This window comes from Bacillus sp. MUM 116 (assembly GCF_001866655.1).
Lineage (GTDB): Bacteria > Bacillota > Bacilli > Bacillales > Cytobacillaceae > Neobacillus.
Genome location: NZ_MLYR01000032.1, coordinates 1 through 42,485 on the forward strand (window position 1 = coordinate 1; position 42,485 = coordinate 42,485).

Annotated in this window: 48 protein-coding genes and 1 riboswitch; of the genes, 42 read left to right on the forward strand and 6 right to left on the reverse strand. The window is 37.5% G+C overall.

The window, feature by feature from the left end:
* The first annotated feature begins 392 nt into the window (after positions 1-392).
* From deoB to BIV60_RS09165, 13 genes are all read left to right on the forward strand, one after another.
* Positions 393-1,577 (forward strand): phosphopentomutase, encoded by a 1,185-nt coding sequence (gene deoB / locus BIV60_RS09105; protein WP_071355420.1) that lies wholly within the window; start codon positions 393-395, stop codon positions 1,575-1,577.
* Positions 1,578-1,591: 14 nt separating this feature from the next.
* Positions 1,592-2,410 carry a purine-nucleoside phosphorylase gene (locus tag BIV60_RS09110; RefSeq protein ID WP_071355421.1) on the forward strand — a complete coding sequence of 273 codons (819 nt, stop codon included), beginning with the start codon at positions 1,592-1,594 and terminating at the stop codon, positions 2,408-2,410.
* 37 nt (positions 2,411-2,447) lie between these two features.
* Entirely contained in the window at positions 2,448-3,752 is a 1,305-nt protein-coding gene (locus tag BIV60_RS09115; protein WP_071355422.1) for a pyrimidine-nucleoside phosphorylase, read from the forward strand.
* 119 nt (positions 3,753-3,871) lie between these two features.
* Positions 3,872-5,044 carry a D-alanyl-D-alanine carboxypeptidase family protein gene (locus BIV60_RS09120; RefSeq protein WP_071355423.1) on the forward strand — a complete coding sequence of 391 codons (1,173 nt, stop codon included), beginning with the start codon at positions 3,872-3,874 and terminating at the stop codon, positions 5,042-5,044.
* A gap of 132 nt (positions 5,045-5,176) precedes the next feature.
* Positions 5,177-5,527 (forward strand): anti-sigma F factor antagonist, encoded by a 351-nt coding sequence (gene spoIIAA, locus BIV60_RS09125; RefSeq protein WP_071355424.1) that lies wholly within the window; start codon positions 5,177-5,179, stop codon positions 5,525-5,527.
* 2 nt (positions 5,528-5,529) lie between these two features.
* Positions 5,530-5,970, forward strand: coding sequence for an anti-sigma F factor (gene spoIIAB, locus BIV60_RS09130; protein WP_071355425.1), 441 nt, complete (start codon positions 5,530-5,532; stop codon positions 5,968-5,970).
* A 12-nt stretch (positions 5,971-5,982) separates the two neighbouring features.
* Positions 5,983-6,741: an RNA polymerase sporulation sigma factor SigF gene (gene sigF, locus BIV60_RS09135; protein ID WP_071355426.1), complete on the forward strand. Its 759-nt coding sequence runs from the start codon at positions 5,983-5,985 to the stop codon at positions 6,739-6,741.
* Between the two features lie 99 nt (positions 6,742-6,840).
* Positions 6,841-7,461 (forward strand): stage V sporulation protein AA, encoded by a 621-nt coding sequence (locus tag BIV60_RS09140; protein WP_071355465.1) that lies wholly within the window; start codon positions 6,841-6,843, stop codon positions 7,459-7,461.
* The gene (locus BIV60_RS09145) at positions 7,451-7,873 is read left to right on the forward strand and encodes a stage V sporulation protein AB (protein WP_071355427.1); all 423 of its coding nucleotides are present in this window, start codon (positions 7,451-7,453) and stop codon (positions 7,871-7,873) included. The genes BIV60_RS09140 and BIV60_RS09145 overlap by 11 nt, the downstream gene beginning before the upstream one ends.
* A gap of 33 nt (positions 7,874-7,906) precedes the next feature.
* On the forward strand, positions 7,907-8,479 hold the full coding sequence (gene spoVAEA, locus BIV60_RS09150; protein WP_071355428.1) for a stage V sporulation protein SpoVABEA: 573 nt from the start codon (positions 7,907-7,909) through the stop codon (positions 8,477-8,479).
* Positions 8,469-9,947 (forward strand): spore germination protein, encoded by a 1,479-nt coding sequence (locus tag BIV60_RS09155; RefSeq protein WP_071355429.1) that lies wholly within the window; start codon positions 8,469-8,471, stop codon positions 9,945-9,947. The genes spoVAEA and BIV60_RS09155 overlap by 11 nt, the downstream gene beginning before the upstream one ends.
* A gap of 149 nt (positions 9,948-10,096) precedes the next feature.
* Positions 10,097-11,401 carry a diaminopimelate decarboxylase gene (gene lysA / locus BIV60_RS09160; protein ID WP_083402177.1) on the forward strand — a complete coding sequence of 435 codons (1,305 nt, stop codon included), beginning with the start codon at positions 10,097-10,099 and terminating at the stop codon, positions 11,399-11,401.
* Positions 11,402-12,030: 629 nt separating this feature from the next.
* The gene (locus BIV60_RS09165; protein ID WP_071355431.1) at positions 12,031-12,381 is read left to right on the forward strand and encodes a GNAT family N-acetyltransferase; all 351 of its coding nucleotides are present in this window, start codon (positions 12,031-12,033) and stop codon (positions 12,379-12,381) included.
* 27 nt (positions 12,382-12,408) lie between these two features.
* On the opposite strand, the gene BIV60_RS09170 is transcribed toward BIV60_RS09165, so the two are convergent.
* Positions 12,409-12,927 carry a DUF309 domain-containing protein gene (locus BIV60_RS09170; RefSeq protein ID WP_071355432.1) on the reverse strand — a complete coding sequence of 173 codons (519 nt, stop codon included), beginning with the start codon at positions 12,925-12,927 and terminating at the stop codon, positions 12,409-12,411.
* 130 nt (positions 12,928-13,057) lie between these two features.
* Entirely contained in the window at positions 13,058-13,144 is an 87-nt protein-coding gene (locus BIV60_RS09175; RefSeq protein WP_071355433.1) for a YjcZ family sporulation protein, read from the reverse strand.
* A gap of 203 nt (positions 13,145-13,347) precedes the next feature.
* Between BIV60_RS09175 and BIV60_RS09180 the strand changes: the two genes are divergently transcribed.
* The 18 genes from BIV60_RS09180 (at position 13,348) to BIV60_RS09265 (ending at position 30,394) form a co-directional block, all read left to right on the forward strand.
* Positions 13,348-14,118 carry a segregation/condensation protein A gene (locus BIV60_RS09180; RefSeq protein WP_071355434.1) on the forward strand — a complete coding sequence of 257 codons (771 nt, stop codon included), beginning with the start codon at positions 13,348-13,350 and terminating at the stop codon, positions 14,116-14,118.
* Positions 14,105-14,692 carry an SMC-Scp complex subunit ScpB gene (gene scpB / locus BIV60_RS09185; RefSeq protein ID WP_071355435.1) on the forward strand — a complete coding sequence of 196 codons (588 nt, stop codon included), beginning with the start codon at positions 14,105-14,107 and terminating at the stop codon, positions 14,690-14,692. The genes BIV60_RS09180 and scpB overlap by 14 nt, the downstream gene beginning before the upstream one ends.
* 84 nt (positions 14,693-14,776) lie before the next feature.
* Positions 14,777-15,190, forward strand: coding sequence for a hypothetical protein (locus tag BIV60_RS09190; protein ID WP_071355436.1), 414 nt, complete (start codon positions 14,777-14,779; stop codon positions 15,188-15,190).
* 33 nt (positions 15,191-15,223) lie between these two features.
* Complete coding sequence (locus BIV60_RS09195) at positions 15,224-15,712, forward strand: YpuI family protein (protein ID WP_071355437.1); 489 nt, start codon at positions 15,224-15,226, stop codon at positions 15,710-15,712.
* Between the two features lie 278 nt (positions 15,713-15,990).
* Positions 15,991-16,881 (forward strand): superoxide dismutase, encoded by an 891-nt coding sequence (locus BIV60_RS09200; RefSeq protein ID WP_071355438.1) that lies wholly within the window; start codon positions 15,991-15,993, stop codon positions 16,879-16,881.
* A gap of 162 nt (positions 16,882-17,043) precedes the next feature.
* Entirely contained in the window at positions 17,044-18,186 is a 1,143-nt protein-coding gene (locus BIV60_RS09205; protein WP_141770436.1) for a D-alanyl-D-alanine carboxypeptidase family protein, read from the forward strand.
* On the forward strand, positions 18,179-18,766 hold the full coding sequence (locus BIV60_RS09210; RefSeq protein ID WP_071355439.1) for a nucleoside recognition domain-containing protein: 588 nt from the start codon (positions 18,179-18,181) through the stop codon (positions 18,764-18,766). Before BIV60_RS09205 ends, BIV60_RS09210 begins: the two co-directional genes overlap by 8 nt.
* 7 nt (positions 18,767-18,773) lie before the next feature.
* Entirely contained in the window at positions 18,774-19,310 is a 537-nt protein-coding gene (locus tag BIV60_RS09215; RefSeq protein ID WP_071355440.1) for a spore maturation protein, read from the forward strand.
* A gap of 189 nt (positions 19,311-19,499) precedes the next feature.
* Entirely contained in the window at positions 19,500-20,237 is a 738-nt protein-coding gene (gene rluB / locus BIV60_RS09220; RefSeq protein WP_071355441.1) for a 23S rRNA pseudouridine(2605) synthase RluB, read from the forward strand.
* 99 nt (positions 20,238-20,336) lie between these two features.
* Positions 20,337-20,861, forward strand: coding sequence for a thiol-disulfide oxidoreductase ResA (resA, locus tag BIV60_RS09225; RefSeq protein WP_071355442.1), 525 nt, complete (start codon positions 20,337-20,339; stop codon positions 20,859-20,861).
* Between the two features lie 20 nt (positions 20,862-20,881).
* The gene (gene resB, locus BIV60_RS09230) at positions 20,882-22,513 is read left to right on the forward strand and encodes a cytochrome c biogenesis protein ResB (protein WP_071355443.1); all 1,632 of its coding nucleotides are present in this window, start codon (positions 20,882-20,884) and stop codon (positions 22,511-22,513) included.
* Entirely contained in the window at positions 22,514-23,698 is a 1,185-nt protein-coding gene (gene ccsB / locus BIV60_RS09235) for a c-type cytochrome biogenesis protein CcsB (protein WP_071355444.1), read from the forward strand.
* A gap of 178 nt (positions 23,699-23,876) precedes the next feature.
* The gene (locus tag BIV60_RS09240; protein ID WP_071355445.1) at positions 23,877-24,593 is read left to right on the forward strand and encodes a response regulator transcription factor; all 717 of its coding nucleotides are present in this window, start codon (positions 23,877-23,879) and stop codon (positions 24,591-24,593) included.
* Positions 24,590-26,371: an ATP-binding protein gene (locus BIV60_RS09245; protein WP_071355446.1), complete on the forward strand. Its 1,782-nt coding sequence runs from the start codon at positions 24,590-24,592 to the stop codon at positions 26,369-26,371. The genes BIV60_RS09240 and BIV60_RS09245 overlap by 4 nt, the downstream gene beginning before the upstream one ends.
* Positions 26,372-26,828: 457 nt before the next feature.
* A complete protein-coding gene (sigX, locus tag BIV60_RS09250) occupies positions 26,829-27,380 on the forward strand; it encodes an RNA polymerase sigma factor SigX (protein ID WP_071355447.1) in 552 nt (183 codons plus the stop codon).
* A complete protein-coding gene (locus BIV60_RS09255) occupies positions 27,355-28,539 on the forward strand; it encodes a hypothetical protein (protein WP_071355448.1) in 1,185 nt (394 codons plus the stop codon). Before sigX ends, BIV60_RS09255 begins: the two co-directional genes overlap by 26 nt.
* A gap of 162 nt (positions 28,540-28,701) precedes the next feature.
* Positions 28,702-29,439: a peptidoglycan DD-metalloendopeptidase family protein gene (locus tag BIV60_RS09260; RefSeq protein ID WP_071355449.1), complete on the forward strand. Its 738-nt coding sequence runs from the start codon at positions 28,702-28,704 to the stop codon at positions 29,437-29,439.
* 81 nt (positions 29,440-29,520) lie between these two features.
* A riboswitch (FMN riboswitch) is annotated at positions 29,521-29,654 on the forward strand.
* A 158-nt stretch (positions 29,655-29,812) separates the two neighbouring features.
* A complete protein-coding gene (locus tag BIV60_RS09265) occupies positions 29,813-30,394 on the forward strand; it encodes an ECF transporter S component (protein WP_071355450.1) in 582 nt (193 codons plus the stop codon).
* A gap of 161 nt (positions 30,395-30,555) precedes the next feature.
* Here BIV60_RS09265 and BIV60_RS09270 read toward each other — a convergent pair whose 3' ends face one another.
* Positions 30,556-30,804 carry a 4Fe-4S domain-containing protein gene (locus BIV60_RS09270; RefSeq protein ID WP_071355451.1) on the reverse strand — a complete coding sequence of 83 codons (249 nt, stop codon included), beginning with the start codon at positions 30,802-30,804 and terminating at the stop codon, positions 30,556-30,558.
* A gap of 252 nt (positions 30,805-31,056) precedes the next feature.
* On the opposite strand from BIV60_RS09270, the gene BIV60_RS09275 reads away from it, so the two are divergent.
* From BIV60_RS09275 to BIV60_RS09295, 5 genes are all read left to right on the forward strand, one after another.
* Positions 31,057-32,103, forward strand: a complete 1,047-nt coding sequence (locus BIV60_RS09275) for a YpbB family protein (protein WP_177177258.1) — start codon at positions 31,057-31,059, stop codon at positions 32,101-32,103.
* Positions 32,094-33,602, forward strand: a complete 1,509-nt coding sequence (locus BIV60_RS09280; protein ID WP_071355452.1) for a RecQ family ATP-dependent DNA helicase — start codon at positions 32,094-32,096, stop codon at positions 33,600-33,602. The genes BIV60_RS09275 and BIV60_RS09280 overlap by 10 nt, the downstream gene beginning before the upstream one ends.
* A complete protein-coding gene (locus tag BIV60_RS09285) occupies positions 33,599-34,201 on the forward strand; it encodes a type II CAAX endopeptidase family protein (protein WP_071355453.1) in 603 nt (200 codons plus the stop codon). Before BIV60_RS09280 ends, BIV60_RS09285 begins: the two co-directional genes overlap by 4 nt.
* Positions 34,198-34,914 (forward strand): LysM peptidoglycan-binding domain-containing protein, encoded by a 717-nt coding sequence (locus BIV60_RS09290; protein WP_071355454.1) that lies wholly within the window; start codon positions 34,198-34,200, stop codon positions 34,912-34,914. Before BIV60_RS09285 ends, BIV60_RS09290 begins: the two co-directional genes overlap by 4 nt.
* A gap of 90 nt (positions 34,915-35,004) precedes the next feature.
* Positions 35,005-35,460 carry a YpbF family protein gene (locus BIV60_RS09295; protein ID WP_071355455.1) on the forward strand — a complete coding sequence of 152 codons (456 nt, stop codon included), beginning with the start codon at positions 35,005-35,007 and terminating at the stop codon, positions 35,458-35,460.
* Positions 35,461-35,492: 32 nt separating this feature from the next.
* Here BIV60_RS09295 and cotJC read toward each other — a convergent pair whose 3' ends face one another.
* The 3 genes from cotJC to BIV60_RS09310 form a co-directional block, all read right to left on the reverse strand.
* Entirely contained in the window at positions 35,493-36,062 is a 570-nt protein-coding gene (cotJC, locus tag BIV60_RS09300; RefSeq protein WP_071355456.1) for a spore coat protein CotJC, read from the reverse strand.
* A gap of 107 nt (positions 36,063-36,169) precedes the next feature.
* Positions 36,170-36,430 (reverse strand): spore coat protein CotJB, encoded by a 261-nt coding sequence (locus BIV60_RS09305; protein WP_071355457.1) that lies wholly within the window; start codon positions 36,428-36,430, stop codon positions 36,170-36,172.
* A complete protein-coding gene (locus tag BIV60_RS09310) occupies positions 36,427-36,657 on the reverse strand; it encodes a spore coat associated protein CotJA (protein WP_071355458.1) in 231 nt (76 codons plus the stop codon). The genes BIV60_RS09305 and BIV60_RS09310 overlap by 4 nt, the downstream gene beginning before the upstream one ends.
* 146 nt (positions 36,658-36,803) lie before the next feature.
* On the opposite strand from BIV60_RS09310, the gene BIV60_RS09315 reads away from it, so the two are divergent.
* From BIV60_RS09315 to prsW, 6 genes are all read left to right on the forward strand, one after another.
* A complete protein-coding gene (locus tag BIV60_RS09315) occupies positions 36,804-37,439 on the forward strand; it encodes a CBS domain-containing protein (RefSeq protein WP_071355459.1) in 636 nt (211 codons plus the stop codon).
* A gap of 146 nt (positions 37,440-37,585) precedes the next feature.
* A complete protein-coding gene (locus BIV60_RS09320) occupies positions 37,586-38,350 on the forward strand; it encodes a metallophosphoesterase (protein WP_071355460.1) in 765 nt (254 codons plus the stop codon).
* A gap of 86 nt (positions 38,351-38,436) precedes the next feature.
* Complete coding sequence (locus BIV60_RS09325; RefSeq protein ID WP_071355461.1) at positions 38,437-39,018, forward strand: genetic competence negative regulator; 582 nt, start codon at positions 38,437-38,439, stop codon at positions 39,016-39,018.
* A 222-nt stretch (positions 39,019-39,240) separates the two neighbouring features.
* Positions 39,241-40,518 carry a Glu/Leu/Phe/Val family dehydrogenase gene (locus BIV60_RS09330; RefSeq protein WP_071355462.1) on the forward strand — a complete coding sequence of 426 codons (1,278 nt, stop codon included), beginning with the start codon at positions 39,241-39,243 and terminating at the stop codon, positions 40,516-40,518.
* A gap of 91 nt (positions 40,519-40,609) precedes the next feature.
* A complete protein-coding gene (locus tag BIV60_RS09335; protein WP_071355463.1) occupies positions 40,610-41,578 on the forward strand; it encodes a YpdA family putative bacillithiol disulfide reductase in 969 nt (322 codons plus the stop codon).
* Between the two features lie 86 nt (positions 41,579-41,664).
* Entirely contained in the window at positions 41,665-42,354 is a 690-nt protein-coding gene (gene prsW / locus BIV60_RS09340) for a glutamic-type intramembrane protease PrsW (RefSeq protein ID WP_071355464.1), read from the forward strand.
* The last annotated feature ends 131 nt before the right edge of the window (positions 42,355-42,485 follow it).

Genomic DNA, 42,485 nt, shown 5'->3' on the forward strand with positions numbered 1-42,485 from the left:
AAATGAACTGCTTTTTTCCTAGGTTGCTTCGGTCCCGGAGATGAAGTCAAAGAACGACTTCACCGCCGTGCCCTCCAGCACTTGGCTACAGAAAGCTAACGCTTTCTGTACGCATTAAGTGCGACTAAGTCTCTGGCTTCGCAAAGCTTGCCAATCGACTAGTCTTACTATATCGGGGCTGACCAAGGCGCTTCCGCTTTTCTGTTAGAAAACTGTCTAAATTATAGGCAGTTTTTTCTTGTATTTTCCTAGTCTTTTAGTAAAATAGAGATGTCAGACTTCTGACGAATGAATGTGTTTTCATGGTTAATATGGTTAAAAAAGGGCAACATATGTTACGATTTATTCCGTTTTTCGTGTAACCGTTACCACTTCACAAGGAGGAAAACCTTATGACTGTAAGTAAATATAAACGAATATTTTTAATTGTAATGGATTCGGTAGGTATTGGTGAAGCACCAGATGCTGAAAGGTTCGGTGACAAGGGCGCCGATACATATGGGCATATTGCAGAAAAAATGAATGGCCTTCATATGCCAAACATGGCCAAATTAGGTTTAAGCAATATCCGTGAAATTAAAGGGATACCAAAAGCGGAAAAACCTCTTGCCTATTTTACAAAAATGAAGGAAGCATCTAACGGGAAAGATACAATGACAGGACATTGGGAGATTATGGGTTTAAATATTAAGACCCCTTTCCGTGTGTTCCCTGAAGGTTTTCCTGAAGAACTTATTTCAGAACTCGAAAAACGAACCGGCAGAAAGGTTATTGGAAATAAGCCGGCAAGCGGTACGGAGATATTAGTAGAACTCGGAGAAGAGCATATAAAAACGGGTGCATTAATTGTCTATACCTCTGCAGATTCTGTGCTACAAATAGCCGCCCACGAAGAAGTAGTACCACTTGAAGAATTATATAAAATTTGTAAAATTGCCCGCGAATTAACCCTTGATGAAAAGTATATGGTTGGCCGGGTCATTGCCCGTCCATTTTTAGGCGAACCTGGAAATTTTAAACGTACTGCAAATCGTCATGACTATGCATTAAAACCATTTGATCGAACCGTTATGAGTGAATTAAAAGACTCTGGTTATGATGTGATTGCGATTGGCAAAATATCAGATATCTATGACGGAGAGGGGGTAACACAAGCATTAAGAACTGTTTCCAATATGGACGGAATGGATAAGTTGATTCAAACCCTTGAAATGGACTTTACCGGAATTAGTTTTATAAATTTAGTTGATTTTGATGCACTTTATGGACATCGCCGCGATCCTGAAGGATACGGAAAAGCTTTAGAAGAGTATGATGCCCGATTGCCTGAAGTATTTGAAAAGCTTAAAGAAGATGATTTGTTAATCATTACAGCAGACCATGGAAATGACCCAACTGCCCCTGGAACAGATCATACAAGAGAATATGTTCCCTTACTTGCTTACTCAAAGGGAATGCAAGGAGGAAAGGAACTTCCATTAAGAGAGACGTTCGCAGATGTTGGGGCAACCGTTGCAGATAATTTTAATATAAAAATGCCAAATTACGGTAAAAGCTTTTTAAACGAATTGAAATAAAAAGGGGTATAGCGATGAATTTCGAAAAAATTCAAAATGCTGCGGAATTTTTAAAAGGAAAATATTCAAAAACACCGAAAATTGGTCTTATTCTAGGTTCCGGACTAGGAGTTTTAGCGGATGAAATTGTTGATTCAGTTAAAATTCCTTATTCTGAAATCCCGAATTTCCCAATTTCAACGGTAGAGGGTCATGCTGGACAATTGGTCTTTGGTTCCCTAAGCGGGGCAGAGGTTGTCGCCATGCAGGGTAGGTTCCATTACTATGAAGGATACAGTATGGATAAAGTCACATTTCCAGTGCGAGTGATGAAAGCATTAGGCGTTGAGATGCTGATTGTGACAAATGCTGCAGGAGGTGTGAATGAAAGCTTTACCCCAGGCGATTTAATGATTATTACGGATCATATTAATTTTATGGGAACAAATCCGTTAATTGGTCCGAATGATTCAAAGCTTGGAGTGCGATTCCCGGATATGTCTGAAGCATACACGAAAGAATTACGTGGGATTGCAAAAGAAATTGCCGGAAATCTAAACATCGCCATCAAAGAAGGAGTTTATGTTGGCTTTACAGGCCCTGTTTATGAGACACCTGCAGAAATAAGAATGGCCAGAGTGCTCGGCGGAGACGCAGTAGGGATGTCAACAGTTCCGGAAGTAATTGTGGCAAGACACGGTGGATTAAAAGTTTTGGGAATTTCTTGTATCACAAATATGGCAGCAGGCATTTTAGATCAGCCATTAAGCCATGATGAAGTAATTGAAACAACCGAAAAAGTTAAATCAAACTTCCTTTTGTATATTAAAGAAATTGTCAAAAGAATAGCATAATTTTTGTATTTTTAAACTTATAAAGAGGTGATAATGAATGAGAATGGTCGACTTGATCGAAAAAAAACGCGATGGGCATGAATTATCAACGGAAGAAATTAAATTTATCATTAATGGCTATACTAATGGCTCCATTCCTGATTATCAAATCAGTGCATGGACTATGGCCATCTATTTTCAAGGGATGACTGAAAAAGAACGGGCTGATTTAACAATGGCAATGGTGGAATCCGGTGATCAAATTGATTTATCAAAAATAGAAGGAATCAAAGTTGATAAACACTCCACCGGCGGGGTTGGTGACACGACGACACTTGTTCTTGGACCGCTTGTTGCCGCCCTTGGGGTACCTGTAGCAAAAATGTCTGGACGCGGACTTGGTCATACAGGTGGGACCATTGATAAATTGGAGGCAGTAAAAGGATTCCATGTAGAAATTGAAAATGATGAATTTATAAATCTCGTCAATAATAATAAAATTGCGGTTATTGGCCAAAGCGGAAATCTGACTCCAGCTGATAAGAAGCTCTATGCTCTAAGAGATGTTACCGCTACAGTTAACAGTATTCCACTTATCGCAAGTTCAATTATGAGTAAAAAAATAGCAGCGGGTGCTGATGCGATTGTTCTTGATGTAAAAACCGGCGCCGGTGCGTTTATGAAGACACTTGAGGATTCCAGAGAACTTGCCAAAGCAATGGTGCGGATAGGAAATAATGTCGGCAGAAGAACAATGGCGGTTATTTCTGATATGAGCCAGCCGCTGGGTTATGCCATAGGTAATGCGCTTGAAGTAAAAGAAGCCATTGATACGTTAAAAGGGGAAGGACCGGATGATTTAACAGAGCTATGTCTAACACTTGGAAGCCATATGGTGTATTTGGCTGAAAAGGCAGATTCTTTGGCAGAAGCTCGAACAATGCTGGAAAACGTGATAAAAAATGGGGAAGCACTTGAAAAATTAAAAGTCTTTTTAAGCTCACAGGACGGAGATGCATCCGTTGTAGAAGACCCTTCCAAATTGCCACAAGCAAAATTTATCTATGAATTGGAAGCGAGAGAAGACGGATATGTCTCCGAAATTATTGCCGATGAGGTAGGAACAGCGGCGATGCTGTTAGGTGCCGGGAGAGCAACCAAAGAATCGGTTATTGATTTAGCCGTCGGTCTTGTCCTACGGAAAAAAATTGGTGACCAAGTGAAAAAAGGTGAATCATTGGTAACAATTTATAGCAATTTTGAAAATATTAATGAAGTGAAAGATAAACTTTATGAAAATATCAAGATGTCTACCACACCAGTAGAAGCACCAATCTTGATTCATGAAGAGATTACCGAATAATGGAGTTTTAAAGTCCGAGTGAAAATCTCGGGCTTTTTTATTATAGTGGAGGAAATTTCTGTATAAAGTTGTTTGATTTGGAAAAAATGGTATCTATATAAAGAATGGAGGGTTATGCGATGAAACGAATCGTCTCTTTAATGATGATATCTTTTTTGGTTACAAGTTTATGGATTCCTTCCGCTTTTGCAGCTGAAGAAAAGAATAGCACCGAGCTTGTAAATAATGTCAGATCAGCAGTATTAATTGAACGCGACACGGGGAAAGTCCTTTTTGAGAAAAATAGCCAGGAAGAACTGCCGCCGGCAAGCATGACCAAAATTATGACAATGTTATTAATCATGGAAGCAATCGATCAAGGAAAATTAAACTGGAATGAAAAAATTCGCACAAGTGAATATGCTGCCTCCATGGGCGGATCACAAATTTTTCTTGAACCAGGCGAAGAAATGACTACAAAACAAATGCTAAGAGGAATTGCAATTGGTTCAGGAAATGATGCTTCAGTGGCCGTGGCCGAAAGAATCGCAGGCTCTGAAGAGGCATTTGTTGACATGATGAACAAAAAAGCAAAAGAGTTAGGGTTAAAGCATACTTTCTTTAAAAATACAACCGGGCTTCCTGTAAAAGGCCATTATAGTTCAGCTCAAGATATGGCCATTATGGCAAAAGAACTTTTAAAATATGAGGATATTACGAAATTCACGGGAATGTATGAGGCTTACCTTCGCGAAAATACGGATAAAAAGTTCTGGCTCGTTAACACGAACAAACTTGTCCGCTTTTATCCGGGTGTTGATGGCTTAAAAACCGGGTTTACCGCAGAGGCAAAATATTGTTTAACGGCGACAGCCCAAAAGGATGGTATGCGTGTCATTGCCGTTGTTTTTGGCGCACCAACATCGAAAGAAAGAAATGCCCAAGTCACAAAAATGCTTAATTACGCCTTTAGTCAATATCAAACACATCCTATGTATAAGCGGAATCAAGTGATAAGCAAAGCACATGTAAGTAAAGGGAAGGAAAAAACAGTAGAAGCAGTTACGAGTGAACCGCTATCCTTATTGACGAAAAAAGGAGAAAAAACAAAAGACGTAAAACAAAAAGTGCTTCTAAAGAAGAATCTCGATGCTCCTGTCCATAAAGGAGATAAAATCGGAACCATCAAGTTGATTAAGGATGGAAAAGTTGTTTTGGAAAGTCCATTAGTAGCCAAAACCGATGTAAAAGAGGCAGGATGGTGGAGTCTTTATAAACGGGCATTCGGTATGTTTACCAAATCCGGAAAATAAAAAGTGTTTGTCGAATATAGAAGGTTTATTACTAGTTTTAGCGAATGACCACTAGTTTTGTCCCAATAGAAGGAAATGTATGTCCCTCTATCGAATTTGACTCACTATACCAAATTAAGGAGGCCAGGGATAGTGAGTCTTAACATTGAATTGGAAATTAAACATGATGTTTTATGTATTCGATTAAGCGGTGAATTGGATCACCATACAGCAGACGAACTCCGTGAGCAGGCTGCAAATGCAATTGAAAAAAATGATATTCGTCATATTGTTTTAAATTTGGAACATCTAACCTTTATGGATAGCTCGGGACTAGGGGTTATTTTAGGAAGATACAAACAAATTAAGCAGGTGCACGGTGAGATGGTTGTTTGTGCAATCTCCCCTGCGATACAAAGGTTATTTGATATGTCGGGTTTATTTAAGATTATTAAAATGGAGCCGACTGAAAGCTTTGCATTGCAAAGATTGGGGGTTGCATAAAAATGAAAAATGAAATGAATCTTCAATTTAGTGCGTTAAGTCAAAACGAATCTTTTGCACGTGTGACCGTTGCTGCGTTTATCGCTCAGCTTGATCCGACAATGGATGAGCTGACTGAAATTAAAACGGTGGTATCAGAAGCGGTAACGAACGCGATTATTCATGGTTATGAAAATGATTCAAGTGGAATCGTCTATATTTACGTTAGTATTGAGGAAAACGTAATTGATGTGACGATTCGAGATGAAGGAATTGGAATTGTAGATGTGGAGGAAGCTCGTCAGCCATTATTTACAACAAAGCCGGACTTGGAAAGATCCGGTATGGGATTTACTATCATGGAAAATTTCATGGATGAGGTCGAGGTTCTCACGCAGCCAGGTAAAGGAACCGAAGTAAGATTACGAAAGCATTTACAATCTCGCAAAATGCTGTGCAATTAAGGAGACTTGCCAATGGATGTGGAGGTCAAGAACAATAAAAATCAACCGTATTTAAAGGATCATGAAGTAAAAGAATTGATAAAAAAAAGCCAGGGTGGAGACCAGGAATCAAGGGAGTTAATTGTTGAAAAAAATATGCGTCTTGTCTGGTCTGTTGTCCAACGTTTTTTAAATAGAGGCTATGACCCTGACGATCTCTTCCAAATTGGTTGTATTGGTTTATTGAAGTCAGTTGATAAATTCGACCTTTCTTATGATGTAAAGTTTTCCACCTATGCTGTTCCAATGATTATCGGAGAGATTCAACGATTTATCCGCGATGATGGAACGGTAAAAGTAAGCCGATCATTAAAAGAGATGGGCAACCGAATTCGAAAGGCAAAAGACGAATTATCGAAGACGCTTGGCAGGGTTCCGACCGTAAATGAAATTTCGGAATACCTTGATTTATCACCCGAGGACGTTATTCTTGCCCAAGAGGCCAGCAGAACGCCATCCTCCATTCACGAAACGGTCTATGAAAATGATGGCGATCCCATTACGCTCTTGGATCAAATCGATGATGGCAATGAGGGTAAATGGTTTGAAAAAATCGCGTTAAAAGAAGCGATTAGAGAATTGGATGAACGCGAAAGATTAATTGTGTATTTAAGATATTATAAGGATCAAACCCAATCGGAAGTAGCAGTGAGGCTGGGAATTTCTCAGGTTCAGGTTTCAAGGCTCGAGAAAAAAATATTGATGCAAATGAAAGACCGAATGGATCAATGATCCATTCGGTCTTTTTTATTCCAATTTTTGGTTTCATAAAAAAGAAACTATTATCCATACTAGTTATACGAGGAAATCAATGTGTGGGGAGTGAATGTTTTGGAAAAAACAATCTACATCCGCATGCGGAATCGTGTGAAAACTAATCCGAAAGATGTGATTAAGCTAAAGGATGTAGCCCAAATAATTGCACCGGAAAATGATATGACCAATTTGGAAAATACGGTCATCCATCAAATTTCAGAAAAGGATCGGAATATTGTCGTTATTGATGTGATGAAAGTGATTAATCAGATAACGGTAAAATTCCCCGAGATGGAAGTTCAAACAGTTGGGCCGGCACAAACGATTATAGAGGTGATAACGAAGAAAAAAGGAGTCTCTGTTCCTTTTTTTCTGTTAATTTGGTTTTTATTATTTTTTGGTTCAGCTATGGCAATCATGAATTTTCATGATGATGTCAGTATGAGAAGCGTTCAGGAAAAATTTTATACCATTATTACCGGGAGAAAAGAATCGAAACCATGGTTATTTCAAATTCCTTATTCTATTGGCTTAGGTTTAGGAATGATTTTATTTTTTAATCATGTGTTTAAAAAGAGAATCAATGATGAGCCCAGTCCACTCGAAGTCGAAATGTTTAATTATCAAATGGATTTAGATAATTACTTGGTCATTCATGAAAATAAAGAAAGTACGAAGAAACTTGATGACAATTAAAATTTTAACCGTACTCTTTTTTGGTTTAGCAAGCGGATTGGCTGTTGGTTTGGGCTTTGTTGCCTTTTTAACTGTACTCGGGATTATTCCAAGACTGACACAATTATCAAAAACACAAAAAATGATACAACAATATGAATGGGCTGTGGTCATCGGTGCTCTTGCAGGGGTTGCTATCAGCCTAAGAGATCCAATTTTAGGCATTTCAGCTTATTTTTTGATTCCCCTTGGATTAACAGAGGGAGTCTATGTGGGGATGCTTGCAGGTGCATTAACAGAAGTATTAAATGTGCTTCCAATTCTTGCAAAAAGAATCAGGTTGGATGAAGACATTATCTATTTAATAATGGCTATTGTTCTAGGGAAAGTTGCTGGGTCCCTATTTCAATGGGTTTATTTTATTCATCATTAACAGGAATTAAAGCCATGAAAGGACATCACAATCATGAGCATTCGGAGGCGTGTAATTTTAATTACGGATGGAGATGATTATGCAAGAAGGGCTGTGGAGTATGTTGCTAAGGAAGTGGGCGGGCGCTGCATTTCTATGTCTCATGGAAATCCGTCCAAATTAACAGGTCATGAGCTTATTCATTTAATAAAAAAAGCTCCAAATGATCCGGTGTTGGTGATGTTTGATGATAGTGGCATTGTGGGTGAGGGTGCCGGTGAAAATGCCCTAAAATATGTTGCATTACATAAGGATATTGAAGTACTGGGGATAATCGCAGTAGCTGCAAAGTCAAGACATGAAGAGTGGGCGAGGATTGATATAAGTATTGATCGCGATGGTGAAATAACTCCCTATGGAGTAGATAAATTTGGTATACCGGAACTGGAAATTGGCAGAATAAATGGAGATACCGTTTACTGCCTTGACGAATTAGATGTCCCGCTAATAGTTGGAATCGGAGATATCGGTAAAATGGCAAGGAGAGATGATTACAGGATCGGCTCACCGATTACGAAAAAAGCGGTGGAACTTATTCTCGAAAGGAGTGGTTTTCATGACAAATAAGGAAGAGCAACAATGGCCAATTCCGGAATCAGTGAGTGAAGTTGAACATTACATGAAACAAAGGGTTGGTTTAGGAGTAAGCTTCGATTTAAATATTCGGAAGTTAAAGGTTTTGAAGAAGGATGTACACATCTATTCAGTTAGTGGATTGGTTGATACTCGATATGCAATTGAATTGGTTGAAGAACTAGTTGAAATAAATGACCATGAAAAATTATCTGCAGATCTTTTTAAGATTATTGAAAACCGACTAGTTAACCAATCTGTACAACCAATCACATTACTAACCGAAATGGTCGACTATATCCTTACTGGATTAATTGTAGTAGTAATCGATGGCGAAAGTACCGCATTTGTAGTCGATGTAAGGAGCTACCCTGGGCGCTCGCCTCAAGAGCCCGATACAGAAAAGGTCGTCAGAGGTGCACGGGATGGCTTTGTTGAAAATATTATTCTTAATACTGCTTTAATTAGAAGGAGAATAAGAGACGAACGTCTTCGATATGAATTGATAAAGGTTGGAAAACGTTCAAAAACAGATGTTTCCATATGCTATTTAGAAGATGTGGTAGACCCTGATTTATTAAATATTATTAGAAAAGAATTAAAGTCGATTGACACAGATGGAATCCCAATGGCTGATAAAACCCTTGAAGAATTTATCTTAAAACAAGGTTGGAACCCATTTCCGCTAGTAAGATATACAGAAAGGGCCGATATTGCAGCCGCTCATATATTAGAGGGGCATATTGCCATTATTTGTGATACCTCACCAAGTGTGATTCTTACCCCGACAACTTATTTTCATCATGTTCAACACGCTGAAGAATTTCGTGAATCTCCGGCGATGGGGACATTTGTAAGATGGACCCGTTTCCTAGGGGTATTAACTTCTATTTTTTTGTTGCCTTTATGGCTGTTATTTGTGTTAGAGCCGTCCTTATTGCCTGAAAAGCTTGCATTTATTGGACCCAATGAACAGACAAATATACCGGTTATCATCCAAATATTTTTAGCGGATTTTGGAATTGAATTTTTACGAATTGCAGCAATTCATACACCTACACCTTTATCAACTGCAATGGGTTTAATTGCAGCGGTGTTAATCGGCCAAATTGCCATTAGTGTTGGCCTGTTTGTTCCCGAGGTTATTCTTTATGTTGCAGTTGCAGGAATTGGGACGTTTACGACACCTAGTTATGAATTAAGTATTGCAAATAAAATTGGCAGACTTACCTTACTTCTTCTGGTTGCTTTCTTTCATACACCTGGGTTTGTTATTGGTGCAACACTGCTGTTTCTTTTCCTTGTTAAAATGCGCACATTTAATACACCTTACTTTTGGCCATTCCTGCCTTTCGAGCCAAAAGGATTTTTACAAATTATTTTCCGCAGAGCAGTACCGGGTTCAATACTCAGACCAAGTATTGTCCATCCAAGAAACCGGTACCGCCAGCCGCCTAATTGATTTTAAAAAAATTGCAGATTTTGCGTTGTTATGCTAAAGTAATTTTAATTTAAGATTGTAAAAGATAGGCAGTATCTTTTGTAGATTCTGTCTATTTATTATTAATGCTAAGGGATATGAATTTGAGTTACTACGGGGAGAGGGAGAAAATGCACTTTTATGGTTCTACAGGTATTAATAGCAATGGGAATTTAGAGATAGGCGGCCTTGATGCAATTGAAATGGCCGGGGAATACGGTACCCCTCTTTATGTTTATGATGTAGCATTAATCAGAGAAAGGGCAAGGGGATTTAAGCAGGCCTTTGAGGAACAAAATGTTCAAGCACAGGTTGCTTATGCCAGCAAAGCCTTTTCGACGATTGCCATGCTGCAGCTTGCAGAAGAGGAAGGCTTATCACTAGATGTTGTATCAGGTGGCGAGTTATTTACAGCACTAGCTGCAGGGTTTCCGGTTGACCGAATTCATTTTCACGGGAACAACAAAAGCAGAGAAGAACTGGAAATGGCTTTGGAAAAAGAAATAGGTTGTGTAGTCGTTGATAATTTCTATGAGCTTAATCTTTTAAAATCCATTTGTTCGGAGAAAAATACTACGGTCAAGATTTTATTAAGGGTTACACCAGGAATTGAAGCCCACACCCATGATTATATTTTAACGGGTCAGGAAGATTCTAAATTTGGGTTTGACCTGCAAAATGGGCAAGCGGAAAAAGCATTAACGGAAGCATTGCTCTATAATAATTTCGAGGTTTTAGGGATTCATTGTCATATTGGCTCGCAAATTTTCGAAACAACGGGGTTTCTATTGGCAGCTGAAAAACTTATTGAAAAATTAAATGAGTGGAAAAACAATATATCGTTCGAAGCAAAAGTTCTAAATTTGGGCGGAGGCTTTGGGATTCGATATACAAATGAAGATGAGCCGTTGCAACCTTATCAATATGTGATGGAAATAATTAAAAAAGTGAAAAGGCTTGTGAGTCATTATTCTTTAAGTATGCCGGAAATCTGGATAGAACCAGGCCGTTCACTAGTAGGAGATGCTGGAACTACCCTTTACAAGGTCGGATCTTCAAAAGAAGTACCTGGAGTTAGAAAATATTTGGCAGTTGATGGAGGAATGAGTGATAATATTAGACCTTCACTTTATCAAGCTAAATATGAAGCAGTACTCGCCAATAAACCGCTGGAGAATTCAGATGAAATCGTTTCAATCGCGGGTAAATGCTGTGAGTCAGGTGATATGCTCATCTGGGATTTACCACTTCCTAAACAAAGGGATGAGGACATTCTAGCAGTTTTTTGTACAGGTGCTTACGGCTATTCGATGGCAAATAATTACAATCGTTTACCAAGACCAGCGGTTGTATTTGTTGAAAACGGCAAATCCACTCTCGTTGTTAAAAGGGAAACATACGAAGATTTAATTAGACTCGATTTACCACTCAAATGAGGAGGAAGCTGCCCAGAATTGGGCGGCTTATTCCTTTTATCTGAAAAGAAAGTGGTAAATAATTCAACTTTGAGAATTGGCCAGCTCCAGCGCCTAGCCCCTCGAGGGAAAAAATGAACTGCTTTTTTCCTAGATTGCAAATCTGCTCCTGCGGCAATGCATATTCGAGGAAGTGCTGTTCACCTCGTCGCATGCCTGCAAGGGTGCTTATTCAATGATGCAGGCATGCCGATGAAGTCAAAAACCGACTTCAGCGTCAGGCCCTCCAGTACTTGTCGGGCTGAGCAAGGCGCTTCCGCTTTTCTGATAAAAGAGAAATAGATTATTTTTTTCAAATGGTGTAGAATGTAGGAAGCATCTTCATTCTTTTTGGGGGAAGTCGTGAATGAAAAGAAATAATTGGATTTTGTTCGGTGTCTTAATTGCCCTTTCAATTATTTGGGGCATCATTTATTGGGTATTTATTGCTCCTAAGCATCCCTAGTAATTGGGATTGATGAATAAGCATTTATTTTGTATGATTGACAAGGGCGCAACTAGGGCTGGGAAAACATATAATACATAAATTGTAACATTTTTAGAGGAAAAACATTTTTTGCGGGGTTTATTTAATATAATGAGGGATCAATATGTTAATTCGATATAAAAAAGCTTTCGAAAAAATTGCTATGGGTTTAATGTCCTTTATGCCAAATGAAAAGGATTTAAAAAAGCTCCAGCAAACCATGAAGGAATATGAGACAGAAGAATTTAGGCAGTTGTTCTTGTGGAAAGAAGAAGATATTATTGGCCTGCTTGGAGTTCTTAATCTCGATGCATCCAATGAATTAGAGATACAGCATATATCTGTGAACCCTTCCCATCGTTATCAAGGTGTGGGGAAAAAAATGGTAAAAGCACTGAAGGAAATGTATCCTGAGCGAAAAATCACTTCAAATAAACAAACAGCAGCTTTTGTTGAGAAATGCGATATATGTTAAAGTCTTCTTGAAAGGCAACGATTCCGTTTATCGTTGCCTTTTCCTATTTTTAGCAAGGTCCCTTTCCAGAATCACATCTGATCGATCTCGAAGTTTGTGCCTATGGACCAATGTAGCATTTGTAAGATTACTTGGTTTTCCCCAGTCAAATCCTTTCCTTTTACATAAATCTATGCATTTATTGAGGAAAACCGGATGGCAAATAGGAAGAACCATACTACTGTAAGGAGCTTTATTTTCAATCACTGCTAAACGATTAGTCAAATCCTCCATGAATACTTTATAATCCAAGCCTAATTGGGTAACTGTTTCATGTTGATTTTTAAAAATGGAACAGGCTTTTTCCAACGTTCTTTTTGCTCCTGTAAAATTGAGCCGCCGATGATGGTAATTGGCGACTGCTAATTGAATAAATCCAACCCAAATCGATTCTTTATTCGCAGGGTCAATTCTTTTCCAATACTCTTCAAGAATTTCATGACATTCAAAATAATCGCGGTCACCATGAAAGTGGACCATATATTCCATAAATTCTTTTGGGTACAATCCTTCTCCCCCTTACCCTTTTTCGTACATTTAGTTTATCATAATTACGATTATTATTGCTTTTTTAGAAGATTTGGCTGGGATAAAAAAAGCCTGCCAAATGGCAGGCCAGGCACTTCCGCTTTTTAAATTACCAAACCCAAGAAGCACCAACAATAATTAACAGAATGAATAGAACAACGATTAACGCAAAACCGGCACCAAAACCATCAGACATATTAATTACCTCCTAAATGTATATTTGCTTTGTTCAATGTCATCATATGTAGAGAATTTGTCCAGTGTTTGGGCAATCTCTTGTTTTAGTTAAATCGACCCAAGAAGGGGGATTTTTCTATTGGATAACGAAACTGATTCCTCTATACTAATAATAGTCGAAAGAAAAGCGACAAATTTTTCAAGAATACTGGTGAATAAACGATGCCATACAAGGTTAAAATTGATGCGTTTGAAGGGCCGTTGGATTTATTATTGCATTTAATCAATCGGCTTGAAATTGATATTTACGATATCCCAGTTGCTCAAATTACTGAGCAATACTTAATCTATATTCATACAATGAAAGAACTCAAACTTGATATTGCAAGTGAGTTTTTAGTCATGGCTGCTACATTATTGGCCATCAAGAGCAAGATGCTCTTACCAAAAAATGAAGAAAACATCGAAGATATGGAAAGCGAAATTTCCTATGATGAGGACCCAAGGGACGAGCTTGTGGAACGTTTAATTGAATACCGAAAATATAAGGACGCTGCCAATGATTTAAAGTCAATGGAAGAGGAACGCGGACTAATGTATACAAAACCGCCGAGTGATTTATCAGATTTTGCAAAAGATAAACAACCGGAAAAGGCCGATTTGAATGTTTCGCTTTATGATATGCTGGCAGCATTTCAAAAATTGCTGCGAAGAAAAAAACTCCAGCGGCCATTGGCCACAAAAATTACTCGGCAGGAAATTTCAATTGAGAAAAGAATGTCAGAAATCATGGGTGAATTAAAACATTTAAAAGGCCGAAAAAACTTTAATGAACTCTTTCCCTATCCGGAGAAGGAACATATTGTCGTTACCTTTTTAGCAATCCTAGAACTGATTAAACGAAAAGAAATTGATGTAGAGCAACAAGAAAACTTTGGCGATATTTTCGTTGAGGCAAAACAGGAAGGAAGAGAAGTGGTTGGAAATTATTAATTGGAGCAGTATTTTAGAAAGTCTTTTGTTTGCCGCTGGTGATGAAGGGTTAACATTGAAACAAATCGCCGAGGTATTAGAGGTAGATGAATTAAAGGCAAATGAAATCATTGAAGAGTCGATATGTGAATATGAACGTAATGTGCAAAGAGGAATTACAATTGTACAGCTGGCCGGAACGTTTCAACTTGCGACCAAGAAAGAAAATGCCGTCTATTTAAAAAAACTGGTCGATTCTCCTAATACGTCCACACTATCACAGGCAGCGTTAGAATCTCTCGCGATAATAGCCTATAAACAGCCGATCACGCGTGCGGAAATTGAAGAAATTCGCGGGGTAAAAACAGAAAGACCGCTTCATACCCTTGTTTCCAAGGCCCTTATTAAGGAAGTCGGCCGAGCAGAAGGTACAGGCAGGGCGATTTTATATGGAACAACAAAGGAATTTCTCGACTATTTTGGTCTGAAAAGCCTTAAAGAACTACCAAAACTACCTGAAAAGGCCGATGAGGAATATATCCAGGATGAAGCGGATTTATTTTTTGAAAAGTTTCAAGAAACACTTGAATCATAGAATTATTCAGAAACATGCAGGAATATTTATGATAAAATAGAAATAACTATTAAATTCATTAATTTCTTATTGTTTAGGAGTGGAATGAAGGTGCTAATTAATCAATACGGCGGATATGAATTAGAAAAGGAGAAATCAAATACCTCAGAAGATTTCTTTAACAGAAGTGAAGTAACTTTTGTGGATGATGGAGAAGAAAAAACCTTACACGTTCTCTATGTTAGGTATTTTGAAGAATTTTTCAATGAATTCACTCCCTATGAGCAAGACCCCATTTTTGATGATGTAGAGTTTAAGGATATTGTTGCCCTTGTTTGTTTAATTAAAAATCCGGGCCTGCGCCATCGTAAACGGGTATATATTAATTCTAAGCACGAGTTTGCGGCCTTTTTCCAGGATATTGATTTTAAAAAGCTGCCTGAAATTTTTCAATCCCTTAAACAAAACAAAAATTATGAGTTAAAATCACCGCTTGCTTTTATTATGCAGCCAAAATAATGTTTAGAATGGAACATATTCGGGGGTGTAAATGTGGGTAATACATTAGTAGAATCACAGCTTAAAGATGTAAAAGAGTTTTTAAAGGGGACAATTCAAACACTTGAAGGATTTTTAAATGAAACAACCATTTCACAATTAAATCCTGAAACCGTTGAAAAACAAAACTATTACAAATTGATTATTTCTAACTTACGGAAACTGTTGGTTTACAGTGAGGAAAGTATCGAGACATCTTTACTGATCCTTCAAAGTGAGCCATTTCAAAAGGCCGCTGCTGAAAAAACGCTATATCGTATTTATCATCAATGTATTGAAGAATTCTTTTCCCCAAAAAATGATGCATGGTATGAGGATAGCAGATCTGCATATACCGGAAAAAATTCAATTAAATATTATCAGCCTGTACCTGAATCCATTGGGCAGCTCATCAAAGCCTTAGAAGGCGATTTTCAACGGATTAGAGAAGAACTTGAGTTTTACGAAACCGATTATCGGACAAAAATGGCACAATCAAAATAAATAAGAAAAGCGCAATCGCCTTGAACAGCCTCAGGCATAGCACAAGACAAGCCGGCCGAAAGGTTGTTCTTTAACCTTTTGGACGGCTTGTCTTGTGACCTCGAGCGGCTAGGCGCTGGACAATTCTCGAAGCCTCATTTTATACTTTCTTATCTCAAGAAAAAGGTTATTCCTTAATTAAGGAATAACCTTTTTTGCATTAATAAAAGTTTCAAAACATACCATTTAGGTAGACTTGGGTTTCACCATAAAAATGAGTTATTGAAATGAGGGAGACCATGAGTAAATTCCGTAAATATGTAAATGAACTTTTTGAATGGAATGAGCAAATGAAAGATTTTTTAGAGATGGAAAAGGTGGAGGCAGATTCGGACTTATGGATACATCTCGATGACTTTAGCGAATTAATTGAAAATACCAATCGTGAGTTATCGGATGCAGAGCTTCTAAATCTGCAGTCAAAGGCTGAGTCAATCCATGATCATATGGAAAATTATTTTCATAGAAAACAAGAAGTAGGGAATATCTGGTTATTGGAAAAATCGCTTGCTCCAGGTGGACATACACTTCCGGAGCTGCCATACGCTTATAATGCACTTGAACCATATATTTCCGAAGAGATTATGAGACTGCACCATAGTCAGCATCATCAAGCATATGTCAATGGTTTAAATAACGCTGAACTAAACCTAAAAAAGGCACGGGAAAGCAATGATTTTACTCTTATTAAGCATTGGTCAAGAGAACTGGCTTTTCATGGATCGGGGCATTATCTTCACACAATTTTTTGGAAGAATATGAGTCCAAATGGTGGCGGTACACCACAAGGTCCTTTAAAAGATGAGATTCAGAACTACTTTGGAAGTTTTTTAAGCTTCAAAAAACAATTTACTGAAGCCGCGAAACAGGTAGAGGGTGTTGGATGGGCATTACTTGTTTGGTCACCGCTGGCAAGACATTTGGAAGTATTGCAAACAGAGAGGCATATGCTGCTGACGCAATGGAATACGATCCCATTACTTGTTCTTGATGTTTGGGAGCATGCTTATTATCTCCAATATAAAAATAAACGTGCTGAGTATGTAGAAAATTGGTGGAACATTGTCAACTGGCATGACGTAGGAATGCGCTTCGAAAAAGCGGCTGATATTAAATGGACTGCGATTTAGTGAGAAAACCAACGTCAAGGGGCTAGGCACTGGAGCTGGACAATTTGAAAGGCAACCTTCCATTCGGCTGGTTGCCTTCGTTTTTTTTCCAAAAGATGCATAACAATCCTTGTCCTGCATAAAATTGTTTTAGAAATAAAAAAAGGAGACGAGGTATATCTAATGAGAATGATATGGAAGCTGGTTTTTTATTCACTCATAGTCACACTATTCATTGCTAACATTCCTCAAAAGGTGGATGCTTCCGTTTCCGTAGGTGCTGCCAGTGCGGTTTTAATGGAACAAAAAACGGGCCGTGTCCTTTATGAAAAGGATGCACACACAAAAAGAAGAATTGCCAGTATAACAAAGATTATGACTGCAATATTGGCAATTGAATCAGGGAAAATGAATAAATACGTGAAGGTAAGTGATCAGGCTGTAAGGACAGAAGGATCCTCTGTTTACCTTAAGCCGGACGAAAAAATAAAACTGAAAGATTTAGTCTATGGTTTGATGCTCCGGTCCGGGAATGACACAGCTGTTGCGATTGCAGATTATGTTGGAGGAAGTGTTGAAGGGTTTTCGTTATTAATGAATGAAAAAGCAAGGGAAATCGGCATGTTTGATTCTCATTTCTCAAATCCGCATGGACTTGATAATACTCCCGAGCATTATTCATCGGCTTATGATATGGCGTTACTTATGCGGTACGCCATGAATAACAAACAATTCAGGGAAATTTCCGGTACGAAAGTACATCGTGCACCCAATCCAACCGAAGACTGGGACAGAGTTTGGAAAAATAAAAATCGTTTGTTAACAATGTACAAATATTGTACAGGTGGTAAAACGGGCTATACGAAGCTTGCAAAGAGAACTCTTGTTACAACAGCAACAAAAGGAGATATGAATCTTGTTGCGGTAACATTAAACGATCCTAATGATTGGGACGATCATATCGCCATGTATGACGACGGATTTAAAAGTTTTGATATGGCAGAAGTGATCCCTAAAGGCAAACTTGATATTTCTACAAATAAAATCTACAAGAATCATTTGTTTATAAAAAATTCCGTAGTCTATCCAGCCACAAACGATGAAATGGATTTATTTAACATTAAATATAAATTAGACAAGCCTTCTAAAAAATGGGGGGATTCGAAGAAAACCAGGAAGGTTGGAAAAGCGATGATTTATTTGGATGGGAGAGTCGTGAAGGAAGTACCCGTTTATTATAAAGGCATCACGGTTAATAATGATGGATTATTTGAGTTCGTCAAAGAAATCTTTCTATCCATTATTGGTGTGAAAACAAATGGTTAACTATATTTGGGTTTGTTTGACTATTATTGGTATTGTGTTCGCAATGATTAACGGAAAAATGGAGGATGTAAATAAGGCGATTTTTTCTGGCGCGCAAGATGCTGTAACCCTTTGCATTGGCCTGATTAGCATCCTCGTTTTTTGGCTCGGGATGATGCGGATTGCTCAGGAAGCCGGACTTCTTGATAAATTATCCAAGTTATTCCGGCCGCTGGTAAAACGTTTGTTTCCTGATGTTCCAGTCAATCATCCAGCGATGGGGTATATTTTGTCCAATATGATATCCAATATGTTTGGATTGGGAAATGCAGCTACTCCCCTTGGAATTAAAGCAATGGAAGAGCTCAAGAAATTAAATGGCGGGAAAAATTCAGCGAGCCGGTCTATGGTTACATTTTTAGCAATTAATACAGCGAGTATTACCATCATACCCACCACAGTTATTGCCATCAGAATGACCTACAATTCATCATCCCCAACAGAAATAGTTGTTCCAACAGTAATTGCCACTATATTATCAGCATTGGCTGCTATTCTGATAGACCGTTATTTTTATTATCGAAGAAGCCGAAAAGGATGAAAATGACATGGAGCTGATATCGGGTATTTCCTTAGGTTTTATTCCCATTTTAATAGGTTTTATTTTACTCTATGCGACTTTTAAACAGGTGCCCACTTATGAAAGCTTTGTAGAAGGGGGAAAGGAAGGTATTAAAATTGCTGTTTCCATTATTCCTTTCCTCGTTGGGATGCTCGTTGCCATTACCGTATTCCGTGCATCTGGTGCATTGGATGCTTTAATGAATTGGATTCGGCCGGCCATGGAGGCAATCGGAATTCCTGCTGAAATTGTTCCATTGCTGTTTATAAGGCCTATTTCGGGAACGGCCGCATTGGGGATGACCAGTGATTTAATCAAAGTGTACGGTCCGGATTCCTTCATTGGAAGACTAGCCTCTGTTCTGCAAGGAAGTACGGATACAACTTTTTATGTTTTAACCGTGTATTTCGGTGCGGTTGGAATTAAAAAAATGGGTGACGCCCTAAAGGTTGGTCTATTAGCGGATGTAGTCGGAATTGTTGTTGCTATCATCGTGGTTGCATTTGTTTTCGGAACAAAATAGAAAAAATTTAAACGTAAAAAAAGCAAGTTCCTGTGAAAGGAACTTGCTTTCTTTATTTTACTATATCATTAGCTTTGAAAAATGTCGAAGTTATGTCATAATTCATTAGGATGGAATAATCTAATTGTTTCCTTTATTACCGGAAACATGCATGATGTATTAAAGTAAACTCTTCGAGGTGGAAAATATATGGAACGATTGCAAAAAGTAATGGCACAAGCGGGCATTGCTTCGAGAAGAAAATCGGAAGAATTAATAAAAGAGGGAAAAGTGAAAGTAAATGGGAAAATTGTTACCGAGCTTGGTGTAAAGGTATCTTCATCCGATAAAGTTGAAGTGAATGAAATACCAATTGAACGGGAAGTACCAGTTTATTTCTTATTGTATAAACCACGCGGTGTGATCTCAAGCGTAAGCGATGATAAAGGCAGAAAAGTGGTTACAGATTTCTTTTCGGATTATAAAGAAAGGGTTTATCCTGTCGGACGCCTTGATTATGATACATCAGGACTTTTACTCCTGACGAATGATGGAGAATTTGCGAACCTATTGATGCATCCAAGGAATGAAATCGAAAAAGTTTATGTAGCAAAAGTAAAAGGAATTCCCCAAAAAGAAAGTTTAAGAAAATTGGAAAAAGGGATTCGGCTAGAGGATGGGAAAACAGCCCCCGCAAAAGTCAAAATGATGTCATTGGATAAAAAGAAACAAACAGCGATTGTTGAAATTATTATCCATGAAGGCCGCAACCGCCAAGTAAAAAGAATGTTCGAAGCGATTGGTCACGAGGTAATAAAATTGAAACGTGAGCGCTATGGATTTTTAACATTAAATGGTCTATCAGTAGGGGATGCAAGAGAACTAACCCCTCATGAAGTTAAACAATTAAGAGCATTAGCAATGGAATTTACCAAGAAAAATTCATAGAACGTTCACATTTGCTTATTGTTATTAATGAAATGGTTATGTTCGTAAATGATATAATTGAGTCAAATTGTGTCAAATGGGCTTACTGGAGGGGTACAAATGAAAAAGCGGCGTTTAGTAATGAGAACCATTATTTTGCTTGTTCTTGGTTTAGCAGTTGCTTATACGCTATATCAAAATTTAACTAAGGATGACCGGCAGGAAGTTGCAATTGGAAAACCGGCACCTGACTTTGTTTTAATCGATATGCAGGGGAAAAAACATCGTTTATCCGATTATAAAGGACAGGGGGTATTTCTAAATTTCTGGGGAACATGGTGCAAGCCATGTGAAAAAGAAATGCCTTACATAAATAACCAATACCATCAATTTAAAGATAAAGGGGTACAGGTTCTCGCGGTTGATATTAACGAATCGAATATTGCCGTAAATCAATTTGCGGAACGCTATAGTCTTGATTTTCCAATTGTAATTGATAATGATAAGCAAGTGATGAATGTCTATGGTATTGATCCGCTTCCAGCAACATTTTTAATTGATAAAAACGGCGATGTTGTTAAATATTTTACTGGTCAATTAACGGAGGATAAAGTAAGGGAATTTATGGAGAAAATTAAACCTTAAGGTTGTTGGGAGTTTTTATCATGAAAGATGTAAAATGTGAATGCGGACATGTGAACCCTCATGGAACCGTGTTATGTGAAGCGTGCGGAAAGGTATTGGATGAGCAAGAGAGTGAAAAACAACTTGTAGATATGCGATATGAAGGAAGTGCACGCCGTTCACAGACCTATAATAAAACCTTTATTGATAAAATATGGAATTTCTTCTCTTCTGTAAAGGTAGGCGTATGGCTGATTGTCATCACTTTAATTGCCTCCGCGATAGGGACCATTTTCCCGCAGCAAACGTACATTCCGCAAACGATGCCGGCAGAAGACTTTTACCAGCAGGAATATGGCTGGTTGGGAAAATTATATTACCAGCTTGGCTTTAATGATTTATACGGATCATGGTGGTATTTATTATTAATTGCAATGATTGGGATTTCCCTTGTTATTTGTAGTCTTGACCGGGTTGTACCTTTATATAAGGCTTTGAAAGCGCAAAACGTGACAAGACATGAAGGTTTTTTAAAGCGTCAGCGCGTTTTTGGAGTTAACACGTCCATTAATGCAGAAGATTTCACAAAGGTAAAAGAACATTTAAAAGGAAAACGCTACCATATTCGTGAAGAAAATGGAGATTTGTTAGCTGAAAAAGGACGTTTTTCCCGCTGGGGTCCGTATGTAAATCATGTTGGTTTAATTATCTTCTTAATTGGTGGCATGCTTCGTTTTGTTCCGGGTATGTATGTTGATAAGTCGTTGTGGATCCGCGAAGGAGAAACTGCGGTAATTCCCGAAACTGACGGAAAGTATTACCTTGAAAATAATAAATTTATTTTGCAGCTCTATAATAAAGATAAAGATAAAAAATTTGACCAAGCTCTTAATAGAGTAAATCAAGTAGCTAAAAATTATCAATCTAATGTAGTTTTATATGAAAGAGTTGGCAAGAACATTCCGGGGGAAAAGCCGAAGCTTAAGAAGGTAAAAGATTACAGCATTCGTGTTAATGAACCATTAACGTTTAATGGCTATTCAATTTATCAGGTCGATTACAGGCTGGATGAGCTTCAATCAATGTCCTTTGCAATGACGGATAAAGCAACCGGCAAATCTTTTGGAGACTTAAAAATCAATCTTTATAATCCGAAGCCTGTTTATAATCTTGGTAATGGGTATTCTGTAAAGATTCTAAGCTATTTCCCTGATTTTGAATTTGAAAAAGGCGGCGGACCTACTACTAAATCAAGGATTCCGAACAATCCTGCTTTTGTATTTCGGATGATTACACCTGATAAACCAAAAGGTGAAACGAGTTTTGTGGCAATCCGGCAAAATATTGAGCCATTTGGCAATAATAAGTATAAAATGACATTTAGAGGAATTGAGACGAAAAATGTTTCCGGATTAACGGTTAGAAAGGATTTAACGCTTTGGGTTATTATCCTGGGCGGGATTATTTTCATGATCGGAGTTGTCCAAGGGGCCTATTGGAATCATCGAAGAATCTGGATTCAACGTAAAAATGGAGAAGTGTGGGTAGCAGCCCATACAAATAAAAACTGGTACGGTCTAAAACGAGAAATAGAAACGATTTTAGAAGACACAAAATTTATCATGCCGGAAGATCAGCTTCAAAAAGGATTGACGGAGAAGGAGGAAGCATAGTTGGTATCGATTAGTAGTAATTTACTGTTTATCGCTTTTATACTCTATTTAATTGCGACCTTATTTTATGGAGGAGCAATTAAAGCTAAAAAAGGTATGGACGAGAAAAAAGGAATCAACAGTTGGGGAAAAATCGCTGTTTTTTTAACAATAATTGGTTTTATCTCTCAATTAGGATACTTTATTCTCAGGTGGATTGCTTCTGGACATGCGCCAGTAAGTAATATGTTTGAATTCACAACCTTTTTTGGTATGGCGCTTGTCGGAGCATTTATTGTTATCTTTTTAATTTATCGGACTGTTCTGCTTGGACTATTTACAATGCCGGTAGCCATTTTGGTCATTGCCTACGCAAGTATGTTCCCTCGTGAGATAACGCCATTAATTCCGGCCTTACAAAGTTATTGGCTCTATATCCATGTTACAACCGCAGCAATCGGTGAAGCGATATTAGCCATAAGTTTCGCTGCAGGGTTAATTTATCTTGTAAAAGCGGTTAACCAATCAAAACCAAGTAAACAAACATTTTGGCTTGAAATCGTCATGTTTGGGCTTGTTACAACATTAGGATTTGTTTTAGTATCTTCCGTTTTTTCCGGAGCAGGTTATAATGAGAAATTTAATTGGATTGATAAAAATAAAAATCAAGTGCAAGTAGAATACAAGATGCCCGCAGTGATTGGACCTCATAAAGGGGAATTACTTACAAAGGGCGGTTTTGAACCGGTTGTAGAAATGCCGGCAATGATTAATGCGAAGAAAATGAATACGGTTATGTGGTCTTTTGTTGGAGGGCTGATTCTTTATGGAATCATTCGATTGCTGCTCCGAAAGCGGATTGCTGCCGCACTGCAGCCATTTGTTCGAAATATTAAGCTGGATTTTGTTGACGAAATTAGCTATCGTTCAGTTTTAATTGGTTTTCCTGTATTTACACTGGGTGCTCTTATTTTTGCAATGATTTGGGCCCAAGTTGCCTGGACAAGATTCTGGGGCTGGGATCCGAAGGAAGTTTGGGCTCTCATTACCTGGTTGTTCTATGCAGCCTTTTTACATCTGCGACTATCAAAGGGATGGCACGGTGAAAAATCCGCATGGCTTGCAGTGATCGGCTTTGTAATTATCATGTTTAATCTCGTGGCCGTTAACCTAGTAATCGCAGGACTTCACTCATACGCGGGTTAAAAATCAATATAGATAATTTATAGCCTTCACTTCAGAAAGTGAAGGCTATTTTTTAAAAAATCTTAATTATAGTTATTCTGCTTTGTCATAATTTTGACACTTTTAGGAAACCATTTCTTTTGAAAATATAGCAAAAAATAAACTCATTTTGTAAAATAACAACATGGGGGGATTATTAATGGAAAAAGACGTAAAAATCTTAGTTGTAGATGATGAGGAAAGAATTCGCCGACTCCTAAAAATGTATTTAGAACGTGAAAATTATATAATAGACGAAGCTGAGGATGGATATGAGGCTTTGTTTAAAGCGATAGAGAATGAATATGATGTAATCCTTCTTGACCTTATGATGCCTGGGAAGGATGGCATTGAGGTTTGCCGTGAACTGAGGGAAAAGAAAGCTACTCCCGTCATTATGTTAACGGCAAAAGGTGAAGAGGTAAATCGGGTTCAAGGTTTCGAGGTTGGAACAGATGATTATATAGTAAAGCCTTTTAGCCCAAGGGAAGTTGTCCTGCGTGTAAAAGCACTATTAAGGAGATCGTCACAAACAAGTTTTTTACAAACCGAGACAACAACCAAAGACGTTATTGTTTTTCCGTTTTTGACAATTGATAATGATGCACATAGAGTGAGCGCGGAAGGAAAAGAAGTCAGTTTAACACCAAAAGAGTATGAATTACTTTATTTTCTTGCAAAATCACCGGATAAAGTTTTTGACCGGGAACAATTATTAAAAGAAGTATGGCATTATGAGTTTTTTGGTGATTTACGGACGGTTGATACACATGTCAAACGTCTTCGTGAAAAATTAAATAAAGTATCTGAGAATGCCGCAAGGATGATTGTAACCGTTTGGGGCGTTGGATATAAATTCGAGGTCGTAAATGGATGACCTTTTTACGAAGTGTAGTAGGTAAGCTCTGGATTACCATCCTATTACTGGTTTCAGTTGTTCTGTTTATTTTAACTGTAATGCTCCTTGAATTTTTCCAAAATCAAAACATTCTTGAAACAAAAAATAATTTAACTCATTCTGCTGAGAAAATTGCCCGAGTGTTAGAGGAACATCCAAATGATCAATTTTCACTTGCTTTAGAAATATCTTGGGAAATAATTGATGATGTTACGAAAGTAGTCATTGTTAAAAATGATCATGAGATTTACTATTCTCCAAACACGAAAGAAGAAAAAAGATTAACAATTTCCGATATTAAAAAAGACCCTGAATTAGCGAAGGTATTTAAAGAAAATAGAACTGTAGAAAAAATATCGAACTTTACGGCAGAACAAAGTGAAAATAATCAAGATCCAAGCTATTCTATTATCGGAGTGCCGCTGCATCTGCCAAATGAAAAAATGGGTGCAGTATTTATCTACCAGTCATTGAAAGATATGCAGGAAACGACCCATTCGACAACGCGATTTATTTTACTGGTTGCCGGAGTTGCTATTATCTTAACTACTATATTTGCTTTCTTTTTAATAACACGAATTACAGCACCGCTTAGAAAAATGCGAGAGGCAGCATTTGAGGTAGCGAGAGGGAAATTTGATACAAAGGTTCCGATTCTCACACATGATGAAATTGGTGAATTAGCAACAGCTTTTAATCAGATGGGTAGGCAATTGAAATTTAACATGAATGCCCTAAGTCAAGAAAAAGAGCAGTTGGCAAGTATCCTGAGCAGTATGGCAGATGGAGTTATTACCTTTAATCGGGATGGGACCATCTTAATTACCAATCCGCCAGCAGACAGGTTTCTTCACTATTGGTATTATGAAAAAGGTTTATCGTCAAATTCAGAGGCAATTCCTTCAAAGGTTATGGAGCTTTTTCAACAGGCAGTTGATACCGAAAAAGAGAAAATGGGTGAAATTTCTCTACAAGGACGTCATTGGGTCATCCTTGTAAGCCCGCTTTACAGCAATCGGTTTATCCGGGGGGCTGTCGCGGTTTTACGCGACATGACGGAAGAGCGGCAGCTCGAGAAAATGAGAAGAGACTTTATTGCAAATGTCTCTCATGAACTTCGAACACCTATATCGATGCTGCAAGGATATAGTGAAGCGATTGTCGATGATATTGCTGAAACCCAAGAAGAGAAAAAAGAAATGGCAAAAGTTATTTATGACGAATCGTTACGAATGGGCCGCCTGGTTAACGAACTGCTTGACTTGGCAAGGATGGAAGCGGGGCATATTCAACTAACTGTAGAGGAAGTGAATCTTCCTTCCTTTATAAACAGGATTATTCATAAATTCCAAGGTCTTGTAAAGGAGCATGAAATCTCCTTAACTTCAGATATCGGGAACATAGTAAATCCAATTTCTTTCGATCCCGACCGTATTGAACAGGTCTTAACAAATCTAATTGATAATGCAATTAGACATACACCTAAGGATGGGACTGTTACGTTAAAGGTCACCGAGGAAAGTAAAGGAGTTGTCATTGAAGTAGCCGATTCTGGATCTGGTATTCCTGAGGAAGATTTACCCTTTGTCTTTGAACGTTTTTATAAGGCGGATAAAGCTCGTACAAGAGGAAGGTCCGGGACCGGACTGGGCCTTGCCATTGCTAAAAATATTATTGATGCCCATCATGGACATATATCTGTCCATAGTAAAATCGGTCAAGGAACGACATTTTCCTTCTTCCTTCTTCAAAAATAGAGGATGGAATGGGGATTTTTGACGATTGTTCTTGATACACGGGAAACAATTCAACTCATCCATTTCTAAATGGGTGGGTTTTTTGTTTAGGTTTATTTCTCAAGGATTGTTGTTTTTGTAGTAGGTTTTGAATGGGCAAACTGTTAATTAAGAAGTTGATTGGAACGGAAGGTGCGAGACTCCTGCGGGAGCAGCGGGACAGGTGAGACCCCACAGGAGCGTTGCTCCGAGGAGGCTCAACGCCCGCCCCGCGGAAAGCGAGCATCCCTACGTTCCAATCAACGACTCTGTTCATTAGCAACAAACTTTACGAAAACAGGCTTTGTTTATATTTATTACTCCAAGACATTTATATCCAAAAAATTCCTTCCTTTTTTACCGAAAACAGTCTATATTTAATTAATGAAACTTTTTATACATATATGTCGACTAATCTTTTGAACGGGGAGGGGATTAAATGGACTCCGTTTTCGATGAACTTTACGATAAATATCATCACGACGTATTTCAATTTCTATTTTATATGGTTAGAAATAAAGAACATGCAGAGGATCTTGTCCAAGAGGTCTATATTCGTGTATTTAAATCTTATAATCGTTTTGAGGGGAAAAGCAGTGAAAGGACATGGCTGTTTTCAATTGCTAGAAATGTAGCCATTGATTTTTTCCGAAAGCAAAAAGGGTGGAAGGACCGATTATTAGAAAAGTTTGATTGGTCAACAAGTCAAGTGAAGGATGAATATCCAATTCCTGAGGAAATTACAGTACAAAAAGAAGAAATTATGAGTGTGTACAAATGTTTGGAATATTGCACGGTAGACCAAAGATCTGTCATTATTCTTCGATATATCCATGATTTATCAATAGCGGAGACAGCCGAAGCACTCGGTTGGACGGAAAGCAAGGTCAAAACAACACAACATCGTTCGTTAAAGATACTAAAGAAACTTATGGATTTGCTTTCCGAAAAGGAGGGATTAAAAAGTGAAAAAGTCAGAGTGGAGCGATAAACAGCTCGAAGAATTACTGCGGCAAATGCCTAAAATTAAAGATCATCGCGATCCTCGTGACATTTACCAAAACCTTTCTTTAAAAAAACAGAAGAGGCCAGTCTGGGTAATTCCTGTAATTGCTTCTGCTGCAGCTTTACTTCTTATCGTTATTCTAATTCCAAAATTACTTGTAGGAAATCGATTTTCTTTGAGTCAAGAAGATGAAAAATCCGAAAGAAAAATGGAACTGATATCAAAAATGCAAGACAAAGCCATCGAGATGAAAAAAAGACAATCATCCTCGAAATCAATGGATTCAACCGGTGCAGAAAAATTTGGACTTATGCGTGAAATGAATCTGAAAACAGCTGCCTATGAAGGAGAAATTGGGAATAGGAAGATTTTAACTTATTGGATTCCCGATCATCAAGGTCAAATTTTAATTCCTGTTTCCACCATCGTGAATCGAAAGGCAAGTCAATCGTGGATCACCCTATTCAATGAAAATATGGTTCATTTAAAAGAGGAAAAATGGGGGTTAAGTGATTATTATCCAATGAATGCGACTTTGACCTTAAATGAAAAAGAGAATAGTGTGAATGTTGATGTCCCAAGAAATCATCCATACGGGCAGGGCGCTAATGAAACCATTTTTGTAAACGCAATAAAAAAGGATATTTCAACTAACAGTAATGTAAAAAGAATACGGTTTTCAACCAATCGCCACCCGGGGATTGAATTAGGGAATTTCGGTCATTTGGAAGAGATAAATGCTGAAAATGAAAATAAAAGGGCTTTTTTCCTTTACCCTTCAAATAATCAGAATAAACCATTTTTAGTTCCATCAGTAAGTAAATATAATACGATAAATGCGGCCTTTACGGCGATGAAAAATGATCAGTCTGAATGGGGCCTACAGGCCTCTATTTTACCTGCAATGAAATTTAGGAAGATGGTAATTAAAAAGAACACCCTCTACCTGACGCTAAATGAAAAATCTATGTTAGAGGATTCGCCGAAAACAATATATTCAATTGAAGCGTTATTATTAACAGCAAAAGAGTTTGGAATAAAGAGCGTGTTTATTCTAGATGCGCCATTAACACGAGTTGGAATCTTTGATTTAACAAAAGAAATCAAAGTTCCAGTAGCACCTAACTTACGATCCACACCATAATTTAAAACGGTCAACCAGTTGTCTTTTTAAATGTATAAAAAGAAGAATCAATCCAAATTATAACAAGTATGCTTTACCATTCCTCTCCAAGAAGGTTCTAAACAGGATCTAAATAACATATTGTGTGTTGGAGAGGAACAGATGTAAGGAGGAAAGTTAGTAATGTTGGATTATTTGAAAAGGTTTTTGATTGCGGCTATTTTAGCATTATGTGTCAGTTTGTTATTTTTAGGGGGGAGACATACTGAAGCAAGCATGCTAAAGGCAAGTGAAGCGAAGGTTGATTGGATTTGGCCCGCAGATGGTGTCATTTCTGATACATATGGAACAAGACTCGGGAAACATAAAGGAATTGATATAGCAGGAAAATTAGGCTCTCCTGTATTGGCAGTTGATGATGGAGTAGTGGTAAAATCCTATTACTCTAATACATATGGAAATGTAGTTTTTATTAATCATCTAAATCAATATGTTACCGTTTATGCGCATTTAAATAAGCGGTTTGTAAGTGAAGGACAAACGATCAAACAAGGAAAAATGCTTGGAGGAATGGGGAGTACAGGACAAGCTACCGGAGTGCACCTTCATTTTGAAACACACGAAACTGCCTGGACCTATGATAAGAAAAATGCATTCGATCCTGAAAGATTGTTAGGTAAAGCAGAAGTTGGCGAAGCAGTACAAGGAGGAATCGCAAGCAGCGGTGACAATATTGTAGCAGCAAGTTCAGATTATCGACAGGAATTACGGGCAAATGTAGATCAATACATTGTCAAAAAAGGCGATACCTTGGCATCCATTGCGAGGAAAAAGAATCTTTCTATTGAAAAAATCAAGCATATGAATCGGCTTAAATCAGATTTAATAATGCCTAAACAAATCTTATTTGTACCTGAATAACCAAACAAGCCTGCAAAAAAGCGGGCTTTTCTACTTTCCAATTTTCAATTTATAAAGTATAATTAAAGGAAAATAATATCGATCTATCTTCGGGGCAGGGTGAAATTCCCGATCGGCGGTATTGAGATACATTTCTCTAAGCCCGCGAGCCTTTTTAGGCAGGATTTGGTGTGATTCCAAAGCCGACAGTATAGTCTGGATGGGAGAAGATGGAGGTTCTGCAAACGTTCAAAAAATTTTTATTTAATGGACGTTTATTAAGCTTGCCTAAAACTCCCTCAAGAAAATTTCTTGAGGGTTTATTATTTATGCGGGCTGCTATATTTGCTGAACCTCTCTTCCTAACTTGATGGATCAAAAAGGAGAGAGGAAAATGAAAAAAATGAAAGTAAAAGTGATTGTATCCATTGGAATGTTAAGCGGAATTGCCTATCTTTTAATGCTGCTAAACTTTCCGCTGCCAATTTTCCCTAATTTTTTATTAATTGATTTTAGTGATCTTCCAGCATTGATGGCTGCATTGATTTTTGGACCAATTGCAGGTATTCTCGTAGAACTTTTTAAAAATGTTTTAAATTATTTTATGACAGGTAGTGTTACGGGTGTCCCTGTAGGGCATATTGCCAACTTTGTCGCCGGACTTCTGTTCATTTTGCCTTCATATTATATATATATGAAATTAAAAACCCGAAAAGGGATGACATTTGCTTTAATTATAGGAACCATTACAATGGGGGTTTTAATGAGTGTCTTAAATTATTTTGTCATTTTTCCTGCCTATACCTTCTTTTTAGGGATGGAAGAAATGTCAGCTCCGGCACTTCGAACTTTGGTTATAACTGCTATTCTCCCTTTTAATATTCTTAAGGGCGTGGTCATGTCAGGGATTTTCATGCTCTTATTTATTCGAATGCAAGCTTGGATTAAAAAACAAGCAATCATTAAAAGCGCATAATAGAGTAAAAAGCAACAGGTTTTGGGCCTGTTGCTTTTTACTTTATTAGAAAAGCGCAGGCGCCGGAGCTGGACCATTCTCAAAGCAATTTATAAATTCTTATCCTATAAAAAAAACCCTCTCTAAAAGAGAGGGCCAGTAGCTCAACTGTATTACCTTTTTTATTCGAATTTAGTTGGATTGCCCTCAAATGGTTCGTCAGCAACTTTAATTGAATCAGTAGGACAGCCTTCAAATGCATCCATCATGTCATCGACCAATACATCTGGGATTTCAACGATTCCTTCGTTATCGTCAAGAGTTACAAATGCAATGCCATCATCATCGTAATCATAAATGTCTGGTGCCGCTGCTCCGCATGCACCACAAGCAATGCAAGTCTCTTTGTCAACAATTGTGTACTTCGCCATGAAAAAAAACCTCCCAATAAATAACAAAAATTATTATTACTCTTTTCCACTTTTACAGGGAAAAGCATTTCTCATTCCTATTGTAAAACTGTATGTGTAACTTTTCAATAGAAAAATGGTTACAAATCAATGGTTGTTTTAGCTTGCCCATTATTCTTTAACATTTTCATGAAACCAAATTGACCATTTCATGGTAGAATAAAAAGAAAAATGACTGAATTTGTTGTCGAATTTAAAAGAGTGGTGGGGCTGATGCAATCCTTAGAAAACATTATTCTATATTGTTTAAAGCAATTAAATGGGGAACGAACGATCTATTCCATTTACCATTTGTTAAATGGAAAAAAATCATCACAAACCATCCAAGATGCACACCTATACTCACTTAAAAAATTTTTCCGAATTATCGAACCATTAACGAGAGAGTTTTTTGATACCATTGTACAAAGGATATTTAAAAAGGGATGGATTAGCAAGATCAGCGACCATCAATTTTTAATTACTGCGTCCGGGGAAGATCAATTAAAAAAACATTCACTGCCCCGCTATTTGAATGGCTGGGAGTATCAACATTTAACCAATCCATTTTGGGAGAGGCTTTCCTTACTTGTACAGGTCATCTCTAATTTAGTCTATCAAGAAAATCGATATATTCCGATACAGAAAAATAAAGATGCCCATTTATGGTTAAAAAAAATGATAAAAAGTTTTAAACGCCCGCGGGATGAATTGGGAAGATTGCTTTTATCAGAAGTAACCAATGCCCTTGAAAGATCGGCGGACATTGAGCCGGAAGTCGTGATTTATCGATTAACCGGTTATCGGCAAATTGGTTTAACAGCTGGACAAACCGCAAAAATGTTAAAGATGGAAAACCTTGAATATCATATCGAATTCATCAATATCATCCATTTTTTAATCCAAACAATTGAAACAGATTCCAAACGCTATCCGCTCTTATCATCCATTTTCCAAGGGTTAAGGAAAAATGATTCATTAACGATATCAGCACGTAAAACATGGGATTTATTAAATAAAGGATTTAGCATCGATGATATTGTAAAACTGCGTCATTTAAAACAAAGTACGATTGAAGATCATCTTGTCGAATTTGCTTTAAATTTAAATGAATTTTCAATTGAAACCTATGTGGATAAAGAACTGCAGAATAAAATAATCAATCTTTCTATTCAATTACAAACGAGGCAATTAAAGTTAATCAGAAACAGCTTAAGTCAGGCAAGCTATTTTCAAATTCGCCTGGTTTTGGCAAAGTATGGTGAATTGCAATGGAATTAGAAGTACTATTAAAAAAACATTTTGGATTTGATACCTTTAAAAAAGGGCAAAAGGAAGCTGTCTCATCGATTTTGGCAGGCAAAAATACATTGGCTGTTCTTCCTACCGGCACGGGAAAATCTTTATGCTATCAGTTCCCCGGATATGTGCTTAATGGACAAATCATTATTATATCCCCGCTTTTATCGCTCATGCAGGATCAAGTCGAACAACTAATGCAAATGGGTGAAAAAAGGGTTGTTGCATTAAATTCCTTTCTTTCTTCTGAAGAGAGGAAAAATGTTCTCCAAAACTTAAGAAATTACAAGTTTATTTTTATTTCACCAGAAATGTTGGGGATCCCCTTTATGATTCGAAGGCTTCAAGAGCTGTCAATTTCGCTGTTTGTCATTGACGAAGCACATTGTATTTCTCAATGGGGCTATGATTTTCGTCCGGATTACTCAAGAATAGGTGATGTTCGTAAGAAATTGGGCAATCCGCTTACGTTAGCGCTCACGGCTACAGCTACAAAAAAGGTTCAGGAAGATATTATCCAATCCCTCCATCTGCAACAGTTTGAAATGGTTGAGTCCACGGTCGATCGCCCCAATATTGCCTACTATGTAGAAAAGCTGGAAGATAGCATTGAAAAACAAAAGCGGGTTTCAGATCTGGTTTTAAAGCTGCAGGCACCAGGAATCATTTATTTTTCGAGTAAAAAAGCAGCAGAACAAGTTGCGCAGTATTTAGCAGAGAATGGTGTAGATAAAGTGATGGCCTATCACGGTGGCCTGGATCATGAGCAGCGAATTTTAATACAACAACAATTTATTTATGGGCAATTAGATGTCATTTGCGCTACCAGTGCTTTTGGAATGGGGGTAAATAAAGAAAATATTCGGTATATCATTCATTACCATATGCCAATGCAGCTCGAGTCGTATATACAGGAAATCGGCAGAGCAGGGAGAGATGGTTTGCCAAGCGTTGCGATTTATTTGTATTCTCCATGGGATGAACAGCTTCCATTACAGCTAGCGGAAGGAGAATTACCCTCTAAACAGCAGCTAGACTGGCTGTTTTCAAAAATGAAGGAACATCGAATTACAGACGGGGAACATTTTAGCCTTAGTGACGAATTAAAAGAAATTGGTGGATTTTCAGAAATACAGTGGAGAATCATTCAACATTTTATGAGACAGTATCAGGATATAGGGAAGCTAAATGAATTAAAGTCAATCATTACGAACTATGTAGATGAAAGACTGACAGTAAAGAAAAATAATATTTTTCTAATGAAAAAATGGGTAGAATCCAACACGTGCAGACGTGAATTTATTCTAAATTACTTTGAAGAGGCGCCGATCACAAACAAGGTAAATCCTTGCTGTGATCGATGCGGAATGATCCTTCATGATTTTCAATCTTTGGATAGAAAGAATTCTAATGACGAAAGACAAAAGAAATGGAAAGAATATCTTGGAAAAATTTTAATCCACAGTGAGATGAGTAAATGAAAAATAAGTATATTGATTTAATTAGGGGGCTATCAGATCGGGAATTACTATTCCATCTGTATATGACTCAAATGATTTTATTATCTATTTCAATTATTTTAGGTTTTATTTTATTTGATCATTTTTCTTTCCTTAACCATTTTCGCTTGAATGACATTATGATTGTGAAAATAGGGCTTCCCGCAGGAGTTTTGGTGGTTTTGGTAGATATTGCGCTTATGAAATGGCTGCCATCCTCTTATTACGACGATGGCGGTCTTAATGAAAGAATTTTTAACAATAAAAATATGCTTCAGATACTTTGGATTGCTGCACTTGTGGCATTTTGTGAAGAATTATTATTCCGGGGAATCATTCAAACAAAGGTTGGTTTAATTTTTGCCAGCGTTATTTTTGCTGTGATTCACTATCGGTATCTTTTTAATTGGTATTTATTTTTCAATATTGTTTTGCTTAGCTTTTTCATTGGATTTATTTACGAATGGACAAATAATTTTGCTGTTACAACAGTAATGCATTTCGTGATCGATTTTCTATTGGGGATGTATATAAAAATGAAACATAAGCAGATTGATAAATGGGAAGGGGACGCACCATGAATCCAGAGGAACCATATAGAGATCAGGCTGAGAGGTTAAAGCGCCGAATCGAAAAGATAACAGAAAAGCCGGAAAATGGAGGAAAATTACCACCAAGAGGCCAGCTTCACCGTCAAAAACCGAAAAAAAAGAAGGTCAAGTTAAAATATCCGGTTATACGCATATTGGTTTTATTGTTTATCCTTCTGCCAATCACATGTTTCAGTATTATTTCTTACTATCATGGAAAAAAAATAAACGAGGAACAGGAAGTTTTAAGCAATCAATCCGGATATGAATCCATCAATCTTGAAGCGGCACAGCATGATAAAGAAACGATTCCAAACACTCCTAAAACGGAAGAGCAGAAAAAAAAGAAAGATAGCGGTGAAACGGCGATTTCTAGTGATAAAAAAACAACGATACAAACTGCAGCAAGTCAACCGCCGAAGAAGAATACAGAGACAAAAAAACCGGTACAAAACACAACAGTAGAGCGTCAAACTGGGCAAAATGAACTTGAAAAAAATAAAGACGAGCAGCCCAAAGCAGCTGCATCAGCAGAAAAAGGTAAAATCATTTATCATACCGTACAACCGAAAGAAACTTTATTTAGAATCGCTATGAATTATTATCATTCCAAATCAGGGATTAACATTATCCGGAATGCCAATCATCTTGTAAATAATCAAATTTATACTGGTCAAGTTCTAAAAATACCCTTAAATAACTAACCGATCAGTAAATTGGTCGGTTTTTTTTTAGGTTAAACATATTTTTCAGGACAAGTTCATAGGTATATAAGGAGAAATGGAGGGGATGAAATGGATGCTCCAATCCTTAAATTACAATATACGGATGAAACAACGAAACAAATTCTTGAAAATGTTAGAAAGAGAAAAAAGAAATTTGATGACGCAAAAAAATTGCATAATTTTTGGATTATGGCAACACTTGCCGTGTCTTTTATATATTTGTATTACTTCTATATTGTGATAGGAAAGCAATATTCCTATTCCTTTTTTGCAATGTTTTCCGCTTCGGTTAGTGACTTTAAGAATTTAATCTTATTAGCTATGACCATTTTAATGTATGGGTGGATGAATGTATTAAAACAAAAAAAGGATAAATTCGAAAAAGAATTTCATGAATTACGATGTGAAGTAGTTGATAGAAGCAAGGATTTATGGAAGAAGGAGGAACAATGGAAAAATCGCCATATTGATTTTGAAATTATGAAAAAAATATATGACATTAATCTTTATCATGCAAAAAAATAAGAAGCAGCCATTGAGCTCGCTTCTTATCTGATCTAGAAGATTTTCTTTCGGTCACGTTCTTCTTTCAAGATTTCTACTGCCTCCCGGAAACGCTGGGAGTGGATGATTTCCCGTTCGCGAAGAAAACGGAGACTATCGTTAATGTCCGGGTCATCACTTAAATTTATTAACCACTGATAAGTAGCTCGTGCCTTTTCTTCTGCTGCAATGTCTTCATATAAATCAGCAATCGGGTCACCTTTTGCTTGGATATATTGAGTGGTAAACGGTATCCCTGCTGCATTATGGTAGAATAGTGCACCATCATGATCTGCAAAATGGCCACCAAGCCCTGCTGCTTTCAATTGCTCGGGTGTAGCATCTTTTGTTAATTTATAAACCATCGTTGCAATCATTTCAAGGTGGGCAAATTCCTCTGTACCAATATCGGTCAGGAGGCCAATAACTTTATCTGGTATGGTATAGCGTTGATTTAAATATCTCAAAGCAGCGGCTAATTCCCCATCAGCACCACCGTATTGTTCAATTAAGTATTTTGCCAATGTTGGATTACAGGTACTAACTTTTACTGGATATTGTAGCTTTTTTTCATAAATCCACATTTAATCCGCTCCTTATATAGAACAGTCTACTACCACTTTGAACTTAGATTACTATTCATCTTCAGCGTCCAACGACTAGTGTACTTCGCTAAAGGGACTTTCCGCTTTTAAATTTGCCAAGGCCAAGGAGTATCATCCCAATTCCATGGATGTCCTGAGTAACTGTTGCCGAATTGCAATAAAGGGCCAAATTGGCTTTCGAATGCTTTTTTCAGTCGTTTTCGCTCTTTTGCATAGTGGTTGAATTGGTTAATGGCTTCAAAATCGTCATTATGCGTATCAAGGTAGAGGGTAAGTTCTACTAAAACAAAATCTACCGCTTGCAGCTGCTCCATTAATTGATAGTATTCCGGAGGGAGTTGTTTCATGTTGGCGTTCCCCCTTTAGATTTTTCAAGAGAATTGAAGTAGGGATCATAAAAGTCCCTCCATAATGTTCCTGCCCTAAGAGCCTCCATGGGTGTAAATTGCGGTAAATTTGGCGGTTGAAATCCCATATATAAATGTGGCGGGGTTGAAAAAGTTTTAACGGTTATCGGCTTACAAGGGTCGAACTGGCTTACAAATGGGTGATAAGATTTATAATGAGTACTCATCATAACCCTCCTTGTTTTAACATCATAGATAAATATATGATGTGAATTTGGTAACATGCCAACAAAGTTTAACAACTTTGAGGGTTTTGGACGGGATTATTGAATTATAATATTGTTGTAGGATTAAAAGTCACGAGGTGATGAAGTTGTTCGTAAAAAACATGATGATTTCCAAGTATGAGTGTTTTACAATTCAGTATGATCAAACATTGAAACAAGCTTTGGAGCAATTAGAAAAACACCAAATTGATGGATTACCAGTACTTAATGGAGCAAAGTATGCAGGTGTAGTAACTCGGTATGGAATTTACGAAAACTATTTTAATTCTAATCAGGAGCGCGATGACTATCTTACTTCTACAACTGTAGATGAGGTTGCAACCCATCAGGATAATTTCCTGGAAGGGGGAGAAGTGTTTGAAAAAACACTTTTAGAGCTTAAAGATTTTCCTTTATTGGCTGTGGTTGATTCAAGTGGTATTTTCCTTGGTGTTGTCACACGTTCAGATGTGTTGGCGGCATTTGAAAGCGCATTTGGGGTAAACCGTCCAGGTGTCCGAATTGCCTTCACTTCCGTCGAAACGGAAGGCAGAATTGCCCGCCTTTCAGAAATTGCTCATCATTTCCATGAACACATAATCTCACTCGTTACATTCGATGAAACGGATAAACTTGTACGAAGAATTGTAATGAAGATTGAAAAGAAGGATAACATTGATAAGTTTACGAAAAAGCTTGAAGAACATGGATTTAGAATTTTAAGTATTCAAGAAGACGATTAAGTGCTTGGGGAAAGAAATGTTTCCCTCTCATGCATTGGTATGGGAGGGATTTTTTAACTTGAAATATTTCTCTTTTTTAGTTTGAGTTTTCGGTATGGTATGATTTCCATAGAACGTTAGAACGTGTAAAGGGGAAACTGTGGAACATGTTTATTATTATCATTTTGATTTTGGGAATTTTCCTTTTGTTATTTATGATCATGCAAGCATTTCTAAATCGAGTAATGGAAGTGGAAATAGAATTCAGTGATTTTCCAAAATCATTTGGCAAGGTGTCTCTTTTTTTTATATCTGATATACATCGGCGCAGTATTTCTGACAAAATTATTAACACTTTAAAAGGAAGAACCGATCTGGTCATTATTGGTGGGGATTTAACTGAAAAAGGTGTTCCATTTTCAAAAGTAAAGGAAAATCTGCAAAAATTAAAACACCTTGGCCCTGTTTATTTTGTTTGGGGGAATAATGATTATGAAGTGGACTATCACGAGTTAGATGCCCTCCTATTAGATTTAGGAGTTAAAGTTCTCGATAATACAGCTGTAACCTTTGAATCAGGTGAAGGAGATAAATTATGTCTATTAGGGGTTGATGACCTAAGTCAAGAGCGTGATCGGCTCGATTTTGCGTTAATGGATGCCGACCCAAATAGTTTTAAAATCCTTGCCAGTCATTATCCGCAAATTACAGAGAAAATTCAACATGAACACGAAATACGGCTTGTGCTCAGCGGACACACACATGGAGGACAAATACATATTCTTGGGTATAGTCCTTACAAAAGAGGAGAACTGAAAAGTTTAGAAAAGACTACTCTGCTAATTAGTAATGGTTACGGAACAACAAGCGTTCCGTTAAGGCTGGGAGCTCCCGCAGAAACCCATCTAATTACACTGAAAAACGGTAACTAAGCGATTTGGCGAGGTAGACAATTCACCATTAATCTGCAATGACATAAACTAAACACAAGAGTTATGTCACGGCAGGGGGCAAAAGCATGCGCTTAGAACGCTTAACAGCCAATAAAATTAAAATTTTCTTAACCTCTGATGATTTATTTGAGAGGGGTCTCTCCAAGGAGGATATTTGGAAGGACTCGATAAAATGGCATCAGCTTTTTCACGATATGCTGGAAGAGGCAAGTGAGGAATTCGATGTAGAAATACAGGGTTCTGTTGCAGTGGAAATTTTCTCATTACAGGCTCAAGGAATGATTATGATTATTACCGTCGATGAAATCACTGAAGATGATGAATCATTATTCGATGGGTTTATTGAAATGCAGGTTAGGGTGGAGGGGTCGGAAGACCTTTTGTATGAGTTTGCAAGTTTTGAAGATATCATAAATCTTTCGAAGAGGTTAAGTTTAATCAATATTTTAGCCGGTACTCTATATACGATGAATGACCAATACTATTTACTTCTAACGAAATTGGATGAGATCACAAATGAACGAACGGCATCCTTATTATCTGAATATGGTGAGCCCTCTTTACTTAGTCCATACATGCTTGAAGAATACGGTAAAAAAATAATTGAAAAAAAAGCGGTGGAAACCATTCTCCATTTTTTTAAATAGTTTCTGGTCAATTCCGGAAGGGAGCCACCGCTCCCTTCGGTTAATAAATAGTGTTTTTATCCTCCAAAAAATACCATATGCATAAGAAAGACAACGTTTGCACAAAATTTTCATAATAAAGTGTGAAACTTAATTTTTCTTCTTGCATTAATCTTTTAAACGTGTATACTTGTCTCTGAAAGCGGACAACATTCGTAAAAGAGATTCTTAGGAGGATTACAAATGGTAGCCGAAAATGGTACTGAGAAGACTAATCAAGAGGAAACGAATAATGTGTTAAAATCTACACAAACCGTTATTCATAAAGCTCTTGAAAAATTAGGTTATCCTGAAGAGGTGTACGAACTTTTAAAAGAACCATTACGCATGATGACAGTAAAAATTCCAGTTCGTATGGATGACGGTTCAACAAAAATATTTACTGGTTATCGTGCCCAACATAATGATGCTGTTGGTCCAACAAAGGGCGGTATTCGTTTCCATCCTGGTGTAACAGAGACGGAAGTGAAAGCCCTTTCAATTTGGATGAGCTTAAAATGTGGTATTGTTGACCTTCCATATGGCGGGGGAAAAGGCGGAATCGTGTGTGATCCACGTGATATGTCCTTCAGGGAACTTGAAAGATTAAGCCGTGGCTATGTGCGTGCAATCAGCCAAATCGTTGGGCCAACAAAAGATATTCCGGCTCCGGATGTATTTACAAACTCTCAAATCATGGCTTGGATGATGGATGAGTATAGCCGGATTGATGAATTTAACTCACCTGGATTTATTACAGGAAAGCCGCTGGTATTGGGAGGATCTCATGGCCGTGATTCCGCAACAGCGAAGGGCGTTACCATTTGTATTCGTGAAGCCGCGAAAAAACGAGGCATTGATATTAAAGGCGCCAAAGTTGTTGTTCAAGGTTTTGGTAATGCCGGCAGTTACTTATCCAAATTTATGCATGATGCTGGGGCAAAAGTAGTTGGCATTTCAGATGCGTACGGAGCACTTTACGATCCGAATGGACTTGATATTGACTATTTATTAGATCGCCGTGACAGTTTTGGAACAGTAACTAAATTGTTCAATAATACAATCTCAAACAAAGAATTACTTGAGCTTGATTGTGATATTCTTGTTCCAGCCGCAATTGAAAATCAAATTACGAAGGATAATGCACATGATATTCGTGCTAAGATTGTTGTTGAGGCTGCTAATGGTCCTACAACACTCGAAGCAACTGAAATTTTGACAGAACGCGGTATTCTGCTTGTGCCCGACGTATTGGCATCTGCTGGTGGTGTAACGGTATCTTACTTTGAGTGGGTACAAAACAATCAAGGTTACTACTGGACAGAAGAAGAAGTAGAAGAAAAGTTAGAAAAAATTATGGTTAAATCCTTTAACAGCATTTACGATACAGCGCAAACACGCCGTGTCGACATGCGCCTTGCAGCCTATATGGTTGGGGTAAGAAAAATGGCAGAAGCAAGCCGCTTTAGAGGCTGGATTTAAGCATTCATCATTGAAATATTACAAAAAAACTCCTATCATAGACGATGGGAGTTTTTTTACTTATGTACTGAATCCAAGGGAGTGCACATATATGCAATTAGAAGATATCATTATTGTTGGCGGCGGACCATGTGGTCTTGCTGCGGCTATTTCTTTAAAAGAAATTGGGAAAAACCCGCTTGTTATTGAAAAAGGGAATGTTGTAAATGCTATTTACAATTATCCAACCCATCAAACCTTTTTTAGCACCAGTGAAAAATTAGAAATTGGTGAGGTTCCTTTTTTAACAGAAAATTATAAGCCGCGGCGTAATCAGGCATTGGTATATTACCGGGAAGTAGTCAAAAGAAAACAGTTACGCGTAAACGCCTATGAAAAGGTAACAAAGGTAACGAAAAAAGGAAAATTATTTGAAATCGAGACGGATAAATGCACCTACCAGGCGCCATATGTTGTGATTGCAACGGGGTATTATGATCACCCTAATTATATGAATGTGCCTGGAGAAAAGCTTTCAAAAGTTTTCCATTATTTTAAAGAAGCGCATCCTTATTTTGATAAAGATGTTTGTGTAATTGGTGGTAAAAATTCCAGCGTGGATGCAGCGATTGAACTAGAGAAGGCTGGGGCAAGAGTTACGGTACTATATCGAGGAAATGAATATTCCCCTAGTATTAAACCATGGATCCTACCTGAATTCGAAGCTTTGGTTCGCAATGAAAAAATTAAGATGGAATTTCGCGCCCATGTAAAAGAAATTACTGAAAAGCAAGTAATCTATGTTCAAGATGGAGTGGAGCATACCATAGATAATGATTTTGTTTTTGCGATGACAGGCTATCATCCTGATCAACAATTTCTTAAAACAATGGGGATTGACATTGATCGGGAGTCAGGACGGCCTTGCTATAATTCCGATACAATGGAGACAAACATAGAAGGCGTATTTATTGCAGGTGTAATTGCTGCAGGCAATAATGCAAATGAAATTTTTATTGAAAACGGGCGTTTTCATGGGGGACTTATTTCCAAATCCATAATAAACCGTGAAATAAAATAAGGCTCACTAAACTAGAAGAATCTTTCATTTAAAATATGTTCGTTACATGATACGATATAGAAAACGGATTGAAAAGAGGATCCTAAATGCTGGCAATTTTATCGGCGGGAATTGCTCCCGGCTTAGCCTTATTAAGTTATTTTTATTTAAAAGATGAATATGAAACAGAACCTATTTCCGTTGTTCTAAGAACATTTTTGTATGGGGCTCTTCTTGTTTTTCCTATAATGTTTATCCAGCACGTGTTTGAAGCGGAACATCTAATAAAGTCTGATGTTATTGATGCTTTCTTTAGTTCAAGTCTTTTAGAGGAATTCTTTAAGTGGTTTATTCTATTTTATGCCATTTACTCACATGTTGAATTTGATGAGCCATTCGATGGAATTGTATACGGTGCTGCAGCCTCTTTAGGTTTTGCGACTGTAGAAAATATTTTTTATTTAGTGGCTAATGGTATTGAGCATGCTGTTTCACGTGCATTACTTCCCGTTTCAAGCCACGCCCTTTTCGGTGTAATAATGGGTTTTTATATTGGAAAGGCAAAATTTACAGATGGCTCGAAAATAAAATGGATTATCCTATCACTTCTTTTACCATTTGCTCTTCATGGATTTTATGATTACATTCTGATAACCCAGGAAAACTGGATCTATATTATTTTTCCTTTTATGATTTTTCTTTGGTGGTTTGGATTAAGGAAGGTTAAAATGGCGAAAATCCTGAGTGCAAATCATTTTAAAAAGAAATATTCCGTGCAAAAATCCCTTCAATCCTAATGAAGGGATTTTTTTTGTATTATAAGAATTAATAAATTGCTTTGAGAATGATCCATCTCTGGCGCCTAGTCCCTTGAGGTCACAAGCCAATCCGTTCAAAAGGTTAAAGAACAACCTTTCGGCCGGCTTGT

Bases quoted from the DNA above. Each gene is read 5' to 3' on its own strand.
- BIV60_RS09110 (WP_071355421.1), top strand. From the start codon at position 1,592: ATGAATTTCGAAAAAATTCAAAATGCTGCGGAATTTTTAAAAGGAAAA.
- cotJC (WP_071355456.1), bottom strand. From the start codon at position 36,062: ATGTGGATTTATGAAAAAAAGCTACAATATCCAGTAAAAGTTAGTACC.
- resB (WP_071355443.1), top strand. From the start codon at position 20,882: ATGAAAGATGTAAAATGTGAATGCGGACATGTGAACCCTCATGGAACC.
- BIV60_RS09210 (WP_071355439.1), top strand. From the start codon at position 18,179: ATGGTTAACTATATTTGGGTTTGTTTGACTATTATTGGTATTGTGTTC.
- BIV60_RS09310 (WP_071355458.1), bottom strand. From the start codon at position 36,657: ATGAGTACTCATTATAAATCTTATCACCCATTTGTAAGCCAGTTCGAC.
- BIV60_RS09200 (WP_071355438.1), top strand. From the start codon at position 15,991: ATGAGTAAATTCCGTAAATATGTAAATGAACTTTTTGAATGGAATGAG.
- BIV60_RS09180 (WP_071355434.1), top strand. From the start codon at position 13,348: ATGCCATACAAGGTTAAAATTGATGCGTTTGAAGGGCCGTTGGATTTA.
- BIV60_RS09205 (WP_141770436.1), top strand. From the start codon at position 17,044: ATGAGAATGATATGGAAGCTGGTTTTTTATTCACTCATAGTCACACTA.
- BIV60_RS09240 (WP_071355445.1), top strand. From the start codon at position 23,877: ATGGAAAAAGACGTAAAAATCTTAGTTGTAGATGATGAGGAAAGAATT.
- BIV60_RS09305 (WP_071355457.1), bottom strand. From the start codon at position 36,430: ATGAAACAACTCCCTCCGGAATACTATCAATTAATGGAGCAGCTGCAA.
- resA (WP_071355442.1), top strand. From the start codon at position 20,337: ATGAAAAAGCGGCGTTTAGTAATGAGAACCATTATTTTGCTTGTTCTT.
- BIV60_RS09280 (WP_071355452.1), top strand. From the start codon at position 32,094: ATGGAATTAGAAGTACTATTAAAAAAACATTTTGGATTTGATACCTTT.
- BIV60_RS09325 (WP_071355461.1), top strand. From the start codon at position 38,437: ATGCGCTTAGAACGCTTAACAGCCAATAAAATTAAAATTTTCTTAACC.
- BIV60_RS09335 (WP_071355463.1), top strand. From the start codon at position 40,610: ATGCAATTAGAAGATATCATTATTGTTGGCGGCGGACCATGTGGTCTT.
- spoIIAB (WP_071355425.1), top strand. From the start codon at position 5,530: ATGAAAAATGAAATGAATCTTCAATTTAGTGCGTTAAGTCAAAACGAA.
- BIV60_RS09260 (WP_071355449.1), top strand. From the start codon at position 28,702: ATGTTGGATTATTTGAAAAGGTTTTTGATTGCGGCTATTTTAGCATTA.
- BIV60_RS09320 (WP_071355460.1), top strand. From the start codon at position 37,586: ATGTTTATTATTATCATTTTGATTTTGGGAATTTTCCTTTTGTTATTT.
- BIV60_RS09330 (WP_071355462.1), top strand. From the start codon at position 39,241: ATGGTAGCCGAAAATGGTACTGAGAAGACTAATCAAGAGGAAACGAAT.
- rluB (WP_071355441.1), top strand. From the start codon at position 19,500: ATGGAACGATTGCAAAAAGTAATGGCACAAGCGGGCATTGCTTCGAGA.
- BIV60_RS09145 (WP_071355427.1), top strand. From the start codon at position 7,451: ATGACAATTAAAATTTTAACCGTACTCTTTTTTGGTTTAGCAAGCGGA.
- BIV60_RS09190 (WP_071355436.1), top strand. From the start codon at position 14,777: ATGAAGGTGCTAATTAATCAATACGGCGGATATGAATTAGAAAAGGAG.
- sigX (WP_071355447.1), top strand. From the start codon at position 26,829: ATGGACTCCGTTTTCGATGAACTTTACGATAAATATCATCACGACGTA.
- BIV60_RS09295 (WP_071355455.1), top strand. From the start codon at position 35,005: ATGGATGCTCCAATCCTTAAATTACAATATACGGATGAAACAACGAAA.
- lysA (WP_083402177.1), top strand. From the start codon at position 10,097: ATGCACTTTTATGGTTCTACAGGTATTAATAGCAATGGGAATTTAGAG.
- sigF (WP_071355426.1), top strand. From the start codon at position 5,983: ATGGATGTGGAGGTCAAGAACAATAAAAATCAACCGTATTTAAAGGAT.
- spoVAEA (WP_071355428.1), top strand. From the start codon at position 7,907: ATGAGCATTCGGAGGCGTGTAATTTTAATTACGGATGGAGATGATTAT.
- BIV60_RS09275 (WP_177177258.1), top strand. From the start codon at position 31,057: ATGCAATCCTTAGAAAACATTATTCTATATTGTTTAAAGCAATTAAAT.
- BIV60_RS09245 (WP_071355446.1), top strand. From the start codon at position 24,590: ATGACCTTTTTACGAAGTGTAGTAGGTAAGCTCTGGATTACCATCCTA.
- BIV60_RS09270 (WP_071355451.1), bottom strand. From the start codon at position 30,804: ATGGCGAAGTACACAATTGTTGACAAAGAGACTTGCATTGCTTGTGGT.
- prsW (WP_071355464.1), top strand. From the start codon at position 41,665: ATGCTGGCAATTTTATCGGCGGGAATTGCTCCCGGCTTAGCCTTATTA.
- BIV60_RS09175 (WP_071355433.1), bottom strand. From the start codon at position 13,144: ATGTCTGATGGTTTTGGTGCCGGTTTTGCGTTAATCGTTGTTCTATTC.
- BIV60_RS09265 (WP_071355450.1), top strand. From the start codon at position 29,813: ATGAAAAAAATGAAAGTAAAAGTGATTGTATCCATTGGAATGTTAAGC.
- BIV60_RS09285 (WP_071355453.1), top strand. From the start codon at position 33,599: ATGAAAAATAAGTATATTGATTTAATTAGGGGGCTATCAGATCGGGAA.
- BIV60_RS09155 (WP_071355429.1), top strand. From the start codon at position 8,469: ATGACAAATAAGGAAGAGCAACAATGGCCAATTCCGGAATCAGTGAGT.
- BIV60_RS09165 (WP_071355431.1), top strand. From the start codon at position 12,031: ATGTTAATTCGATATAAAAAAGCTTTCGAAAAAATTGCTATGGGTTTA.
- BIV60_RS09215 (WP_071355440.1), top strand. From the start codon at position 18,774: ATGGAGCTGATATCGGGTATTTCCTTAGGTTTTATTCCCATTTTAATA.
- BIV60_RS09115 (WP_071355422.1), top strand. From the start codon at position 2,448: ATGAGAATGGTCGACTTGATCGAAAAAAAACGCGATGGGCATGAATTA.
- BIV60_RS09120 (WP_071355423.1), top strand. From the start codon at position 3,872: ATGAAACGAATCGTCTCTTTAATGATGATATCTTTTTTGGTTACAAGT.
- BIV60_RS09290 (WP_071355454.1), top strand. From the start codon at position 34,198: ATGAATCCAGAGGAACCATATAGAGATCAGGCTGAGAGGTTAAAGCGC.
- deoB (WP_071355420.1), top strand. From the start codon at position 393: ATGACTGTAAGTAAATATAAACGAATATTTTTAATTGTAATGGATTCG.